General features: G+C 37.6%; 47 protein-coding genes and 2 pseudogenes (1 of these 49 only partly in view). 24 read left to right on the forward strand and 25 right to left on the reverse strand.

The window, feature by feature from the left end:
• The 3 genes in view from ACFIL3_RS00270 to ACFIL3_RS00280 are tightly spaced (each overlapping or abutting the next) and all read right to left on the reverse strand, a layout consistent with a single transcriptional unit that may run on beyond the window.
• On the reverse strand, nucleotides 1-445 hold the 5' portion of the coding sequence (locus ACFIL3_RS00270; RefSeq protein ID WP_375619328.1) for a toxin-activating lysine-acyltransferase. The gene continues 20 nt to the left of window position 1, outside the view; 445 of the gene's 465 nt are visible here — the first part of the coding sequence; it begins with the start codon at nucleotides 443-445; the stop codon falls past the left edge of the window.
• A complete protein-coding gene (locus tag ACFIL3_RS00275) occupies nucleotides 445-1,770 on the reverse strand; it encodes an HlyD family type I secretion periplasmic adaptor subunit (RefSeq protein ID WP_375619329.1) in 1,326 nt (441 codons plus the stop codon). The genes ACFIL3_RS00270 and ACFIL3_RS00275 overlap by 1 nt, the downstream gene beginning before the upstream one ends.
• Nucleotides 1,760-3,427, reverse strand: coding sequence for a peptidase domain-containing ABC transporter (locus tag ACFIL3_RS00280; protein WP_375675038.1), 1,668 nt, complete (start codon nucleotides 3,425-3,427; stop codon nucleotides 1,760-1,762). The genes ACFIL3_RS00275 and ACFIL3_RS00280 overlap by 11 nt, the downstream gene beginning before the upstream one ends.
• A gap of 223 nt (nucleotides 3,428-3,650) precedes the next feature.
• On the opposite strand from ACFIL3_RS00280, the gene ACFIL3_RS00285 reads away from it, so the two are divergent.
• On the forward strand, nucleotides 3,651-3,830 hold the full coding sequence (locus tag ACFIL3_RS00285; RefSeq protein ID WP_375673134.1) for a hypothetical protein: 180 nt from the start codon (nucleotides 3,651-3,653) through the stop codon (nucleotides 3,828-3,830).
• A gap of 1,184 nt (nucleotides 3,831-5,014) precedes the next feature.
• Here ACFIL3_RS00285 and ACFIL3_RS00290 read toward each other — a convergent pair.
• From ACFIL3_RS00290 to ACFIL3_RS00305, 4 genes are all read right to left on the reverse strand, one after another.
• Nucleotides 5,015-5,800 carry a DUF1499 domain-containing protein gene (locus tag ACFIL3_RS00290; RefSeq protein WP_375620675.1) on the reverse strand — a complete coding sequence of 262 codons (786 nt, stop codon included), beginning with the start codon at nucleotides 5,798-5,800 and terminating at the stop codon, nucleotides 5,015-5,017.
• A 533-nt stretch (nucleotides 5,801-6,333) separates the two neighbouring features.
• Complete coding sequence (locus ACFIL3_RS00295) at nucleotides 6,334-6,873, reverse strand: hypothetical protein (protein ID WP_375680892.1); 540 nt, start codon at nucleotides 6,871-6,873, stop codon at nucleotides 6,334-6,336.
• Entirely contained in the window at nucleotides 6,866-7,462 is a 597-nt protein-coding gene (locus ACFIL3_RS00300) for a DUF1214 domain-containing protein (protein WP_375681741.1), read from the reverse strand. Before ACFIL3_RS00300 ends, ACFIL3_RS00295 begins: the two co-directional genes overlap by 8 nt.
• Nucleotides 7,463-7,479: 17 nt before the next feature.
• On the reverse strand, nucleotides 7,480-9,630 hold the full coding sequence (locus tag ACFIL3_RS00305; RefSeq protein WP_375681742.1) for a transglycosylase domain-containing protein: 2,151 nt from the start codon (nucleotides 9,628-9,630) through the stop codon (nucleotides 7,480-7,482).
• A gap of 346 nt (nucleotides 9,631-9,976) precedes the next feature.
• On the opposite strand from ACFIL3_RS00305, the gene ACFIL3_RS00310 reads away from it, so the two are divergent.
• The 12 genes from ACFIL3_RS00310 (at nucleotide 9,977) to ACFIL3_RS00365 (ending at nucleotide 24,442) form a co-directional block, all read left to right on the forward strand.
• Nucleotides 9,977-10,213 carry a hypothetical protein gene (locus ACFIL3_RS00310; RefSeq protein ID WP_273723886.1) on the forward strand — a complete coding sequence of 79 codons (237 nt, stop codon included), beginning with the start codon at nucleotides 9,977-9,979 and terminating at the stop codon, nucleotides 10,211-10,213.
• A gap of 21 nt (nucleotides 10,214-10,234) precedes the next feature.
• The gene (locus ACFIL3_RS00315; RefSeq protein WP_375649356.1) at nucleotides 10,235-10,900 is read left to right on the forward strand and encodes a response regulator transcription factor; all 666 of its coding nucleotides are present in this window, start codon (nucleotides 10,235-10,237) and stop codon (nucleotides 10,898-10,900) included.
• Nucleotides 10,900-12,318, forward strand: a complete 1,419-nt coding sequence (locus tag ACFIL3_RS00320; protein ID WP_375668225.1) for an ATP-binding protein — start codon at nucleotides 10,900-10,902, stop codon at nucleotides 12,316-12,318. Before ACFIL3_RS00315 ends, ACFIL3_RS00320 begins: the two co-directional genes overlap by 1 nt.
• A gap of 238 nt (nucleotides 12,319-12,556) precedes the next feature.
• Nucleotides 12,557-13,327 carry a tetratricopeptide repeat protein gene (locus ACFIL3_RS00325; RefSeq protein WP_375652309.1) on the forward strand — a complete coding sequence of 257 codons (771 nt, stop codon included), beginning with the start codon at nucleotides 12,557-12,559 and terminating at the stop codon, nucleotides 13,325-13,327.
• A gap of 77 nt (nucleotides 13,328-13,404) precedes the next feature.
• On the forward strand, nucleotides 13,405-13,884 hold the full coding sequence (ccmE, locus tag ACFIL3_RS00330; protein ID WP_375681743.1) for a cytochrome c maturation protein CcmE: 480 nt from the start codon (nucleotides 13,405-13,407) through the stop codon (nucleotides 13,882-13,884).
• Nucleotides 13,885-13,891: 7 nt separating this feature from the next.
• Complete coding sequence (locus ACFIL3_RS00335; RefSeq protein WP_375681744.1) at nucleotides 13,892-15,871, forward strand: heme lyase CcmF/NrfE family subunit; 1,980 nt, start codon at nucleotides 13,892-13,894, stop codon at nucleotides 15,869-15,871.
• A gap of 1 nt (nucleotide 15,872) precedes the next feature.
• Nucleotides 15,873-16,283, forward strand: a complete 411-nt coding sequence (locus ACFIL3_RS00340; RefSeq protein WP_375628209.1) for a cytochrome c-type biogenesis protein CcmH — start codon at nucleotides 15,873-15,875, stop codon at nucleotides 16,281-16,283.
• Between the two features lie 218 nt (nucleotides 16,284-16,501).
• The gene (locus ACFIL3_RS00345) at nucleotides 16,502-18,013 is read left to right on the forward strand and encodes a Do family serine endopeptidase (protein ID WP_375611163.1); all 1,512 of its coding nucleotides are present in this window, start codon (nucleotides 16,502-16,504) and stop codon (nucleotides 18,011-18,013) included.
• A 72-nt stretch (nucleotides 18,014-18,085) separates the two neighbouring features.
• Nucleotides 18,086-18,772 (forward strand): response regulator transcription factor, encoded by a 687-nt coding sequence (locus ACFIL3_RS00350; RefSeq protein ID WP_273791552.1) that lies wholly within the window; start codon nucleotides 18,086-18,088, stop codon nucleotides 18,770-18,772.
• A complete protein-coding gene (locus ACFIL3_RS00355) occupies nucleotides 18,769-20,151 on the forward strand; it encodes an ATP-binding protein (protein ID WP_375620682.1) in 1,383 nt (460 codons plus the stop codon). The genes ACFIL3_RS00350 and ACFIL3_RS00355 overlap by 4 nt, the downstream gene beginning before the upstream one ends.
• Before the next feature lie 90 nt (nucleotides 20,152-20,241).
• Nucleotides 20,242-23,166, forward strand: a complete 2,925-nt coding sequence (locus tag ACFIL3_RS00360; RefSeq protein WP_375681745.1) for a bifunctional [glutamine synthetase] adenylyltransferase/[glutamine synthetase]-adenylyl-L-tyrosine phosphorylase — start codon at nucleotides 20,242-20,244, stop codon at nucleotides 23,164-23,166.
• A 451-nt stretch (nucleotides 23,167-23,617) separates the two neighbouring features.
• Complete coding sequence (locus ACFIL3_RS00365) at nucleotides 23,618-24,442, forward strand: outer membrane protein (RefSeq protein WP_375612993.1); 825 nt, start codon at nucleotides 23,618-23,620, stop codon at nucleotides 24,440-24,442.
• Between the two features lie 1,364 nt (nucleotides 24,443-25,806).
• Here ACFIL3_RS00365 and ACFIL3_RS00370 read toward each other — a convergent pair.
• From ACFIL3_RS00370 to ACFIL3_RS00390, 5 genes are all read right to left on the reverse strand, one after another.
• Nucleotides 25,807-26,691 (reverse strand): metallophosphoesterase family protein, encoded by an 885-nt coding sequence (locus ACFIL3_RS00370; protein WP_375611167.1) that lies wholly within the window; start codon nucleotides 26,689-26,691, stop codon nucleotides 25,807-25,809.
• 596 nt (nucleotides 26,692-27,287) lie between these two features.
• Entirely contained in the window at nucleotides 27,288-29,384 is a 2,097-nt protein-coding gene (locus ACFIL3_RS00375) for a glutamine amidotransferase (protein WP_375681746.1), read from the reverse strand.
• Nucleotides 29,381-32,179, reverse strand: coding sequence for a DUF4159 domain-containing protein (locus ACFIL3_RS00380; protein ID WP_375681747.1), 2,799 nt, complete (start codon nucleotides 32,177-32,179; stop codon nucleotides 29,381-29,383). Before ACFIL3_RS00380 ends, ACFIL3_RS00375 begins: the two co-directional genes overlap by 4 nt.
• On the reverse strand, nucleotides 32,176-33,087 hold the full coding sequence (locus ACFIL3_RS00385; protein WP_375681748.1) for a DUF58 domain-containing protein: 912 nt from the start codon (nucleotides 33,085-33,087) through the stop codon (nucleotides 32,176-32,178). Before ACFIL3_RS00385 ends, ACFIL3_RS00380 begins: the two co-directional genes overlap by 4 nt.
• The gene (locus ACFIL3_RS00390; RefSeq protein ID WP_375606357.1) at nucleotides 33,088-34,119 is read right to left on the reverse strand and encodes an AAA family ATPase; all 1,032 of its coding nucleotides are present in this window, start codon (nucleotides 34,117-34,119) and stop codon (nucleotides 33,088-33,090) included.
• A 245-nt stretch (nucleotides 34,120-34,364) separates the two neighbouring features.
• Between ACFIL3_RS00390 and ACFIL3_RS00395 the strand changes: the two genes are divergently transcribed.
• Nucleotides 34,365-35,618 carry a CCA tRNA nucleotidyltransferase gene (locus tag ACFIL3_RS00395; RefSeq protein WP_375681749.1) on the forward strand — a complete coding sequence of 418 codons (1,254 nt, stop codon included), beginning with the start codon at nucleotides 34,365-34,367 and terminating at the stop codon, nucleotides 35,616-35,618.
• A gap of 485 nt (nucleotides 35,619-36,103) precedes the next feature.
• Here ACFIL3_RS00395 and ACFIL3_RS00400 read toward each other — a convergent pair whose 3' ends face one another.
• Nucleotides 36,104-36,580, reverse strand: a complete 477-nt coding sequence (locus tag ACFIL3_RS00400; protein WP_375612986.1) for a tRNA (cytidine(34)-2'-O)-methyltransferase — start codon at nucleotides 36,578-36,580, stop codon at nucleotides 36,104-36,106.
• A 725-nt stretch (nucleotides 36,581-37,305) separates the two neighbouring features.
• Between ACFIL3_RS00400 and petA the strand changes: the two genes are divergently transcribed.
• The 4 genes from petA (at nucleotide 37,306) to ACFIL3_RS00420 (ending at nucleotide 40,556) form a co-directional block, all read left to right on the forward strand.
• A complete protein-coding gene (gene petA / locus ACFIL3_RS00405) occupies nucleotides 37,306-37,854 on the forward strand; it encodes a ubiquinol-cytochrome c reductase iron-sulfur subunit (protein ID WP_375611173.1) in 549 nt (182 codons plus the stop codon).
• Between the two features lie 4 nt (nucleotides 37,855-37,858).
• Nucleotides 37,859-39,115 (forward strand): cytochrome bc complex cytochrome b subunit, encoded by a 1,257-nt coding sequence (locus ACFIL3_RS00410; RefSeq protein ID WP_375611174.1) that lies wholly within the window; start codon nucleotides 37,859-37,861, stop codon nucleotides 39,113-39,115.
• Nucleotides 39,109-40,005, forward strand: coding sequence for a cytochrome c1 (locus ACFIL3_RS00415; protein WP_375636227.1), 897 nt, complete (start codon nucleotides 39,109-39,111; stop codon nucleotides 40,003-40,005). Before ACFIL3_RS00410 ends, ACFIL3_RS00415 begins: the two co-directional genes overlap by 7 nt.
• Before the next feature lie 110 nt (nucleotides 40,006-40,115).
• The gene (locus tag ACFIL3_RS00420; RefSeq protein WP_375611176.1) at nucleotides 40,116-40,556 is read left to right on the forward strand and encodes a PRC-barrel domain-containing protein; all 441 of its coding nucleotides are present in this window, start codon (nucleotides 40,116-40,118) and stop codon (nucleotides 40,554-40,556) included.
• Between the two features lie 159 nt (nucleotides 40,557-40,715).
• On the opposite strand, the gene ychF is transcribed toward ACFIL3_RS00420, so the two are convergent.
• Nucleotides 40,716-41,819, reverse strand: coding sequence for a redox-regulated ATPase YchF (gene ychF / locus ACFIL3_RS00425; protein ID WP_375611177.1), 1,104 nt, complete (start codon nucleotides 41,817-41,819; stop codon nucleotides 40,716-40,718).
• A gap of 264 nt (nucleotides 41,820-42,083) precedes the next feature.
• Between ychF and ACFIL3_RS00430 the strand changes: the two genes are divergently transcribed.
• The gene (locus tag ACFIL3_RS00430) at nucleotides 42,084-42,827 is read left to right on the forward strand and encodes a L,D-transpeptidase (RefSeq protein WP_375611178.1); all 744 of its coding nucleotides are present in this window, start codon (nucleotides 42,084-42,086) and stop codon (nucleotides 42,825-42,827) included.
• Nucleotides 42,828-43,048: 221 nt separating this feature from the next.
• Here ACFIL3_RS00430 and pth read toward each other — a convergent pair whose 3' ends face one another.
• Both pth and ACFIL3_RS00440 read right to left on the reverse strand, forming a co-directional pair.
• Nucleotides 43,049-43,630, reverse strand: a complete 582-nt coding sequence (pth, locus tag ACFIL3_RS00435) for an aminoacyl-tRNA hydrolase (RefSeq protein ID WP_375681750.1) — start codon at nucleotides 43,628-43,630, stop codon at nucleotides 43,049-43,051.
• 75 nt (nucleotides 43,631-43,705) lie between these two features.
• Nucleotides 43,706-44,335, reverse strand: coding sequence for a 50S ribosomal protein L25/general stress protein Ctc (locus tag ACFIL3_RS00440; RefSeq protein WP_375611180.1), 630 nt, complete (start codon nucleotides 44,333-44,335; stop codon nucleotides 43,706-43,708).
• Between the two features lie 292 nt (nucleotides 44,336-44,627).
• Between ACFIL3_RS00440 and ACFIL3_RS00445 the strand changes: the two genes are divergently transcribed.
• Nucleotides 44,628-46,127 carry a helicase HerA domain-containing protein gene (locus ACFIL3_RS00445; RefSeq protein ID WP_375612981.1) on the forward strand — a complete coding sequence of 500 codons (1,500 nt, stop codon included), beginning with the start codon at nucleotides 44,628-44,630 and terminating at the stop codon, nucleotides 46,125-46,127.
• On the opposite strand, the gene ACFIL3_RS00450 is transcribed toward ACFIL3_RS00445, so the two are convergent.
• From ACFIL3_RS00450 to lgt, 4 genes are all read right to left on the reverse strand, one after another.
• Nucleotides 46,124-47,056: a ribose-phosphate pyrophosphokinase gene (locus ACFIL3_RS00450; protein ID WP_375606345.1), complete on the reverse strand. Its 933-nt coding sequence runs from the start codon at nucleotides 47,054-47,056 to the stop codon at nucleotides 46,124-46,126. The two genes, ACFIL3_RS00445 and ACFIL3_RS00450, sit on opposite strands and share 4 nt — an antisense overlap.
• 474 nt (nucleotides 47,057-47,530) lie before the next feature.
• Nucleotides 47,531-48,322 carry a peptidoglycan editing factor PgeF gene (gene pgeF / locus ACFIL3_RS00455; protein WP_375612980.1) on the reverse strand — a complete coding sequence of 264 codons (792 nt, stop codon included), beginning with the start codon at nucleotides 48,320-48,322 and terminating at the stop codon, nucleotides 47,531-47,533.
• A gap of 102 nt (nucleotides 48,323-48,424) precedes the next feature.
• Nucleotides 48,425-49,504, reverse strand: a complete 1,080-nt coding sequence (locus ACFIL3_RS00460; RefSeq protein WP_375620698.1) for a class I SAM-dependent methyltransferase — start codon at nucleotides 49,502-49,504, stop codon at nucleotides 48,425-48,427.
• Nucleotides 49,479-50,357, reverse strand: a complete 879-nt coding sequence (gene lgt / locus ACFIL3_RS00465; RefSeq protein WP_375628181.1) for a prolipoprotein diacylglyceryl transferase — start codon at nucleotides 50,355-50,357, stop codon at nucleotides 49,479-49,481. Before lgt ends, ACFIL3_RS00460 begins: the two co-directional genes overlap by 26 nt.
• A gap of 305 nt (nucleotides 50,358-50,662) precedes the next feature.
• Here lgt and ACFIL3_RS00470 point away from each other — a divergent pair, with 305 nt between their 5' ends.
• Together ACFIL3_RS00470 and ACFIL3_RS00475 are read left to right on the forward strand one after the other, a co-directional pair.
• A complete protein-coding gene (locus ACFIL3_RS00470; protein ID WP_273791228.1) occupies nucleotides 50,663-50,908 on the forward strand; it encodes an accessory factor UbiK family protein in 246 nt (81 codons plus the stop codon).
• 405 nt (nucleotides 50,909-51,313) lie between these two features.
• A complete protein-coding gene (locus tag ACFIL3_RS00475) occupies nucleotides 51,314-51,814 on the forward strand; it encodes a YbjN domain-containing protein (RefSeq protein ID WP_273724125.1) in 501 nt (166 codons plus the stop codon).
• A gap of 45 nt (nucleotides 51,815-51,859) precedes the next feature.
• Here the strand turns inward: ACFIL3_RS00475 and ACFIL3_RS00480 are convergent, their stop codons facing one another.
• Both ACFIL3_RS00480 and ACFIL3_RS00485 read right to left on the reverse strand, forming a co-directional pair.
• The gene (locus ACFIL3_RS00480) at nucleotides 51,860-53,200 is read right to left on the reverse strand and encodes an ATP-binding protein (protein WP_375611185.1); all 1,341 of its coding nucleotides are present in this window, start codon (nucleotides 53,198-53,200) and stop codon (nucleotides 51,860-51,862) included.
• 8 nt (nucleotides 53,201-53,208) lie between these two features.
• Complete coding sequence (locus tag ACFIL3_RS00485; protein ID WP_375638076.1) at nucleotides 53,209-53,913, reverse strand: response regulator; 705 nt, start codon at nucleotides 53,911-53,913, stop codon at nucleotides 53,209-53,211.
• A 144-nt stretch (nucleotides 53,914-54,057) separates the two neighbouring features.
• Between ACFIL3_RS00485 and ACFIL3_RS00490 the strand changes: the two genes are divergently transcribed.
• Entirely contained in the window at nucleotides 54,058-54,708 is a 651-nt protein-coding gene (locus ACFIL3_RS00490) for an MBL fold metallo-hydrolase (protein WP_375681751.1), read from the forward strand.
• Nucleotides 54,709-54,775: 67 nt separating this feature from the next.
• On the opposite strand, the gene ACFIL3_RS00495 is transcribed toward ACFIL3_RS00490, so the two are convergent.
• Both ACFIL3_RS00495 and ACFIL3_RS00500 read right to left on the reverse strand, forming a co-directional pair.
• Nucleotides 54,776-55,399, reverse strand: coding sequence for a BA14K family protein (locus tag ACFIL3_RS00495; protein ID WP_375649438.1), 624 nt, complete (start codon nucleotides 55,397-55,399; stop codon nucleotides 54,776-54,778).
• Between the two features lie 472 nt (nucleotides 55,400-55,871).
• Nucleotides 55,872-56,270 (reverse strand): annotated as a pseudogene (locus tag ACFIL3_RS00500) (two-component sensor histidine kinase); the annotation flags it as partial.
• A gap of 4 nt (nucleotides 56,271-56,274) precedes the next feature.
• Here ACFIL3_RS00500 and ACFIL3_RS00505 point away from each other — a divergent pair.
• Nucleotides 56,275-56,586 (forward strand): annotated as a pseudogene (locus ACFIL3_RS00505) (MBL fold metallo-hydrolase); the annotation flags it as partial.
• Between the two features lie 67 nt (nucleotides 56,587-56,653).
• On the opposite strand, the gene ACFIL3_RS00510 reads toward ACFIL3_RS00505, so the two are convergent.
• Nucleotides 56,654-57,439, reverse strand: coding sequence for a BA14K family protein (locus ACFIL3_RS00510; RefSeq protein WP_375668216.1), 786 nt, complete (start codon nucleotides 57,437-57,439; stop codon nucleotides 56,654-56,656).
• Nucleotides 57,440-57,671: the final 232 nt, after the last annotated feature.

Below are 57,671 nucleotides of genomic sequence, written 5' to 3' on the forward strand. Positions count from 1 at the left end.
CTCTATAGCAACACCAGCGGGTGATTTTCCGTATTCCACCATCTTCATTACGCCGAACAGCGTAGCAATAATGCTGATTAGGAAACACATGCCGCTGCATGTCACGTACCATACCAGCAGCATGTCCATAGGGTGCCACACAATCAATAAACCACATATATTCTCCGCCTTGCCAATTCGCATCGGACAAAAGCTCTCCCTTTTCAAGCATAGATTGATGATTTTTTTCATCTAAAAAAGCCCAAGTGATAAAGGCACAAAATTCTCCACGTTCATTTTTATAGAGTTTATATTGCCCAGTCTGTAAAGCTGGTCCTAAATTTCGTTCGATATCCCAGATTCGCCAGCGGCGGTATAAGGGAGATGTAAGCATTAAAACAACCATAGCTCCTAACGCTGTAAGAGGATCTATGAGTGATGGTGATGGATTTTCATTTACAGACATTATCTTTCCTTTAGAGATTGTTCTAAAATTTTGGTGATAGGTTCAAAGAAATAAGAAATGAGACGCCGTTTTGAGGTAATGACATCCGTTGTCACAGTCATGCCAGGGATAAATTTAAGTTGTTTGTTATTCAAAGTGATGTGATCTTGGTCAATTTTGATTAAAACAGCGTAGACACCATTAATTTCTTTATCATAGCGTGCTGTAGCGCCTACATTAACGACTGTACCGTGGATAACACCGAAACGTTCAGGCGGAAAGGCAGAAAACTTGATGTAAGCGCGTTGGCCCTTTTCTAAAAAGCCGATATCGCTGTTATCAAAAAACGCTTCGACAATGAGTCCGCCGGCACCAGGGACAATGCGCATGAGAGTTTTACCAGCCTCTACAAAGCCGCCCAAAGTATGGATACTTAAATCATCGATACGTCCATCAACAGGTGCATAAAGTGATAAGTGGTCAAGATGGTATTGAGTGCTATCAAGCTTTGCTTTTAATCCTTGAAGATTCAGTTCTGTTTCACGCGAAAGTTGCCGATAGCGGGCGATTTCATCGGAAATGAGACTTTTCCGTTGTTGGCGGAGGGTGTTTATTTCGGCGGCATTTTCTTCCAAACGTCTTTGATTGGTTAAAATTTCATGCTCGACATTTTTAAAGTCATGTAAACGCTCTAAATAAACTGCTTGGCTAATGACTTTTGTTTCCATTAGGCTTTTTGCAGCCTTTAATTTCCCTTGGCTTAATTGACGATCATCTTCCAACCTATCTAATTGCGCATGTTGTGTTGCACCGCTGCGCTCGACGCGGTCCGCCTGTGCTTTTAGCGCTCTTAATTTATCTTGGAGAGATTGAAGGGTAGCGCTAATGAGTTTTTCCCCTTCTATTCTTGCAGTCGTGTTGCCAGAAGGAGGAACTGGCAGATAGGCAAGCCCTTTGGTCACAAAATCTTTATCCAAAGGATCACTTTCATGTAAAGCTGTTAAAATAGCTGTTGCGATTTGTGCTTGAAGAGTTTGTTGCGCGATATCTGCTTGAACACGTGCGCACTCATTGAGGGCTTCACGAGGATCTAATTGAATAAGGAGATCGCCTTGATGAACAAATTGCCCTTCTTTTACAAGAATTTTCTCAATGCGTCCTGTATTTTGCGCTTGGACCAGCTGAACGTAAGCGGTGGGAATAACACTTCCTTGCCCCCGTGCAACAATCTCTGTTTTTGCGATAAAGCTGCCGATCACAATAAAGAGAAATAAGGTGACCAAAACAGCAACAACCATATGAAGCGTTGGTGACAAAGGGCGCAAATAGGGAGCTTTATCTGCCATTTTTTGCCTCCAAATCAGTAAAGTTTAAGACGGTTGCATGCCGAGGAAAGAGGTCACTTTTGTGGGTAATAACAAGAACAATACGATCTTGTGAAAGTTTATATAAATGCTCAACAATTTGTGCACTGACAGCGTCATCCAATGCGGAAGTAGGTTCATCCAAAATAAGCAGGCTTGGGTTTATCAGAAAGAAACAAGCCAAAGCCAAGCGTTGGCGCTGACCACCTGATAAAAAACCACCTTGCTCTCCTACTTGAGTATTGAGTCCTAAAGGCAACTGAGCAATCAAATCATGGCAAGCACTAACATATAGTGCAGCGTCGATTTCATCTTTAGTGGCATCTGGTTTAGCAAGAAGCATATTCTCAAGAATAGTTCCGGAAAAAAGGCAAGGATTTTGAGGAAAATACGCGATTGTTTTACGCACGCTACGGACATCAAAATTCTGTAAAGGTTGGGCGTTAATCAATATCTTTCCGCTTGTTGGGGGGGAGAGTCCACAAAGGAGCTTCGCCAAGGTTGTTTTTCCGCACCCTGAAGGACCAAGTAACATAATTGGTTGCCCAGGTTGTAAACAGACATTAAGATGATTGATAATGGACTTATCTCCATAAGAAAAACAGAGATCGTTGGCTTCAAGATGAGGAGGAGCGCTGAGTTGAAGAGGCGGCTTTTCTTCTTCCCATTCTGAAGGGGAGTTAAGAATATCGCCCAAACGAAGACGAGAGATTTTCAAATGCTGCCATTCTTCCCATAGGGATGCAAGGCTTAAGATAGGACCAGAAACATTTCCAGCGAGGAGATGAAAGGCAATAAGTTGTCCTAGTGTAATCTGGTTTTGAAGAACTGCCTGAGCACCAAAAAAGATAATAAAAATAGTGAAAAGATCACCAAAAATATGGCTCATGGCTCCATTGAGAAGATGCAATTTACTGGTTGTAAGGCTTTGATCTAAACTACGGGCTAAAGTTTCTTGCATGCGTATTGTATGAGCTGGCTCCTTTACATGCGCTTTTATGGCTTCAAGATTGGTAAAACTTTCAATGAGGCGCGATTGATGGGCGGCTTGCAGAGTGAAAGCACGGCGTAATTGGCGGCGCAAGAAGGGACCGACTAGCGCTAAAGAACCCATTTGTAAAGGTAAAATGATAAGGACAATAAAGGTCAGTTTCGGACTAATGGAAAAGAGTGCCGCAAGATAAATTATTGCGAACAGAACATTTAGAACAGTTGTGGCGATGGTTCCTGTTAGAAACCCGCGAATTGTATCAACCTCTCCGATTCGCGTGAATAGTTCTCCCACTTGCCAAGTGCGTAAGACAGGCAAGGAAAGACTTAACAGATGGCTGTAAATGCGCCGCCCAAATTCTAATGTAAGCCGATTGGCTAAATAAGCGCCTAGGTAACCTGATAGAGTGCTAAGAGCCGTGCTAAACAGCATAATAGCAACCATCAAGACAACGATAGCATAGAGACTTTCAATACGTTGAAAAGGGAGAATACGGTCGATAATCGCTTGAAAAATAAAAGGATTCACCAAGCCGAGCAAACGTAAAACAACAGCAACGCAACTAAGTTCGATGACATAATAGATATATTTCTTTGTTGTTCTTGTAAACCAAGAGAACGATACTAGTTTTTCTTGTGAATGACTCATTTGAATTTATGATTTTGTTTAAGAGAAAGAGCGATGGATGTCGCATATTTAAACAGTATTGTAAATAGTATTATATACAAACAAAATGTATATTTTATTTATACAGTATTTTTATTGTTATTTATACAAATTATATTTGACATTTGCTAAAATGAACAATAATGAATTTTCCACTGTATCTTTGTGATACAGTTATTTTTAACAATAATTAAAGAGGTTTTATATGTTTCGTTCATTTGGTTCTAGTTTTTCTAATGGTTGGTCTCATGTTTCATCAATGAATTTTTCAAGCAGTGGATCACGACCTGGGTGTACTGTTGGAGATTATCTCTCTGCAGGATTTTCAATGGGACATAGGGGACATGATATGGGAGTGGTAATTGGTGGAGTTATGGGGGGGTAACTGGAGGACCAATAGGCGCTGCGGAAGGTTTATGGTTAGGAGGAAGAGTTGGCTCTGGAGTAGGATTTGCCACAGGTATAGGAAATACAGCCTATGGATGTTATCGCTAATATAAAAATCAGCAGATATTTCTAAAATGAACAAGCTTGTAGGCATAATTATGTGTCTACAAACTTGACAGGAAGATTTAGGTGCATAATTTTACAAAATTATATATTTAATTTGGATTTTTTTTATGAATGATCTTATTCGTATTATTGTAGAATTATTATTTTCTATAGGTGCTTTATTTATATTTTTCTATACATTGTTTTCATATTATAAATCTAAAGGTTATAGTAAAAAAGAAATTTGGAAAAAAATGTTGTTAAGCACATTTTTGTTCATTATATTTGTTATATTACTTTCTATAACAGTTTTTATTTGTATACGTTATTTATATGAAAAATGATTATTTATTATCTTTATATAATAATGTTTTTGATATTTTATTATTTTGGAATTTTATTAGTTAAATATATGGGAATTTTATAAAGATTGTTTATATATAAAATTATATTTAATTAAGTTAAGTTTATTATTTGAATTATACTCTATTGCTCTCTCTCTTAAATCATTCATAAAGTAGATGAAATTTCAGTCTGGATTTTTTGTTATGCATACTTTTACTAGCTCCTTAATGACAGCAATTGGATTTGGACTTTGCATGTTTTTTTACAATAGATTTAAAGGTAAGAACTGGAGTATAAAAAGGACAATATTAACAACAATTAGGTTTTTTATATTATATTATGCTGCAAATTTATTAATTGAATATATGGGAATTTTAAAATAATATAAAATCAAGTTGTTATATTATTTTAAAAATATAATTATAAGGTGTTATTTGTAGAGTTATTTATAAAAAATAAGTTATTATTTTTATATAATATTAAACTTTAAAAAATATTTACTGATTACAGTTAGACAGAGACTTTAATATTATTATCAATATTTCTGTTTTTTATTTCCTATTTTTTTAATCTTTTTCATTATTTCAAGCATGGGTTGTTTTGAGATTATTATCTTTTGTATAAGGATTATCAATTTATAGTTTTTGAAAAGTGATTGTTTGCTTATGTATCATGATTTATTGAAAAATAGGCAACTTTTATGAAATAAAATGCCTTATTTCTCTTAGATTGTTATTCATCGTCTTGTGAGAGAGGAAGTGAGGCGATTTCTGTATCAAGGGCATCCATAAAATCGATAATAAAAGCAGCATTCGTTCCCAAATCTCTTAGCAAATAACGAGAAGCAGAACGCATATCAACAAAAGTTGTATCCCCTTCATTGGTTAAGCGTATCACAATGTCTGAAATAAAACCAAGGTAAAAAGTTTTTGCCATTGTTTCAATATAAAGCGCATTTTCTTCACCTTTAAACTCTCGTTGAGCCACAACAGGCCAATCATAGGCTGCTAAAACATTAAGAACAGATTCGCGAATACGGTCAGGTGAGCCATCATAACGGCGCCCCGATATTTCTGGCCATTGTGACATCTGTATTGCTGCTTGTTCAGTCAAAACACTTTTGAGTGGTAAAGCATCGCTGGGACGTATTGTGCGAAAAAAAGCCGGTGGTCTTTGTGTATCGGTAGAAACGTCGTAAAGAGCCGGTAAGGTAAACCAAAGTCCAAAAAAGAGCATCAATGGTGTGGCTGTTATCAACGAATAAATGATCCCTTTTAAAGCTTTCATTCCCCCTAGAGCACCATAGACCCACAAACTATGAAGTGCTTTAATAGCCAGAAAAAGAGAAATAATTACACAGCCAGTAGAGATTCCGATCAAAATTATGAAGTCAGTTACGTTAATGACGGAAAAACGTTGTAAAATGACTGAAAATAATAAAATAAAGAACGACAATCCACCAAATCGAGGGGACCATACTGCTGCTCTTGAAACGAACCGAACATATCTCTTCTTCATGAAGTTTTTCCCCTCGATTGTAAACTATAAGCCAAGTTTTTTCAGAGTGCTATCTTACAAAAAGCTTCTGCTCATAAACCAAAAATAAAGCACTTATTTTTGAGGTCAAGGATGCGTAATGTCTTATAAGTTTCCAGCGGTTATTTTAGCACTTCATTGAAAGTGATCAGTATTTCTTCTATAATTTATCATGTCATTGATGCGAATTTTATGGGAATGTTTGTAAATAAAAAGAAATAAACTCAAATAACAAGTTCTACGGTTGTTAGCAGCATATATTTTTAGAACTTTACTCTTGATTTTTCTCTTCTAATGGCGGGGAGTTTTTTCTGTCAGATAATGCGTCTCAAATAGGATATGATGATGTGCAATAGAGATTTCATTCTACCTCAATAAAAAATTTAGGGATCTACAATCAGATAAATCTGAATTCGAATATTTGATTAATAGAGAAAAAAGATAACCATTTTGATAGGCTTTATGTATTTTGTACAGAAAGTAAGGTATTGTACAAATGAGAGGTTAGTCCGTTTTTATTCATAAAATATGCGACAGGTCGCAGATGAAAGAAAAGCTTCACTTTCTTTTTTTGCAAGGGAAGAAGGGACAAAAATACGTAAAATAACAAACCCTTCATTCAAATTTTTAGCAACCAAAACTGAATTGGCATTTTTTTTAGGTTTTGATTTTTTGAGTTCTATGATTTGTATTGGTTTTCCAATAATAAGATCGAGTGTCGCATCAGGGGCTGTTCGGTCATTAAGGCTATAGAAAATAATTCCGTTGTGTGTGTAGGCTGCTAGTGACCAAAATTGTCGTGTTTTCAAAGCTTTTAAATGAACAGGTCCATTTTCAAGATTAAATCTGCAGGCTTTAAGAAGAAAGAGTGGATCAGCAGATTGTTGAATAGGATTATCGGGAGTAAAAGCAACAAATTGATAAGGGGCTCCGGATTTTTTAAGTGTTGTCCATATATTATCTTGTGCCCAATAGGGGATCAGAAAGAGAACGCAAATATGAACAATAATAGCGCCAATGATTGCAAGAAGTGCGATATAAATAAATCTAGTCACAATTTATTTGTCCTGATGGGATTTGTTCTATTGATGGCATTGTGAGCTTTTGTAATGCCGTTGCAGAGATGATTGAGGTATCATATAAAGTAAGAATAAGCCCGAATTCTTTTTGACTAACTGTTGCAAGCCAATTGCCTGTTTGCGGTGTGGGTGAAATATTAATGCGCAATGAGCCATCATGCTCATAAATAATAGCGTTTGTATGGAGTTCAAAAGGTATTTCTTTGGATGAAGTATAGGGTTTAAGGGATTTGTCAGCTGTATAAAGGGTAAAAAGACGGGTTTCAGGGATGGTGCCTTTGAGCAAATAATGACAGTGATGATGAAGTGGACGCCCTTGGTTATCTTGCCAAATCTGGAATTGAATACCTTCAGTTCGTCCGAGTGAAACAATGCCTCGTTTAGCGGTGTGGGCGCGGGTATAAGGATCCATATTAGCGGTTCCCACCTGTGGATAAGCACTCCATTTTCCAATTCTAAAGAGTCCAAAATGATGAAAGGAATTGAGTACATAATTGACACTCAGTGTTCCACATAAAATGGAAAAAGCGAAGATAAAAAAGAAAATGGTGATATTAAAAAACATCAGTGAATATCTTGAATTCAAAATGTTGAATCTCCAGTTGTTTTCATTTTCAAAGAAATTGCAGATGGTTTTTTCAGATCTTTGTTAATCAATCGCACGATATTTAATGTTTCAGGAGAAAGCGTAGAGGGTATTGGAGGAGGAACTTCAGAATCTGCATGAGCGGAAAGTACTGGGGGCTGATAAGGAAGAAGAGAATCTTTAACACCATAGAGCTGTTTGAGCATGATATTTTGATGTGCAGCAAGCATGATGCTATGCCATATCATGGCAGGAACGCCCCCCCCAAAAGCACGATTCATCGGTGAAAAGTTATCATTTCCCATCCATACCGCTCCTGTATAATTGCCTGTAAAGCCAACAAACCAAGCATCACGATAAGATTGTGATGTTCCAGTTTTCCCAGCGACGAGAGTCATGGGCAACGCAGCACGCTTACCAGATCCTCGTGTTGTGACACCCACCATCATTTGATTCATATAAGCTGCTGATTGTTCACTCAGAACTCGGTGTAGTTTTTTTCCGTTATGTTCGAAATCCCACACAACACGACCATCAATTGTTTTGATTTGCGTAAACCCATGACGATTACCCGCTATTCCTCCATTGGCAAAGACATTAAAGCCAGTTGCTTGATCCATGGGGGTCATGTTGGAAGTACCAAGAACCATTGTTTTGTGTGATAAAATATGCGCGTTAATCCCCATATTCTTTATGAGATCTATGATGGGTTGGGTATCACGGTTAAGATATTGATAGGTGAGATACACAGGGACTGTATTAATAGAAAAAGCTAAAGCTGTTGCTAAATCAATTTTTCCCAAATAACGACCAGAATTATTTTTTGGTGTCCAACCTCCCCAATTGATAGGAGCATCTAAAACGATTGTCGAGGGAGACAGTCCGTGTTCCAGTGCGGTTGCGTAAACATAAGGTTTGAATGAAGAACCAGTTTGCCGTCCGCCTTGTGTTGCTCTGTTAAATTGGCTCTTTTTATAATCTTGTCCTCCAACAATTGCGCATACGGCACCGTTATTATCGAGTATAACGGTGGCAGCTTGGGTTACGCGATATTGTTGACCATATTGATGTAAATGATATGCGATTGATTCTTCTGCTGCTTTTTGAATATTCGGATCAAGGGTCGTTTGAATAATGAAACTATGGCTTGGAAGTTGATTACGCATTTTTTTGACTTCCTCGAATGCCCAATCAAGAAAATAATCTGGCTGATTATTTTCTCTTTGGGGAAGTGCCTTAGCAGGGTGGCGATGCGCATTGATAATTTGGCTCTTCGTCATAAAGCCACTATTAACAAGATTAGAAAGGACGATATTGGCACGTGTTTGAGCTGCAAAGAGATGACTATGAGGAGCATATTTTGTTGGAGCTTTAAAGAGTCCTGCTAACATAGCAGATTCACTTAAAGAGACATGACGTATGTTTTTTCCAAAATAAAATTTTGCCGCTGCGGCAATACCAAAATTGTTTCCTCCCATATAGGCTCGGTCAAGGTAAAGTTGTAAAATCTGCTTTTTGCTAAAATTTGCTTCTAGCCAAAGAGCAAGATAAGCTTCTTTGATTTTACGTGTTATGGTTCTTTCGTTTGTTAAAAATAAATTTTTAGCCAATTGTTGTGTGAGAGTTGAACCACCTTGCACCACACCTTTAGCTTGCATATTTTGTGAAATTGCCCGTGTAAGTCCTTGAAAATCAATGCCCCAATGATCAAAAAAACGACGGTCTTCTGTAGCGAGAACCGCTTTAATAACAGTGTCAGGCATTTCTTCAACGGGGACAGAGATTGCCGGCAGTGCACCACGGTGCCCAATGGAATTTCCATAGCGATCTAGAAAAAGAATGGAAAAGTTTTTAGGAGAAGACCAATCTGTTTTGGTCAGTTCAAAAACAGAAATGCCCAAAATAGTGAAAAGAGTAAATCCCAACAACCCTAATGTCAGTATTTCATCGAGAACTTCAACGATAAAACGTTTCCATCCTTGAAGATGAAAATTTTGTGAGACGATTTTTGCCTTTTTCCAGAAAAAACTGTTAGCAGAACGAATGTGATAAAGCGCTGTGTCTAATCGTGCGTCTAATTCAATGAGAGCAGGACTATGAAATGGCTTACGGTGTTGCCCTTTCTTTTTTTTTAAAAAATCAAACATTTAAAGAGAGCCTATGGCAAAGCAATACAACCAAACAAATCTACAATAATTATATGGAGTAGAAGTATTTTTTTTCTATAGTTCTAACAGAGAAAGAATTTGTTTTAGAATTATGCATTTTTTGTAAAATAGTATATTAATATTTTATTATTTTATTGAATAAATTTTATTCTCATTATTAAAAATATTTTTTTGATTTTTTAAAAATTTGGAGTAATGTTAATATGTTCTTCTGTAAGATAGAGGATAAATTGTTTTCATTTGTGATTTTTTAATCGACTAAAAAAAACCATTATTTCTTTTATCCTTTATCAAGGAAGAGAAGAGATGGGTTATTGAAATATTTATGATGAAAAAAAAATTCTTGTTCGTAATAATAGCAGCTTTTTTAGGAGCAGATTCTGTTCTAGCTTCTGGGTGTGCTGAAGTAGGTAAGAAGGCTGCCGCACAAGAGAGCGGGGTTCTCGTCCGTTCAAAACCGGTTGTTCAGGATGGAAAGGACATGTGTGCAATTGTAGTTGTTGTACCAGCCCGTAATGGTGAAAAGTTACGTCGTGTTGAGTTTTTTGTTCCTGCTGATTAGTCTTTAGCAGATGGTGTTGTGATGCGTATCTTAATCGTTGAAGATGATCGGAATCTTCACCATCAATTAGCAGAAGCTGTAAGACGTGCAGGATATGTTTCCGATAGTGCTTTCGATGGTGAAGAGGCTTATTTTTTAGGGAGCACAGAGTCTTACGACGCGGTGATACTTGATATAGGTTTACCGCAGATTGATGGTATTAGTGTTGTTGAAAAGTGGCGTCAAGAAGGGCTCTCCATGCCTGTTTTAATGCTAACGGCGCGAGACCGTTGGTCTGATAAGGTGCGCGGTATTGATGCTGGAGCTGACGATTATGTTGTGAAGCCATTTCATTTGGAGGAGGTGATGGCGCGCTTGCGAGCATTAATTCGTCGCACTACGGGACATGCGACAAGTGCATTATGTTGCGGAAATGTTTTGTTGGATACAAAGACGTCTCGTGTTTTTGTGGATGGTCAATTGATTAAACTAACATCTTATGAATTCAGACTGCTTTCGTATCTCATGCATCATTGTGACAGGGTCATTTCAAGAACAGAGCTTACTGAACATCTTTATGATCAGGATTTTGATAAGGATTCGAATACGGTGGAAGTCTTTGTAGGTCGGTTACGGAAAAAGCTTGGAGTGAATTTGATTGAAACTATTCGAGGAATGGGATATCGCGTGAGAACGCGAGGTGATTAATGAATGTTTTTGAAGAGAATAATTGGTATAGGAGGTTCTTTTTTGTAATTACTCGATCTCTCAGTTTACGTGTTATGATCTTATCAACATTATGGGTTGTTATTTCTCTTTTATCGATTTCTGCAGTAAGTATTTTATTTTATAAGCGTTCGACTGAACAAAGCCTAGAGCGTATCCTTTCTGCTCAACTCTACAGTCTTATTGCAACAGTGACGGTGTCATCGGAAGGTACTTTGATAGGAGGGGCTGGGATTGATGATATTCGTTATTCTGATCCAACAACAGGATGGTATTGGGAAGTTGTTGCGATATCCCATAATTTAAAAGGAAGATTGACATCTCCCTCATTGGGAACAGGCGAGATATTTACACCAAGTGATGTTGATATACCTTTTGACAATAAATTCTTTCGCTCTTATCGGATAACGGGGAACAATGGTCAAAAGCTACAAGTGATTGAGAGTGATGTTGTTCTTGATAATAAAAATCATATTGCACGTTTTCGGCTTGTTGGGAATATCGATGAAGCTCATGCCCAGGTAAAGGAATTTAAGCGAACTTTGCAAATTTTTCTTTGGAGTTTCGGTATCGGGAGTGTTCTTATTAATATTGCTATTATTTTCTTTAGTTTTCAACCGTTGAAGCTTATTCGATATGCATTGAATGATATTCGCGAAGGAAGAGTTCATTATGTGAATACGGATTTAGTAAGCGAAGTGATGCCGCTTGTACAAGAGATGAATGCTCTCATTAATAATAATCAGCGTATTATCGAGCGATTTCGCACACAGGTTGGTAATCTCGCGCATTCATTGAAGACGCCTCTATCCGTGATTATGAATGAGACAGATAAGATGCGCGGAGAAAAGGCTAGTTTGTTGAGAGAGCAAACGCAAATAATGCAAGCTCAAATCAATCATTATCTTCAGCGTGCGCGGATTGCAGCACAATGCGATAGTGTTGTCTATCATACGTCTGTTCGCAGTGTGCTTGAACGCTTGGTGCGGGTTATGAAAAAGCTTAATCCTGAAAAACAAATTCAATTTATTATGGATGTTGATGATATTGTTTTTTCTGGAGAGAAGGAAGATTTAGAAGAAATTATAGGGAATTTGATTGAAAATGCTACTCAGTGGTCTCGCGCAAAGGTTTTGATCTCTTGTTGTTTAGAAGAAAATGCTGAAGAAACAGAATATTTTAGTATCTTTGTAGAAGATGATGGTCCTGGTTTAACAGAAGACAAAATTGATGAAGCATTAAAAAGGGGGCGGCGGTTTAATGAAAGTAAACTAGGGTCAGGCTTAGGGTTAGCAATTGTTTCAGATATGGTCAGTGAATATGGTGGGAATCTCTTTTTATCCCGTTCTGATTTGGGTGGGTTATATGCAAAAGTTTTATTACCTAAGATGGGAGAATAACATATTTTCTCCTTAAGCAAGAAATGTCTATAAAGTTTGTAAAGCAGTATTTTCAGATAATACATCAAAGAGTAGGGAAACATTGTTTTTAGTTTCTTTGTTTAATTGATATATATATATAATAGATTTTATAATATTCTCCATGAAAAAATGAATTTTTATTAATTCACATCACTTTTCTCATGAAGAGGATAAAATGTAAGCGAGTTATTCTCTGTTCGTATTGGAAAAAAACGATATGCTCTTATTGATTTTTGCAGCATTTTTTCTGATTTTTCTGGCAAGTGTTCTTTTTCTTTCACTACGTTTTGATGATGAGATAAAAAAAGAATGGAAAGTTCAAACCGTGGATGGTTATAGAAGCCATAAGCGTATGATTGAGTTTAACAAGCTTTATATGCATTATAAAAAAAGAAATATTCTTAAGGCTTTAAGTATCTTGTTTGTTCTCCTTATGACATGGAATATTTATGGGCTGACAGGCAATCCAGAAGTGAAAAGTTATTTTTTTAGCGAATTAATGGATAAGGATCCTCAAACTCTTAGTAAGCAAGAAAAGCTTATTCGTTTACAAGTGCTTTTTTTCCGTGCACCTCATGATGGCAAGCTAGCAGATGCGTTAGCGGTAGGGTATCTCGAAGAAAGCCTTTTTCAAGAAGCAGTGAATACTTATTTAGATGCACTTCGTTTGAATGGAGAAACAGCTCCAAGGCTTGTAGGATACGGTTTAGCATTGGTTGGTTATGAAGGGGGAGTGATAACGCAAGAAGCGCAAAATGCTTTTCAAAAAGCAGCAGATTTAGCGCCAACAGATTTTTATCCACGTTTATTGTTAGCCGATGCATTGCATCAAGCAGGAAAAACTGCACAGGCAGTGCAATTTTTACAAAGCTTTCTTGATACAATGCCTGAAAATTTTTCAGGACAATCACGTGTTAAAAAAATGATGATTCAGTTACGTGATTTATCGAGTAAGCATACAAAGAAAAGAAATCTTGCACCTATGTAGAAGATGTGCAAAGCTCTTAAAAAATAAAATATTGATACTTAATTATAACGTATTTAAAATTTTTTCGCAGAGTGTCTATGAACAATCAATCTTTAAAAAGTTCTACTTCGTTGAAGGTTATTTTAGAGCAGCGAAAAAAAAAGCGCTTACTGATCATATTATTATGTTGTTTGGTTATGACAATTGCAGCAAGTCTCATAGTGTACGCAATGCGTCATGCGGTCAGTTTTTTTAGAATGCCCTCTGAAATTACAAGAGAAGATATTTTAACGGAGCGCCCTTTGCGTTTGGGTGGCTTTGTTGAAAAGGGAACTGTTCAATATGTTGGAGAGAGAGGCGTTGTTTTTTTTGTAACGGATAACAAAAAACATGAAAAAGTAGTTTTCAATGGTGCCTTACCGGATCTTTTTCGTGAAGGTCAGGGGGTGATCGTAGAAGGGCATTTCGATAAACAGGGCTTTTTTATAGGGATGCGTATTTTAGCAAAACATGATGAAACTTATATGCCTAAAGAAACAGCTGATCGTTTGAAAAAACATTACATTATGGAGAAATAATTCGATTGTGCTTGTCGAACTGGGTCATATTTTTTTAGCTGCAGCATTTTCAGTAAGCTTATTAGGGGCATTTTTACCTGCTTTAGGTTTTTGGTGGAGAGAGCGTTTGTTAATGCAAACAGTTGTTCCTCTAACATATATTACTTTTACATTACTGCTTTTATCTTTTTTAGTGATAATTTATGCTTATGTCGTATCTGATTTTTCTGTTTTGAACGTTGTTGAGAATTCTCATTCAGAAAAACCGATGCTCTATAAAATTACAGGTGTTTGGGGCAACCACGAAGGCTCTATGTTGTTATGGGTTTTAAGTCTTGCTTTTTTTAGCGCATTGATGGCTTTTTTTAGCCAACATTTGCCAGAAGATTTTAAGACGCTTGTTTTAATTTGCCAAAGTTGGATTACAACTGCTTTTCTTTTATTTATTCTTTTTGTATCCAATCCATTTTTACGCGTAAATCCACCAGCATTGCAGGGAAATGGTCTCAATCCTCTTTTACAAGATATCGCATTAGCAATTCATCCACCGCTACTTTATTTAGGTTATGTCGGTTTTTCACTTTGTTTTTCTTTTGCCGTTGCGGCATTGATTATGGGACATGTTGATAGAATTTGGGCGCGTGGGATTCGTCCGTGGCTTTTACTTGCTTGGTGTTTTTTGACATTGGGTATTATGGTTGGCTCTTATTGGGCTTATTATGAGCTAGGATGGGGGGGGTATTGGTTTTGGGATCCTGTTGAAAATGTTTCGTTTATGCCGTGGCTTTCAGGAACGGCTCTTTTACATTCTGCTCTTGTTCTCGAAAAACGAGAAATATTGAAAAGTTGGACTCTGTTTTTAGCGCTGCTTACTTTTTCCCTTTCTCTGATGGGAACTTTTCTTGTGCGTTCTGGGCTTTTAGTTTCTGTTCATAGTTTTGCTGTTGATCCAGCACGCGGGCAAGCAATTCTTGCTCTTTTATTTTTTTTTACGGGAGCTGCTTTTCTTCTTTTTGCTTTGCGTACCCCTATTTTAAAAACAGAAAGATTTTTTCAACCAATTTCACGTGAAGGGTTTATTGTTTTAAATAACTTGTTACTGACAACAATAACAGCAACAGTATTGATTGGTACGCTTTATCCTTATTTTATTGAGATATTAACAGGGCAAAAAATTTCTGTAGGGGCTGCTTTTTTTAATCTTACCTGTGGACCGCTAATGGTTTTGCTGTTGTTGTTTGTTCCATTTGGGACAATGATGGCATGGAAACGCGGTGATTTTCTTGCAGTTTTTGAACGCTTGTGGTTTGTTTTTGTATTGGTTGGTATCGTCTGTTTTATAATATTCTATGCGACATCTGTGCGTGATATTTTTGCAGTTTTAGGGATTGGGCTTTCAGCGTTTGTTTTTTTAGGCAGTTTAGCGGATCTATGGGGAAAGAGTGGATATGGCAAGAGAGCTTTTTCAGTACGCGTTAAGAGATTTCTTGGATTGCCATGGTCTACTTTTGGTGCAGCAATAGCACATATGGGATTAGGCGTTACATTATTTGGTATTGTTTGCGTGGCAAGTTTTGGGCAAGAACGTATTTTAATCATGAACGTAGGGGATAGGGTGACGATAGCGGATAAAACGCTTCATTTTGATGCAGTGCATGATGGTGTTGGTTCGAATTATTCGACAATGGAATTTTATTTTAAAATATATGAAAATAAAAACATTGTGGGTCATGTAACAGCCTCAAAGCGATTTTATTCAAGCCAAAATACATCAACAACAGAAGTTGGTCTTAAAAATCATGGCTTATCACAGCTATATATTGTACCGGGACATATTGATAATCGGGGTCTCGTTGTGCACGTATGGTGGAAGCCTTATGTAATATGTATTTGGTTAGGGGCATTCATGATGGCTATGGGGGGATGTCTTTCTCTTTTGGGGTATTGGTTTCGCATTGGCATGTACAATAGGGTAGTGCTTGCTTTAAATTTTTGGAAAAGACATTGAGATGAAAAAAATTCTTTGGATTGTATTTTTTTTAATTGCAACGTTTCCTTTTCGATTAGCAATAGCAGTAGAGCCGGATGAGATTTTAAAGAATAAGATTCTTGAAGCGCGAGCACGCCATATTTCATCGCATTTACGTTGTCCTGTTTGTCAAAATCAATCAATTGATGATTCAGATTCTGCTTTAGCACGTGATTTACGGCTTTTAATTCGGGAAAGGCTAAAAATGGGCTATAGTAATCAGCAAGTCACTGACTTTCTTGTTGAGCGATATGGTGAATTTATTCTCTTGAAACCACCATTGAATAAGATAACTTGGTTTTTATGGTTCTCGCCTTTGATCATTATTATCATTGGCGTAAGTATCATATTTTTCCACTTCAAACGAAATAATCATGAGTTATGTGAATGAAAAAGAACAGTCAAAAATGTCATTGCATTAAAAAAAATGTTACATAAAAGAAAAAAATCAGATCATCTGCAATGAGCAGACAATCTTATTGTAATTATATTAGGGAATACTGAAACCTTACAAAACTTTAATAATTTAGACAGAAAACGGTAAGGTCTGGTATTTTATAAGTGATCGGAATTGAAATAAAGGTATGATTGAATAGGAGCATAGAATAAATGGTTAAAAAGGCTTTCTTTAAAACATTTGTCGCAGTGAGTTTTTCTGCGATATTGGAAAGTGCACTGTTTTTTAGTGGATGTACATCAAGCTTGTGGATGACAAAGGCTCATGCAAGTTCTGTATTTACTTCGTTAATGCAACAACAGGGATTTGCCGATATTGTTGCTCAAGTGAAACCAGCCGTTGTAGCAGTACAAGTAAAGAGCAATAAAAAGAAAGAAGATAGGTTCTTTAGCAACTTTTTTAGTGGTCCAGGACTTGATCAATTACCAGATCAGCATCCTTTAAAAAGATTTTTTAAAGAGTTTTATGATTTTGATAAACCTAAAAATAAATTTCCGCACCAATCGCAGAGACTCCGTCCTGTTGCTTTTGGATCGGGTTTTTTTATTTCGTCTGATGGTTACATTGTGACCAATGATCATGTGATTTCTGACGGAACAAGTTATACTGTTGTTCTTGATGATGGTACAGAATTGAACGCAAAGCTCATTGGGAAAGACCCCAAAACCGACCTTGCCGTATTAAAAGTGAATGATAAAAGAAAATTTTCTTATGTTGATTTTGGTGATGATTCAAAGCTTCGTGTTGGGGATTGGGTTGTTGCCATTGGGAATCCATTTGGTCTTGGTGGAACTGTGACAGCAGGTATTGTTTCTGCACGTGGACGTGATATTGGCACTGGTGTGTACGATGATTTTATTCAGATTGATGCTGCTGTTAATAGAGGAAACTCTGGTGGTCCAACGTTTGATCTTAATGGAAAGGTTGTTGGGGTTAATACAGCAATTTTTTCTCCTTCTGGAGGAAATGTTGGGATTGCTTTTGCTATTCCAGCAGCGACTGTAAAACAGGTTGTACAACAACTTATTGAAAAAGGTTCAGTTCAACGTGGTTGGTTAGGTGTTCAGATTCAGCCGGTAACAAAGGAGATTTCCGATTCAATAGGATTGAAAGAAGCCAAAGGTGCTTTGGTTACTGATCCGTTAAAAGGACCGGCAGAAAAGGCTGGTATTAAAGCGGGTGATGTAATTATTTCAGTGAATAATGAAAAAGTTGCTGATGCGCGTGAGCTGGCGAAACGTATTGCAAATATTAAACCAGGAGAAATGGTAACCATAGGGATTTGGAGATCAGGTAAGGAGGAGAGTATAAAGGTTAAACTCGCTTCAATGTCTGAAGATGAAAGTAAGAAAGAGACTTCAAAATATTCAAATGGACAGAGTGATTTAGATGAAACATTGGAAGATTATGGTTTGATTGTTATGCCTTCTGATGATGGTGTAGGGGTTGTCGTAACGGATGTCGATACCGATTCAGATGCTGCAGATAAAGGGATACGCCCTGGTGATATCATTGTGACAGTAAATAATAAACCAGTTAAACGAGTCTCTGATATTATTAACACAATCAAAAATGCTCAGCAGTTAGGACGAAAGGCTATACTCTTACAAGTGCGAACAAATGATCAAAATCGTTTTGTTGCTCTTCCAATTTTCAAAAAATAAAGCTTTAGTTGTAGGACAAATATTTATTAAACATTTGTCCTACAACATAATAAAATAATGGAGATACGTTTTATGAAGATACTCGTTATTGAAGATGATCATGAGACGGGGCATTATCTCGAAAAAGCATTTTTGGAAGTAGGGCATTCTGTTGATGTTGCTTATGATGGAGATACGGGATACGCTTTAGCAACCACGGAAAATTATGACGTTATGGTTGTTGACCGAATGCTTTTGCATCGTGATGGTCTTTCTATTATTGCTGAATTGCGCGCTAAAGGCAATGAAACACCGGTTCTTATTCTGTCTGCTTTAGGGCAAGTTAATGATCGTGTAACGGGGCTGCGTGCAGGGGGAGATGATTATTTGACAAAGCCTTATGCTTTTTCTGAACTTCTTGCGCGTGTTGAAGTTTTACAACGGCGGAAAAATCCTAAAGAAGCAGAAACTGTTTACTGTGTAGGTAATCTTGAGCTTGATCGGTTAGCACATACGGTAAAACGAGGTGATAGAAACATTCTATTGCAACCACGAGAGTTTCGTTTACTTGAATATTTGATGCGTTATGCGGGGCAGGTTGTTACACGCACTATGCTTTTGGAAAACGTTTGGAATTACCATTTTGATCCACAAACGAATGTCATTGATGTCCATATCTCTCGTTTGAGAGCCAAAATTGAAAAAGATTTTGATGTTCCCCTTCTCCATACAGTGCGTGGAGCTGGATATATGCTGAAAGTACCAGATAACAAAGCATGAATCGTTTGATTAATATAATGCGCACGACGGCGCTAAGGCTTTCAGCACTTTACATTTTATTGTTTGGATTGGTGGCAACAGGACTTTCTATTTATATGACGGCATTTTCTGCTTCATTGTTAACAGAGCAAACTGAACAGGCTTTACATGAAGAATTAAAGTATATTGAAAATGCTTATAATTATGGGGGATTATCCTTATTAATGCGCACTATTGATTATCGTTCAAGACAACCAGGAGCATTTCTTTATCTTGTTACAGATTCTATGGGGCGTATTTTAGCAGGAAATGTAGCACGTATTGAATTAGGTCTTTTGAATCAGAGTGGTTTTATTTCTACCTCTTTTTTGTATTCCCGTTTTGGAGAACATGGCAAAACAAGTGAACATCGCGCTTTGGCGGTTATTGTTGATTTACCTAATGCTATGAAGATTCTTATAGGACGTGATTTGGATGAGCCAGAACGTTTTGCTGTTGTTATTCGCAAAGCTGTGATCATTGCACTTGCTGCAATGGTTGGAGGCGCTTTACTCATATGGTTTTTTGTTGGCAGGAGAGCTTTACAAAGGATTGATCATGTAACGGCTGCATCACAGCGCTTGATGGATGGTGATTTCAGTGGGCGTTTACCTGTTTCTGGAGTAGGGGATGAGTTTGATCGATTGTCAACCAATCTTAATGTTATGTTAGACCGCATTGAAGAATTAAATATTGGTTTACGTCAAGTATCAGATAATATTGCTCATGATCTGAAAACGCCGTTAACGCGTCTTAGAAATCGCGCTGAAGAAGCGCTTTCAGGAAATAAGACAAAGCTTGAATATCGTCAGGTCCTTGATAGGGTTATTGCAGAATCAGATCAACTTATTTGTACGTTCAATGCGATTTTAATGATTTCACGTATTGAGGCCAGCAGTGCAATTGAACATCTTGAAATGATTAATATGAAACTGATCCTTGAGGATGCTGTTGAGCTTTACGAACCTTTTGCTGAAGAGTCAGGTGTTTTACTTCAGTTGGGAGATATATTTGATAAAGAGCTAAAATTGAATCGTGAGCTTGTTGCGCAATCAATTTTTAATCTTATAGATAATGCAATTAAATATGCGCCTAAAGGTGGAAGGCAAGCGAAGGTTTGCTTATCAATGGAATATCGTGATGAACATTTATTAGTTGTTGTGAGCGATAATGGACCAGGAATAGCAGAGGATAAACGTGAAAAAGTGACAGAGCGATTTGTTCGTCTTGAAGAAAGCCGCACACAACCTGGGTTTGGGATTGGTTTAAGTATAGCAAAAGCGGTTATGAAGCTTCACGGGGGTGAATTGTTACTTGAAAATGCAAATCCAGGGCTTAGGGCTGTTTTGTTATTTCCTTAAAGATATTTTTCTTCACTTTCATACGTAACAACTATTTTAAAAGTATAAAGCAATAGAAAGGAAAGCAAAATGCTTTTCAAGGGAGCACAGATGAAACAAGCTTTTTTAAAAACACAGCTTCTCCCTTTATGTCCTCTCGATAAAAGTGGTTCCCAATGGTTAAAAGACATGGAAGAACAAGCAAGGAAAGAAGGTTTAGAATCGCTTGTTTCCATCATTTCAGAGAGTGGAACGCAGATTGATTTTATCAGTTCGGTTATGACCTTATCTCCTTTTTTGCGTGAGGTTTTAATTGCCAACCCATCATATCTTAGTGCTTTATTAAATGTTGATATAGAAACAAGGCTGAGCGAAATTATAGATGATATTACAGCTATTGATAAGGATGAAGCTATAAATGAAACTTCATTGATGGCTGCTTTAAGGCGCAAAAAACGAGAAGCGCATGTTCTTATTGCTTTAGCTGATTTGGGTGGTGTTTTTACTTACGAAGTTTCATGTGCTTGGTTGACACGTTTGGGCGAAGCAGCATTAAGTGTAGCACTACGTTTTCTATTAAGAGAAGCGCATGATCATGGTAAGATCAATTTATTAAGCCGTGAGAATCCAGAAAAAGACTGTGGTTTAATTATTTTAGGGATGGGAAAGTTAGGAGCAGGGGAACTTAATTATTCTTCTGATATTGATCTTATTGTTTTCATTGATGAAACATCACCTCATATTGGTAATCTTTCTGAAAGTGTTGACGTATTTTCTAAAATGGTACGCCGATTAATCCGTATCATTCAAGAACGCACTGCGGAAGGATATGTTTTTCGTCTTGATTTTCGTCTTCGTCCAGATCCAGGTTCAACCCCTTTGGCCTTACCAGTAAGGACTGCATTGCGTTATTACGAAGGGCGTGGGCAAAATTGGGAACGAGCAGCCATGATTAAAGCACGTCCAGTTGCTGGTGATAAGAGGGCAGGTTTTAACTTTCTCAAAGAGCTTTTTCCCTATGTGTGGCGGAAATATTTAGATTATGCTGCTATTGCTGATATTCATTCGATCAAACGTCAAATTCATGCGCATAAAAATTACGGTCAAATTGCAGCTTATGGGCATAATATAAAGTTAGGTCGTGGTGGTATTCGTGAGATTGAGTTTTTTGTTCAGACACAGCAGCTCATTGCTGGTGGACGTTTTCCTCAATTACGTGGACGTCAGACAGTTGCAATGTTAGCAGAACTTCACACGCTTGGTTGGATCAGTGAGAAAACGAGAAATAGCCTTATAAAAAGTTATGCTTTTCTTCGAAATGTGGAACATCGTATTCAAATGCTTTTCGATGAACAAACACATCTTCTTCCAAATGATACTGCTCAATTCACGAGTGTTGCCTATTTAATGGGTTATCAAGACAGGAGCAGTTTTATCCGTGATTTATTAAAAACACTTCAGATTGTTGAAAAACATTATGCTGCACTGTTTGAGAATGAGAAAGAACTTGGTTTAGAAATTGGTAATTTAGTTTTTACCGGTGAAGAAGATGATCCGGAGACATTAATAACGTTAAGCCGTTTAGGCTTCGAAAGAGCAAGTGATATTTGTCGTATTATGCGCACGCTCCATTTTGGTCGTTATAAAGCAACGCAATCAGCCGAAGCACGCGAGAGATTAACGGAATTAACACCAGCTCTTTTGAAAGCTTTTGGTGGGACAAAACGAGCTGATGAGGCGATGTTGCGTTTTGATGGTTTTTTACAGGGCTTACCTTCAGGAATTCAGCTTTTTAGTCTTTTGCAGTCTAATCCTTCTCTTTTGGATATGCTTGTCCTTATTATGGGGGCTGCTCCACGTCTTGCAGAAATTATTGCACGCAGGTCCCATGTTTTTGATGGAATGTTAGATCCGAATATTCTTTCAGAATTACCGACCAAAACGTACTTAGAAAAACGGCTTGAATATTTTCTTGAAAATGTTCTTTCTTATGAGGAAATTCTTGATCATTTAAGGATTTTTGCAGATGAACAACGTTTTTTGATTGGTATTCGAATTTTAAACGGTACAATTACAGGAGAAAGAGCGGGTTTTGCTTTTACTGCGCTTGCTGATCTTATGATTACAAAAACATTTGCTACCGTTCAAGAGGAATTTTCTCGTCTTCATGGTCGTATTAAAGGAGGGCGTGTTGGCATATTGGGTATGGGGAAGCTTGGAAGTCGCGAATTAACAGCAGATTCCGATGTTGACCTCGTTTTGCTTTATGAACACGATGATGATGCAGAAATATCTGATGGAGAAAAGCCTCTTTATATCTCTCAATATTATACGCGTTTAGCACAGCGCCTCGTTTCTGCTTTATCCACTCTTACAAGCCAAGGTATTCTTTATGTCGTTGATTTAAGGTTACGGCCATTAGGCAATAAAGGACCTATTGCTGTTTCTTTTCCATTTTTTAAAAAGTATTATCGCCAAGAAGCATGGATATGGGAATATCTTGCTTTAACAAGGGCTCGAGGCATTGCAGGAGACCCTGATTTTTTACAAAAGCTAGAAAATGAAGTGTGTGCAATTATTGCTATTTCTCGTGATAAGAAGGAAGTTGCAAAAGAAGTATGTGAAATGCGTGCCTTGATTGCAAAAGAAAAGCCGCCAAAAAATCAATGGGATTTAAAAACGATGTCTGGTGGCATTATGGATTTGGAGTTTATTGCTCAATTTTCTCTTATTACGCATGTCATTGAGTTTCAAATTGGAGCGACGACAGCGGATATTTTAGATCACTTACCAAACAGTTTTCTTAATCAGTCATGTATTGCTGATTTACATTATGCCTATCGTCTTTATACAAATTTGAGTCAAATTATACGGCTTTGTTTAAATGATTCTCTTGATCCCAATGACATGCCACCTGGATTAAGTGACCTTTTGTTGAATAGTGTTGGGGAACCTGATTTGCTTCGTGTTGAAAAATTAATTGCAGAAACTGGGCAATTGGTCTGTTCAGTTTTTACAAAAATCATGAAATATTAAAATAATTCTATAAGAATAAATAAAAATTATTAATTCCATTTTTATATATTAATTTTTGTCTTTCATTTCATAGACGCTTGAGAGGGTTAGAGTGAAGTTCTCTACTGTTTTTTCAAGTGTGATGAAAAAATTCTCCATTCTAGGTATCATTCTTTATACAAAAAGCGGTGAGTGATTAATTTAGTGAATCATATTTTTTATGAGCGTTATCTCATTTTTTCAAAAAATTGACATTATAATTATTTATATAATTCCAAGTAATAATGATCAATATGAAGCTATAAAAGCTACTATAGATTAATAGCTTCTGGAAATTATAAATAATATTTAAGCTTTATTTAAAACTAATTTTAATTTTTTAACTGTGTCATTTTTGCTATAGATTTTTTCAAAAAATTGTGAAACGATTTATCATTATTTATGTATCACATTAGCTTTTAGGGGAGCAATTATGATTACAAAGTATTTAGCCTCAACATCTATATTTTCTTTAATTTCAATTTCTGTAGTACAGGCGTCGGATATCGTTATTCCTGAACAACCTGTTCCTGTTATTCCAGCACCTGCTTTGTCTTGGACAGGATTTTATCTTGGAGGACAGATTGGTAACTTTTCAGGTAAAACAACTGCAAGTTATTTAAAACATGAGACAGGGATATGGAATCCAATTGGAAAGGAGAATTTACCTAAACTTTCTGGTTTTATCGGGGGAGTTTATGCAGGTTCCAATATTGATATCGATAATAGTTTTATTATAGGTATTGATACAGATATTATGTGGTTTGGTAAAAAGGATTCTAAAGATGTCAATCTACCGAAAAAAAGTCCAACTGAAGAAACACCAAAACTTGTAGAAAAAACAAGTCTAACAAGAGATTTGCATGAGGAGGATTCGACAACACCTATTAAAGCTGTACGTCATACTTTAAAACAAAAATGGGCTGGTGCTACACGGGTGAGAGTTGGTTTTGCGATTGAGCGTATGATGCCTTATATTTCTGGAGGGATTGCTTATACGCAGCTTCAGAATATTTTTGCGGCAGTAGCTGATAGCAAAAATGGAGAAGTTGATTTTTCTGATTGGTTGCATGATGAAAAAAAGACCATGATTGGTTATACCCTTGGAGGTGGTATTGATTTTGCAATGACTGATAATATTATTGTACGTGCAGAATATCGTTATTCAGATTTTGGCAAAAAGAAGTTCATACAGGATAAATTTGAAATGGGCTACAAGACAAATGATTTTCGTGTGGGTGTAGCTTATAAATTTTAATTTTTTGCAGAATTAAACACTTCAAAAGTCTCATTTTCGAATGAGGCTTTTATTTTTCAGATATGTTCTAGTAAATATCCTTTACTCAAAAGAGCTACTATTTTATTCGAACAATACTTTGATTTGTAAACATAAATTACTTTTTGTCATGTTGAGTGAGAGACCCAAGTGTCATAAGATTTTCTCATTTTAATTGAACCGATCAAAACCATGTCTTTTGCACGTCAAAAAGAGGGGGCGTCGTGAGATAAAAACATTAAAGAAAGAATAAAAATGCTTCTTATGAACCATTTTAAGTGCTAAAGGCTGTCGCTACATTAGGGGGTGGCAAAGTGTGAGATTTTGATACTAGCTTGCTTTTCCATAAACGTGAAGATGGTGTTGCTAAATGGACTTAACATTACATCATTCATAGGTACCGTCGGGAAATGGGTTTGGGTGCTTTAAAAGATGCTTTTTTAAACCAACATGTGAATTGGCAAGCTAATGGCATTTTATTTTATTTGAAAGATTTTTCATACAATCAACTTTTCTGTTTTGCGGTATCGTAAAATATTTTATTTAATAACAAAAAGCTCGCAAAAAAATTCTAAAGAACGTAAAATTACATCCGCAATATAATTCAATAATAAAATAATTATAAAGAGTATTATAAAGTGATTTATAGGAAAAAATAGAGAGAAAATTAGGAATTTATTGAGACATAAAAAACATTATTACCTATGTCTGTTATCGAAATATAATCTATTATTTTCCTAATTTTTTAATGTACGATAATAAATTTCGAGTGAAATAGTAATGGATCATTTCAAATCTATTTACGATAAATCAATCAACATCATTTTTTTATGAATCACAAGTAGGTTGGGTTATTTAAATTATATACTTTAGTTATTATTTGGCTTTTTTAGCCATTGATTTTCAGGTATAGAAGCTGAATGAGCGTCTCTATTATTCTATAAAATATCATCATTGTAATAATATAAGGATTTTAGGCATTAGATGCTTTTGGAGGAGTGGATGATGAAATTCAAAGCAGGGTTTATGTGTAGAGCTTTGTGAAGTAAATCACATGCGCAATTAGCAGCTGGAACCCGTGAGACAAGAATCCGAATTATTTATAAATCAGATGTGGTAGAATTTTCGTCCTTTAGAGCGGGAAGGAAGAAAACCGATAAGTTTGTAAAAAGCTAGTCACATAAGTGGGGCAGCAGATGGAACTGTCTGAGAAAAATTGATCTATTGACAGAGAAGGTGAAACTTTATCTTTTAAGGAGAAAAAGGGAAATAAGAATTATGATTTCCAAAGGGATGTGAAATAAAAATGTTTTTATTTTTTGTTGTTTGGGCAACTATGAAGGTGTTTAAAGATTAATTGTTTCAGTACATGCAATCTCGTTTTTGGGGTTGATAATGCTATAACGTTGTAATTGGCAATGCCATTGATTTTGTAAGCGTTCAATGGAAAATAAATTAAAGCCTGCGGGCGGTTTTTTATCACCAAAAGCTTGTGATGCGGAAGGAACACCAACAATAGGAATTTTTTTAATTGGTCCTTCAATGTAATTCAATGTGGGTAAATGAGTATGTCCGTGAAGAATAAGCTCACAACCGTGGTATTTGATAATGTCTAGAAAACGTTTTATATCCCGTAGTTTTTTATGCCAAGACGTTGCCTTTGGAAAGGGGGGGTGGTGAATCATGACGACACGAAAAAGGTTGCGCTGTGCTGCTTCCTTTAAAAAGAGCGGTAAAGTTTGCGCTTGCATTTTACCAAAATAGCCAGAAGCTTGAAAAGGCAATGTCGCAATGGCTGAAGAAGCTGCTATGATGGCAACATCTTTGCGAATGCGCATATAAGGAAAGGCACTTTTTTGAGGGATGTCACCTGTAATCCAAGGTTTAAAGAGAGTGCATGCTTTTTGTAAAGCGCCCCGGACATAGGCATCGTGATTTCCAAATGTCAAAGAAATATCTTGAGGTTTTCCTAGGTTAAGTAGCCAACGATGAGCTTGTACAAATTCTTTATCAAGAGCAAGATTTACAAGATCACCAGAGATCACAAGGTGATCAGGTTTTGTTTTGTTCAAGGCATCTATTAAAGTTTCTAGGACATCTGTTGCCATCTGACTCTTACGTTTTTTTTGCCAGTTCAGATAACCGGTAAGACGTTTCCCAGAAAGTTCAAAAAGGGAAGGTTGCGGGAGAGGGGAAAGATGTACATCCGATATATGGGCAAGATAAAACATAAAAGCTCGTAAAGTATTAAAAACGATTTAAAGAATAAACATAAGATAAGTTAGTGCTTAAAGGCAAGAAAGATTGTAAAATGAAAATTAGCTTGCAAAAAAGAATGTCTCAAGCGGAATGTTCCAAATAGAATATCCCTAATAAAATATCATTGTGTTGTAGATTCACATATTTGTAAAAAAAACATTTCTCAATGCGTTTGAGCTAATTTCACGATGGTACTCGATATTATAATGGAAAGCTTCTGTGAACTATATAGGGCTTACTGTACACTACCATCTCTACACTTATACAAGGTGCAAATAAAAAACATCATACTATTTTCCCCCAATTTTATGAAAATCCTTGCTTTGCTTTAAGAGGATTCATAAGAGGTATTTCACTCTTTTCTTCAATGGTTTCTATCCATACAGCATCCCTTCTAATAATACGCAAGAGAATGTTTTTTATTGTTTTAATATGAGGATATTGGAAATAAGGAGAATTCCACTGTATTTTGAGTTATAAATCAATACGTTATCTAATTACAAAAGACAAGTAAATACGTAAAAAGATAAGCTGAATTTTAAAACTATTATACGAAATCTCAGACTTTTTAACGGCCTTCATAATACCACATGCTGCTCAACAGTAAAAGGCAAGCAAGCAGTGCAAAAAAACCAGAAAATATCGAAAAATAAAAGGTATTGATTAAACGGGTTTCTGTTGCTTCTTTCAGAACAATTGAATGTGTTGGGGAAGAGGACGGACTTATTTTTGATTGAATCAGCTTAAATGGAGGAAGATGAATGTTGTCTTTTCCTTCAGGGTGTAAACGTCCGATGTAGCCACCAGTGTGCTTAATAATGGGGGCTAGTTTTTCTTGTGTTGAAATCAAGTCAAACAACTCAAGATTATCGAGCATCCCTACAGAAGAAAGTATTGTTAAACCGCCATTTTTAATGTTAAAAATTCCTGTCTCATCAGTGGTCACAGTTGCAGTAAAAAGGCCTTCTTTCTCTTTGGTCAGAGTAATATTTTCTTTTTTTCCAGAGGGAAAGATTATTTCAGCGGGTTCTGGATGGTCTTTTAGAGTTTGGCGGCGAATTGTTAAATGATGATGGCTGCTAGTCGCACTTAATTTTTCTTCCTCAAGTTCTGGTTCTTTCATGAGCCAATGGGCAATACGACGATAAAGAGCAGCATAAGGACCACCGCCTTCGAAACCTCGTGCCCAAAGCCAACTTTCATCAGAAAGCAACATGCCCACACGTCCTTTATCAACATGGGAGAGAAGTAAAAGTGGTTGTTCATCCGCTCCTTTCATGAGGGCGATTCCGTTATTTATGTTTTGAATAGCAATTTGTCGCAACCATTGCCCCCATTGAGAAGCGGGAAGGTTAAGTGTTGCAAGACCCCTTGTGACAGGATGGCGCTCACCTTCTTTGGTTAATGTGGGGCGAAAAGGTTTTTCAATAATAGTTCCATTGGGCAATGCCGGTAGAATGCTTATTAAAGGTGTTTTCGCAAGTGAGTTTTTTTGGGTAAATTCAGGTCCTGTTACCATCAACAATGCACCCCCCTTTTGTACATATTGGGCGATATAATCATAATAGATTAAGGGGAGAACAGTAGAGTGCTGGTAGCCATCAAGGATGATGAGATCAAAGTTATTAATTTCTTCAACAAAGAGTTTTCTTGTGGGAAAGACCACTAAGGATAATTGGCTTGAGGGCGTATTATCTGCTTTGGTGGGGGGACGCAAAATAGTAAAGTGAACAAGATCAATATTGGAGTCACCTTTCAAAAGGTCTCGCCATGTCCGTTCTCCATTATAAGGAGCACCTGAAATAAGAAGAACGCGTAAATTTTCTCTGATTCCTTCAATAATTGTTATGGCGCGGTTGTTTTCCAAGCTTAGTTCACCTTTGTGTGGATCAGTTATAACTTGGATAATATTTTTTTCAGCATGAGGAAGGGTAATTTCAGTTTGAAAAATCACGCCAGGAGTTACAGAATAATGGCCAATGTCTTGTCCATTGACGCTTAGTGTAATATTTGCTTTCTCTGATATTGTTTTTTTGGCGGGGCCTTTATCTTCTACCAAAATGGAGAGCGTTTGTGGTTTGTTGACAAGGGCAAAGCGTGGAGGAGAAATAAACTTGATTTGGCGATCAAATTCATCTGAGTATCCTGTAATCAGGGCATTGAGAGGTGCTTCATGATGAAGATCTGATAGGTCAGGGATGTCATGCACTTGTCCATCGGTGATAAAAATGGTTCCTGCATAACGAGAGAACGGTACATCAGATAATGCTTGTGTTAAAGCTTCAAACAAATTCGTTGAGGGTGCATATTGATTATCAGCAAGTTTCCCAGCTTCAATAAAGCGTGGTTCAAATTGTGGATAATGCGCCAGTGTTTCGACTAATTGCCTGCGCGCTTCATCACTATCATTTGTACGTGTTCCAAATGATTGGCTTTTGCTGCGGTCAATGACAATGCCTACTGTGCTTTTCAGTGGTTCGCGCTGTTCTTTTATGATCATTGGATTGAGCAAAGCAAGGATAAGGGCGCTTAATGCCATCAGACGAAATAAAGAACCTTGCCGTAGCGTAACAAGACCAACAACGACAAAAAGAATCGATATTCCGCTTAAGAGCAGAATCCAAAAGAGTGGTAAAAAAGGCTGAAAAGTGAAAAATGATATCATTGCCTTCTTTCTCTTTTAAAGCGTTCCAAGAGTGCTGGAACATGCACTTGATCCGCTTTATAGTTTCCTGTAAGCACATAAAGGACAATATTTAAACCTGCACGAAATGCCCATAGACGTTGCATTGGATCATTGGGAACAAGGGGATATTTCCATGCCCCTTTTTCATCGAGTGCCCAAGCCCCAGCAAAGTTATTTGCGGTGATGAGAAGGGAGCTTACGTTATCGCCGTTGGCAAGAGAGTTTTTATTTTTTTTGTTTGTTGATGAGGATTCAACCCATAAAGGTGAACCACGGTAGAGACCAGGAAAATCTGGCATAATATAAAAAGAACGTGCAACAACATGATCTGTTGATGCTGGCTCAATGGATGGAATATTTAACTCTTTTAAGATATCTCGTAATCTTTGCGTTTCTGGAGTAGCGTCTCCTTCAAGATTAAGATTGCTCTTTATCTGATCGCGCGTGTCAAATAAAATTGTTCCCCCATGTTTCATAAAGTTATTTATTTTTTCAAGGCTTTTGGGGGTTGGTATAGGACTCTTAACATCAATTGGCCAGTAAATAAGAGGATAAAAAGAGAGTTCATCTTTATCGAGATCAAGTGCTGTAACAGAGCCAAGGGTAAGCATTGTGCGCTCTGCGATAAATTGACTTAACGCTTCTAGACCACTTTTACTCGTTGTATCAATTTCATGATTATTGGTTATAACATAGGCAAGATGTGTTGCGCCAGCAGCTTGTACACTATCATGATGATTTTCTTTCGTTTGTGCATGAAGAGTTGGATCATATGAAAACAAGGCAATAAGACTTATAAAGGGGACGAGAAACATATTACGCCGTTTCATGAAAGAAAAAATATCTCCCATCCATAAAATGAGAAAATTGTCAAAGGCGAATAATAAGATGGCTAATCCTAAAAGTGGACCGATAAGATTTTTTTCTTTTGTATCGTAAGATAAAGGGCTTTTATTAAGAGAAGTTGGCAATGATGATTGTTTCATCAAGTGCGACGAATGAGTTAAGAGATTGAGTGCATAAAAATTGTTTTTGGCACCATAAAGTCCTGGGGGAGTATGGTAGGAAGGATGGGGTGGATTTTGAGAGTCAAAGATCAAAGGAACAACATCAGAGGGTGGTACTTGTAATTGTCCGTCAACGGCTATAGTTCGCCAAGGGTTTTGTATCACTGTTCTTTTTTCTCTGTGTGTTAGGTTTGTGTTTTCGTTAGAACCTAATGTGATTAATTTTTGCAGCATTTGTGCAAAAAAGCCAGAAAGAGGAAGGTTAGACCATGTTGGGTCAGGAGCAACATGAATGAGAATGAGGGTTCCTTTACCACGTTTTGCTGCGGTAATAAGAGGAGTTCCATCCGAAAGGCTAAGCCACGTTTTTTCAAAAAGATCTGGGGTTGGTTCTGCGAGGATTTGGCGCGAGACAGTAACATCTCCTGGAAAGGGAAGACCAAAGAAAAAGCTATTTTTTGCAAAAGGGGCAAGCTTTTGTGGTTTTGTCCAAGACATAATACTTCCAAGGGAACGTTGACCTGGGCGCAGTGGTATCGGAAGAAGGTTATCGTAATGTTCTGCGCTACTGAGTTTTTCTCCTGCAAAGCGGATGAGTGTTCCCCCTTTATTCACAAAATCAGAAAGTTTTTTTTCTGCTTTTGGGGGTATGTTAACAATGTCACCCATAATCAAAACAGATGGATTTTGTTTAAGCAAATGATCAATATCCGTTGAAAGTTCTCTTCCACCGGCTGTTATAAGCTGTGTATGACCTTGTAAGGCTTTGATAATGTAATAAAATGGAGCAAGTAAAGGCTGTGCCATTTCATTAGTATCGGGTGAGAGAAGAGCAACACGGCTTATCCTGTTATGGCTGTCTACCAAGAAGGTTGCAGCAGCATGGTTTTGATTGTTTATTTTTATCCAAGCGATATCATTGCGTAGTTCAAGTGGTACATTAAAAGGAACAAGTGCTGTTGTTTCTCCTTCAGAGAAATTGTTCGTAAATTGACCGAGAAGTTGATTATTTGAATCGTAAAGGCTGAGTATAGCGGGAGTATTACTGTGTGTTGTTGAGCGGATAATACGCGCGCCCATGTTTCCATTGTTATTTTCTATGGATGTTATGCCGGTTAAATCGGAAATATCAGTCAAATACCACAAGAAGTTTCTAGGTTTTAATTCTTCAAGAAGAGCAAAAGCTTGCTCATCTTCATTTGTTTGTAATCCATCACTTAAATAAGCAATATCAAGAGGTTTTCCTTTGGTTATTTCGCTGAGTTTTTTGAAGGCATGCACACGGTTGACAGGCCAAGGACGCGGTTGCAAATGCATTAAATGCTGTTTTATAATCTTGGCTGGTTGGGGCTCTATATTGGAGATATTATTTTCAGCCGTTGCAACAAGATAAATATTTTTTTGCTGTTTTTCTGCCTGTGCAAGGAGCATTTCAGCGATAGAGATGCGCTGTTTCCATTCTTTTACAGAAACCCAACCATTATCAATAATGAGTGCAAGGGGTTGAGACCCAGAAAAGCTTATTGGTTTTTGATTCCAAGTGGGGCGTGCTAGAGCTATGATAACAAGTGCCGCTATGGTTAAACGCAACAAGAGCAACCACCAAGGTGTATGTTTTGCTGTTTCTTGTTGATGAGTTGGTTTGGGTAAGAAGCGTAAAGGGGGAAAAAGCTCTTTACGCGGAGATGGAGGAGTTATCCGCAACAGCCACCAAATGACCGGTAGGAACAAAAGCCCTAGTAACAGAAAGGGAGCAGCAAAACTCAAAGTGCCCTCCTTTTTTGCAATGGAGAGTCGCTCATTGTATTTGCAAGATGAAAAATGGTCTCTGTTAAAGGTTGATCTGTTGTACTAACGTGATAAGACCATCCTTGGCGTGCGCAAAAATTTACCAATTCTTGTCGCCTTGCGTGATATAGTTTACAATAGCTCCTACGAAGATCTTCTGCTTTAGTGGAAACATGTTTCTCTTTCGTTTCAGGATCCAAAAATTCTGTGTGACCTGTGTAGGGAAAGCTTTCTTCTGCGGGATCAGAAATTTCAATTAAATGCGCTGTTACCTGTTTTGTAGTTAAAACGGTTAAATGTTGGATGACTTTTTCAGGATAGTCGAGAAAATCACTCATTATAACGACATGTGAAAAGCGTGTAATCGTTGAAAAATCCGGAAATGAATTTTCATCTGAATGATTTTCTAAAGCAAAGGCTATTCGTTCTACGACATTGGATGTCATTGTGGGGGACATTAAGTTGGGAATAGCAATATGTTCGCCACTGCGTTCAAGAAGGGATGCCAAGGTAAGGGTAAGAAGAGTGGCATGATTACCTTTAGAGATTTTAGAAAAGCGCGAACAGTAATGCATTGATGCGCTCTGATCAGGACAAAGCCAAACGGTTTGTGTCATTTGCCATTCATGTTCACGGAGATATGTATTTTCATCACGCGCTGAGCGACGCCAGTCAATGCGGCTAATGGATTCTCCTTCCATATAGGGACGAAATTGCCAAAAGTTTTCCCCATTACCGCTTTTACGTTGTCTATGCCATCCGGTTATCAATGTATTAGCGATATGACGCGCTTGTAAAAGGAAATATGGCATTTTGCCAGTATCCTTATGCAGTTCATTTGCCAGCGACAATGGAGGCTTTTGTAAAACTTTTTTGCCAAGAGCCATTCAAAGAGCATCTTTCACAAGGTTATTAATAATATCTTTTACGGTTATATCTTCAGCACGGGCAGAAAAATTAAGAGCCATGCGGTGTTGTAATACGGGATAGGCCAATGCTTCAACATCATCAAGTGAAGGGGCTAAGCGTCCATAATAAAGAGCACGAGCGCGAACACAAAGTGAAAGGGCTTGTGATGCCCGTGGACCAGGTCCCCAAGAAACATAAGTATTAGCAAGGCTATTGTCTTTATGAGGGCGAGATGAGCGGACAATTTTTAAAATAGCTTCAATCACATTTTCTGAAAGAGGCATTTTGCGAACGATATTTTGAATTTTTTGCAATTTTTTGCCGGATAAAATTGGTTTTGCATTTGATTTTTTTTCTTTTGTTGTTTCTAAAATAATCCGTCGCTCTGTTGTGAGGTCAGGATAGTCAATATCGATTTGCATCAAAAAGCGATCCAGTTGTGCTTCAGGAAGTGGATAGGTCCCTTCTTGTTCGAGAGGATTTTGCGTTGCAAGAACATGAAAAGGTTGTGGCAAATCATAACGGGTACCTGCAACAGTAACATGATATTCTTGCATAGCTTGTAAAAGGGCTGACTGTGTCCGTGGGGAAGCACGATTGATTTCATCGGCCATGAGAAGTTGCGTGAAAATAGGACCTTGAATGTATCGAAAAGAACGTTTACCGTCTTTATCGGAATCCATAATTTCAGAACCAATAATATCCGATGGCATTAAGTCAGGAGTGAATTGGATGCGTTTTTCATCAAGCCCTAAGACTGTTCCCAATGTTTCAACAAGACGTGTTTTTGCAAGTCCTGGAGCCCCGACAAGAAGGGCGTGACCACCAGCAAAAATAGCGATTAAAGCATATTCGATTACCTGATTTTGCCCAAAAATAACTTTGTCAATTTCTTTTTGTAAAATATCCAACTCTTTGTGTGCCGTATCAATATCATCAATAATGACTTGAGCTTCATGATTGATATTGACCTTTTTTATAGAATTGGATGATGGATCATGTTGACTCATATTTCTTCCTTAAGGCGTTTGTCGCAAAAATGGTAATTTTCTCTGCATGATAATGGATATCTTATTGTTTGTAACAGAAAATGAGAAGAAATGAAGTATCATATGCCGTTTTTTTTCATATTCGTATAGAAGAGAAAAGTTTCTTTGGAAGAATAGACGTGCTTTATAAGGGATGTCTTAAAAAATTTGTTTTATGAAGAGAGTTTTTTAAAGCAATGAAGACAACTTTTTTGAAAGGTTAAAGGGTGAATATAAGACAGAACTTCAAACAGGTTGCGTGGTTACAACAAAGTGATATCCAAACACTTCTTCGTGTTTTGTCTGTGGAGGGGGAAGAGGCGCGTATTGTAGGGGGAGCAGTGCGCAATCAACTGCTAGGGCAGCCTATTAGTGATATTGATATTGCCACAACCTGTTTGCCGCAACAGGTTATTGCACGTGTAGAAGAAGCAGGATTTAAAGCTATTCCTACAGGGATTGCTTTTGGTACAATAACAGTAGTTGCTCATTCATGTTCTTATGAGGTTACAACGCTTCGCTGCGATATTGAAACAGATGGTCGTCATGCAAAAGTGGCATTTGGTCGTGATTGGAAAAAAGATGCTGAACGGCGAGATTTTACGATAAATGCGCTTTATTGTGATGCTGCTGGCAACCTTTATGATGATGTGGGAGGTTTGAGTGATATTGCTAGCCGAACAGTTCGTTTCATTGGGGTTGCAGAAGATCGTATTGGCGAAGATTATTTGCGTATTTTACGGTTTTTTCGCTTTTTTGCGTGGTATGGAGCAGGGCGACCTGATGTGCAAGGATTGAAGGCATGTGTTCGTTTAAAACACGGTTTAAAAAAACTTTCTTCTGAACGTATTTGGGCAGAAATGAAAAAGCTTCTTGCGGCGTTTGATCCAACGCGTGCTCTTTTATGGATGCGACAAAGCAGAATTTTGGCACTCATTTTTCCTGAAACAGAACGATGGGGTATTGATGCAATTCACGCATTGGTGAAGACAGAACAGGCTTTTGGTTGGAAAGTTGATCCATTGTTACGGCTAGAAAGCCTTCTTCCTCCTGATCCCATGCGTCTTCATGAAATGGCACAGCGCTTGCGTTTTTCTCTTAAGGAAACAACGCGATTAAAAGAATGGGCAGAGTTAGAAATAATAAACCAAAACTGTTCTGATCATTTTGTGCAAAAACTGATTTATTTTCATGGACGACAGCCAGTTTTAGATCAATTATCGTTGTCTGTCGCTGCATCACATCTTGATCATCTGGAAAAAAGTGATGCTTTGCAAAAAGCAGAGGGTTATGTCAAGCTTTATCAATTTGCCCAAAAATGGCAAATTCCAACTTTTCCTATTAATGGTAACGATTTAATAAAGAAAGGTTTTACAAAAGGTGTACTTTTAGGAAAAAAGCTTAAAGAGCTAGAAATGATATGGATTGAAAGCGGATTTTTAATGGATCGTCATGCACTATTAGAAAAAATTGATTTATAATATTTCTGTTTATAAACTCACTGTTGTTTATATTTTTTAAGTCAACATATTAATTTATAATAATCATTATTTATGTGAAATAAGAGTTCACAATATTGTAAGGTTATTTCAAACCTGTTCATATTACATCAATCAAAGTTATTGCCTTACACGTCACAAGTGAGGAAAAATGATTACAGAGAGGAAAAATGTCTCTTATGAATCATCTCAAAGATAAGGATTCTCGAAAATGAGAACGAATAAAGAGAATAGTGGTAGCGGTTTGCACCTTGTATGACCATAAAGAGGGGGATGTTCACTGGATTTTTACTATGAGGAGTATTTAATCATTCATAGGTGGTGATATGAGGTGATATGAAATGGATGTGATGGGCACTAAGAAATGTTTATTTTACCAGCACTTAATTGTTGGAAAATGATAGGCATTATACGCTCTAACTGTTCTTTATATGTTGTATTATTGTTTTTCGTGATAATTTATGTTTTTATAGATTACAGTTTCTTTCATGATAACCAATTTGGCGTAATGCTTCTCCTGTTGTTATGGCTACGCTCATGGCGAGATTTAGAGAGCGTGCCTGTGGTTGCATGGGAATTTTTAATGTGTAATCGGCCGCTTCATGAACATAATCGGGAACGCCAGCTGTTTCACGACCAAAAAGTAAAACATCATTTCTTTGATAGCATATCTGCGTATAGCATGTTTTTGCTTTTGTACTTAAAAGCAACAGGCGGCGGTTAAAGTGTTTCATGGAGCTTATAAAATGTTGCCAATCAATGTGTCGTTCTAAGGAAGCATATTCGAGATAATCCAATCCTGCGCGTTTGAGATTACGATCCGACAGATTAAAGCCTGCAGGTTCAATAATGTGCACATGTAAACCAAAGCAAGCGCTAAGACGTAAAATCGTTCCAGTATTACCAGCAATATCAGGTTGGAAAAGAGCTATATGAAGTGTCATGTTCTCTGTAATATGATTTTTCTTTCGACTTTGTAAAGAAGCACCACAATTTATTCGAAAAATATGCTTTGAGAAATACATGTTTTTTACGGTTCATTTTTATTCCCTTTAAATTTCAGGGAAAAGTTATGTATACAGGTCTGTTTGGGATCAGAGAGAAGCTCCCTATTAGGGACTTCCTTTTATTGAGCAATCCATGAAATGACTTGGCTCATTATGTTGAAAAGTGGGATATTTAATGAGATTAGATCATCAATTTTAATTAAAATCAACAAAATATGCTTTTTATGCAAAAACAGAAGCGAAAAAAATACTCATGCAACCAGTTGGAATTGAGGGAGGGAGAGATGCTGTAAATGTGTTAAAGAAATAACCGATAAGCTCAACTTGTTTACTGAGATATGGTCATAACAAGACTATGTTTCTTTCTTTAGAAGTGTTTATTTACATGCTATCTCTGATTTTCACGGGCGGGGGAGTAATTTTGATTGATTAATATGAATAGGTTTGAAATGAAAAAACCTTACGGTGTTTAGGGATTTCATTCACTCTGTAAAACGATGAATTATCATTATAAAACAGTTTTTTGTATAAACCATACAAATGGCAGGAGTGTTTTACGGGGATGTTTTTATGGTTGAGGTAACGGAGTGATCAAGCATTGTACAATGGGAGAGGGTATGGTAAAAGAATGTTTTAGCAAAGTGTCTCTTTAAGTTAAGGCCATGGGTGAGCAAACGAGGCGGGATTTTCTGTTTTTGGTAACAGCTGTTGCAGGAGCAGTTGGAATGGGAGCGGTTGTGTGGCCTTTTATCCGTCAGTTGCGTCCAGATGAAGCTGTTTTGGCATCTTCCTCTGTTGAGGTTGATCTTTCTGGTATTGAAGAGGGGATGTCAGTAACGGTAAAGTGGCGAGGACAGCCTGTTGTTATTCGAAATCGTACGGCAAAAGAAATTGCTGATGCGCGCGCTACTGAATTGAGACTTCTAAAAGATCGTCAAGCGCGCAATCCTAATCTTGAAGGTGAAAAAGAAGCGACGGATTTTGCACGTTCAGCAGGTAAAGGACGTGAAAATTGGCTTATCGTCATTAATCTTTGTACGCATTTAGGCTGTATAACACTTGGGCAATCTGGGAAATTTGGAGGGTGGTTGTGTCCATGTCATGGGTCTGTTTATGATACAGCTGGAAGAGTGCGGTCGGGTCCAGCTAACTATAATTTGGCTATTCCTCCTTACCAATTTCTTTCTGATACTTTGCTCAAAATAGGATAAGGTTATGACAAGGTTTTCTCCTTATTGTCCTAAAAATGCACTTGCCCGTTGGTTTGATAAGCGTTTTCCTCTTCCTCGTTTTTTTTATAATGCATTTGTGATTTTTCCTGTTCCGCGTAATCTTAATTACTTTTATACATTTGGCGGTATTTTGACCATTATGCTTTTATCACAGCTTTTGACTGGTATTGTCTTGGCTATGCATTATGTTCCGGATATTCATTTGGCTTTTGAAACCAGTGAACGATTTCGGCGTGAAGGGCAGTTTGGTTGGCTTTTTCGTCCATGGCATTGTGTAGGCTCTTCGTTTTTTTTTATTGCTGTTTATATCCATTTAGCACGTGGACTTTATTATGGTTCTTATAAAAATATGCGAGAAATGGTATGGGTTACAGGTATTTTTATTTATATCATCATGATGGCAATAGCATTTTTTGGTTATGTGCTTGTTTGGGGGATGATGTCTATTTCAGCGGCTTCAGTGATTGCAGGGCTTTTAAAAACGATACCTTTGGTGGGGACATGGTTGCATGAGACACTTCTGGGTGGTTATGTCGTAGGACAACCAACGTTGAATCGTTTTTATGTTTTCCATTATGTTTTATCATTTATTTTGCTTCTTTTTGTGGGGCTGCATATTTGGGCAATTCATTGTGTTGGGCAAGGCAATCCAACGGGTCTTGCTATACAATCAGATAAGGAAACAGTTCCATTTTCGCCTTATGCGCTTATCAAAGATATTTTTGCTATTACTGTTTTTCTCATCTTCTTTGCCTGGTTTTTGTTTTATATGCCCGATTATATGGGGCAGGCTGAAAATTATAGTGTGGCAGATCCTTTAAAGGCACCTCTTCGTGTGGTTCCAGAATGGTATTTTTTGCCTTTTTATGCGATGCTTCGTGCTATAACTTTTGATATCGGTATTTTCTCTTCAAACTTTGTTGGCTTTGTTTTATTCGTCAGTTCGATTTGCATTTTAATTTTTGTGCCATGGTTAGACCGCTCTAAAATATGTTCAGCAAGATATCGACCTGTTTATAAAATTTTCTTTTGGGCGTTGGTTATTGATGTCGTTTTTCTTGGTTGGTTGGGGTCAAGAGAAATAAGTGACAAAATTCTTTTATGGACACAATTGGCTACGGTTTATTATTTTATATTTTTTTTGGTTATTTTGCCGATTTTGCCAGCGTTTGAAAAAAATTGTTCTCTTCCTTCTTCAATTATGCAAGATTTAAAACAGAAAAAAAAGAGACTATGGTAAATGTTTTTGTCGGGCTGGTTGTTATTGTTGCTATGAGTTTTTCTGCTCAGAGTTTAGCGAGTGATGCCTCTGATCAGGAAGAAGGATTTATTTCTTTTCCTTTACAGGTTCCTAAAAAACAAGAATGGAGTTTTTCAGGTCCATTTGGGCTTTATGATAAGGCGCAATTGAGGCGCGGATTAAAGGTTTATAGACAAGTTTGTTCCAGCTGCCATGGGCTAAAATATGTGGCTTTTCGCAATTTAAAAGATCTTGGGTATGATCAAGAACAGATCAAAGCTTTGGCGGGGCAATATGAAGTGCGCGATGGTCCTAATCGAGAAGGAAAATTTTTTAAACGTGCTGGGGTTGCAACGGATTGTTTTCCTTCTCCCTTTTCACATGAAGAAGAAGCAAGATTTATTTTGAATAGTGCTTATCCTCCAGATTTGACATTGATAGCACGTGCACGTGGGGTATCTTTGCCGTTTCCTGCTTTAATTACTGATGCATTGACTCATTATGATACAGCTGGTCCAGATTATATTACAGCTCTTTTAACAGGATATCAGAAGGCACCGAAGGAGATAAAAATTGCGAATGGTTATTGGTATAATCCTTATTTTATTGCCGGTAATTCTTTAACTATGGCTCCTCCTTTGAGTGATGGTATGGTTGCTTATGAAGATGGAACCCCAGAAATCATTGAACATTATGCGCGCGATGTTTCTGCTTTTTTGATGTGGGCTGCCGATCCTCATATGGAAATTCGTAAAAAAACCGGTTTTCGTGTTATTTTATTTTTAATCATTTTTGCAGGGTTTGTTTATATTTTAAAAAATCGTATTTGGTGTGGTTTAGAAGAAGAATTAGAGAAAGAAATAAAAGACGAAATAAAGAGAAAAGGGTAAAGCGATAAGGCTCAAAAGAGTATAGAGTATAAAGAGCATAAGGAACAAATCTTTTTATGATGCATTGAGGTTTTATAAAGTAAAAGCAAAGTAAAAATGGAGATGTTAAAATGAAAAAAATTGCATGTACTACTCTTATGTCAATTTTGATGGTTTCTAGTACTTATGCTCAGTCTTTTGAAGTGCCTTCAAAACCTGAAATGATCTCTTCGACGGGTATTGTACAGGTGGGGATAGATAAGTCTGTGCGTTATGTGACACCTTTAGCAACGGATTTTGTTGCTTCCAGTCTTATAGGCGCCAATGTATATAATATAGAAGATGAAAATATTGGTGAAGTAAAAGATATTATTTTACGTGAAAATAATATTGCAGGATTTGTTATTGCTGTTGGTGGTTTTCTTGGCATAGGCGAGAGTTATGTGGTCGTTTCTCCAGAAACAATCCAGATGACAAATGATTATGGTAAATGGAAACTTATTACAAATGCGACAAAAGATTCTTTAAAGAACGCTCCAACATTTAAATACGAAGGGCGTTGGACACGCTAATTTTATATTTCTATTCTTTAATGGACCAAGCTGTTGCTATCACAATCATATGCTAGCAACAGTTTTTTTGTTCTAAAAGCTCTTGAGAATTTTTGCGACAAGATTCCAAGGAGCTATTATCAAAGTTTTCAAGATAAACTATTAAGACAGAGTGAAGATTTAAGTATTATGTTTAAATAACATGATATCGCCATCTTGCACAATGTATTCCTTTCCTTCATCGCGGGCTTTTCCTGCTTCCTTTGCACCGCTTTCTCCACCCAGAGCAATATAGTCATTATAGCTGATGGTTTGGGCACGAATGAAACCGCGCTCAAAATCTGAATGAATAACACCAGCTGCTTGGGGAGCTTTTGTACCACGCGTAATTGTCCATGCTCGTGTTTCCTTAGGCCCACAGGTGAAGTAAGTAATGAGATCAAGTAAATGGTAACCAGCGCGAATGAGGCGATTGAGACTCGGTTCAAAGAGTTCTAGCGCATTGAGATATTCTGATGCTTCAGCATCACTCAGTTGTGTAATTTCCGCTTCGATAGAAGCAGAAATGATAATGCTTTGCGCATTTTGCTCTGTTGCCATTTTTTCAACTGTTTGGGTAAAGCTATTTCCACGAGCGGCGTCATTTTCGCTTACATTACAAACATAAAGTACAGGCTTGGAGGTTAAAAGATTCAAACTCTTAAGAATGTGGTGTTCATCGGAAGAAATATCTTTGAGTAATAACCGGACAGGGTTTCCCTGTTGCAGTATGTTTAATGCTTTTTCCATAATAGGTAAAATTGTGAGAGCTTCTTTGTCTTTTCCGGTTGCTCGTTTACGGATTTGTATGATTCGTCTCTCAAGACTTTCAAGATCCGCAAGCATGAGTTCGGTTTCAACCGTTGTCGCATCACAAACAGGATCAATACGTCCCTCTACATGGGTAATATCTTCATTTTGAAAACAGCGTAAAACGTGGACAATGGCATCGACTTCGCGAATATTGGCTAAAAACTTGTTTCCTAAACCTTCGCCTTTTGAAGCTCCTCGCACAAGCCCCGCAATATCGACGAAGTTAATGCGTGTAGGAATCATTTCTTTTGAACCAGCGATTGATGCAATTTTTTCCATTCGTAAATCTGGAACAGCAACTTCTCCGGTATTGGGTTCAATGGTACAAAAAGGATAATTGGCAGCCTGTGCAGTGGCTGTTTTTGTTAATGCATTAAAAAGAGTTGATTTCCCGACATTAGGTAATCCGACAATACCGCATTTAAAGCCCATGAGAGTCTTTCTTTTCTATTAATTTTATGGTCAAGATAAAGCTTCCTTTTTATAGCATATTTTCAGAAGAGTTATAGTCCTGGTCTTGCGATAAGTGAGAAAAAAGTCTAAAGTAATAGGTATCTACTTTTTACCTTAGTTCTTCTTACCTTATTGTTCTCCTTAGTTACAAGGATAAGAAAACTTCGAATTAATGTTAATATTGTGCTAAGTTTTTCATGGTATGCAAATCTGCATAAATAATTAATCGGAGAAAATAGAAGAGTGTTATCTCGTTGTGCCTTTTTAATTGCAGCACTTTTGGCTTTGGCTGGATGTGCTACACGTCAGTCAGATATGTCATCGGTACCTTTTCAACAAGTTCGATACATTCCACCAGAAATACAGGCTTTGTATGGTCCTGTAACGAATGAGACCTATTCGTTACCTGCTGTTGATCTTGCGACAATTGATCCAAAATATTGGCGACAAGAGGTGATTTATTATACATCTTATGCGCCTGGAACATTGGTTATAGATACGCAAGAGTGTTTTCTTTACCTTATTGGTGAAAATGGAAAAGCTTTGCGTTATGGGATTGGTGTCGGTAAAGAAGGCCTAGCATTTGAAGGTGAGGGGGTTATACAGCGCAAGCGTCGGTGGCCAAATTGGGCTCCTACTGCAGCTATGATGGCTCGAGAACCAGAACGTTATGGTCATCTTGGGAAAGGAATGCCACCAGGGCCCGATAATCCATTAGGTGCGCGGGCACTTTATTTGTTCAAAAATGGGAAAGATACACTTTTCCGTATTCATGGCTCACACGAATCGTGGTCAATTGGGCGTGCTATTTCAAGTGGGTGTATCCGTTTGCTTAATCAAGATATTATCGATCTTTATGATCGTGTTCCCATTGGTTCGCGTGTTGTGGTATTGCAAAACAATAGGAGTATTCCTACAGTTTATAGTCAACAATCAAATGGTTACGATCCGCTACAGTCGACCATTCAGCCAAATGATTTTTTTTAATTTAGGGGAGAAGATTGGAGAGAGCTGTGTTTGCTGTTCAATCTTCTCTTTCTCTCAAAAGAGAATATAAGCCTTTCTTCTTCAAAGGTGTATACAAGCTTGTATTCTGTTCTATTTTCTAGCTTCTCACGTTGCCAACAGATTTTGCCTTTGAGAAAGTTTATAAGAGGATTTTTTTAAGAGTTCTTATTCATATTCTTCACGCGACAGGGGCACGCAAGCTAATGGTTCTGATTGTGTTTTATCGTTTGTGAAACTTCATTCATAAAGAGGGATTTATCATCTTTTATAAGGAGAGCGATATTTTTTGCAATTGTCTCTAAGAGAGGGGATAACCATTCTTGATCAGATTTGGTAAAATTCCCCAAGACATGTTGATGAACAAGTTCTTTGCTTCCAGGATGACCAATTCCTATGCGTATACGACAATAGTCAGTACCACAATGGGCATCAATAGACTTAATGCCATTATGCCCATTATTTCCTCCACCAATTTTTATACGAACTTTCCCCGGTGACAGGTCTAGCTCATCATAAATGATGATCAAATTCTTTAAATCTAATTTATAAAATCGCAAAGCTTCACCGATAGCTTGACCAGAAAGATTCATGAAAGTTTGTGGTTTTATAAGAAAAATTTTCTCATTATTTATGAAACCATTGGAGATTTCTGCTTGAAACTTCTTTGACCATGGAGAAAAAGAGAAGGACTGATAAATGGCATCAACAGCCATAAAACCGATATTATGGCGGTTATTTTGATATTGTAAACCAGGATTGCCAAGACCAGCAATAAGCCACATGTGTATCTTCAGTCAAAGTATGAGTAAGGGTAATGTCTCATAAATTAAGGCGGAAAAATTCCCGCCTTTTGAGTTTTATGAAGTTTGTGTGTCTTCTTCATCATTTTCTTGTTCAGAAGTTTCATCGCTGACATCCATGCCAGCAGGAGCTGCAATGGTTGCAATGGTAAAGTCTCGATCTTGGATGATGGGAGTCACATCTTTTGGCAGTTGCACTGCTGAAATGTGAATAGAATCACCAATAGAGTAGCTGGAGAGATCAATTTCAATAGCTTCAGGAATAGCACTTGCTGGAGCTGTACATTCAATTTCGTGCCGAACAATATTGAGGACACCACCCTTTTTAAGTCCAGGTGCCGTATCTTCATTGAGGAAGTGGACAGGAATATTCACTTCTACAACGGATTTTGCTGAAATGCGCAAAAAGTCTACATGGAGGGGAAAGTCACGCACGGGATCTAATTGATAATCTTTTGGCAAAACCATAATTTTTTGCTTGTCAAGAATAATCGTTGCAATGGTGGTGCGAAAGCCACCAGCATGAATTTTGTAGAAAATTTCTTTATAGGGAACTGTTATTGCCAAAGGTGGTTGTTTTTCACCATAAATGACAGCAGGAATAAGACCGTTGCGGCGAAGTTCACGGGAGGACCCCTTACCAACCCGCTCGCGTTTTTCGGCCTTAAGAGTGTAGCTTTTGCTCATAATTTAAGTCCTTTTTACATGATTGGAGATCCTTCAAAAACAGTAATAGTTTTTGCATGGATATGAAGATATGCGCTAACCAACAGCGATCACTCCATTCTACGTTGCCTCCAAGGGTGTCTACGCAGAAGTTTGTTCTATAGTTCAAACTATTCATAGATGCAAGAGTTGTGGGAAAAATCGATGATTTCTACCGTTAAAAAGGAGGAAATGTTACAAATTACGGTGTGGATGGAGAATCAACCAATATGTGCTGGCACTGATATGTTCAAAATCAAACACTGGAGATGTTATGAAGGTTGAGATTGCCTTGGGTGAGATGTCAGAAAGTCGTGCTTTGCATAAATCGATGCCAGCACTTCTTGATTTGGAAGAATTATTGGCGACACGTCTTCTTGTACAAGGTAATTCTGGTTCAGGGAAATCACATCTTTTACGCCGTCTTCTGGAGCAAAGTGCTCAGTGGGTGCAGCATTGTGTAATTGATCCAGAAGGCGATTTTGTAACTTTGGCAGATAAATTTGGTCATGTTATTGTAGAGGCTCAACGGAGCGAACTAGAATTGACACGTATTGCGCATCGCATTCGACAACATCGGGTTTCGGTGGTATTTAATCTTGAAGGTTTGGACACTGAACAACAGATGCGTGCTGTAGGGGCTTTCCTTGGGGCACTGTTTGATGTGGAACGTGATTATTGGTATCCTATGCTTGTCGTTGTCGATGAAGCACAATTGTTTGCTCCAACTGCAGCAGGAGAAGTTTCTGATGAAGCGCGTAAAATTTCTTTGAGCGCTATGACCAATCTGATGTGTCGAGGACGTAAACGTGGTCTTGCTGGTGTTATTGCGACACAACGTTTGGCTAAGCTTGCCAAAAATGTTGCGGCTGAAGCTTCAAACTTTTTAATAGGGCGGACTTTTTTAGATATTGATATGGTGCGCGCCGCTGATCTTTTGGGGATGGAGCGTCGCCAAGCGGAAATGTTTAGAGATCTTGAACGGGGAAATTTTATAGCTTTAGGCCCTGCTTTATCACGACGTCCCTTACCAATTATTATCGGTTCTGTTGAAACTTTGGCACGCTCTTCTAGCCCTAAATTAATGCCACTTCCAACAGAGCGGGATGATGTGCAAGAGCTCGTTTTTACTGCTTCACCAGAGGAAATTTTAACGCCATTTAAACAAACACGAGAGCCGATGAGGGAAAAGTCAATGCACGAGATGTTAGAGGAGGTCGTGCATAAAAAACAAGAGTTGTTAGAAGAAAACCCAAGTTTATTTCCTGAACTTTCTGATGTTGAGCGTGACGGGCAAGCAGAACATATTATTCGGGAAATTCTTGAGGATTCTGAAGCTTTTTATCGTTCAACAGCGGTGCTTTATCAAGATTTTTCAGTTCGTTGCCGTATCCATGGGATGTCAAAGGTTCCTTTTAATCTTTCACAATTTCGGCGTAAATTGGCTATTGCTCAGGCTTTTGTTGATGAACAAACGGCTGTCAGTGAACATTGGAAACATATTTTGCAGATATCAGAAAGTTTGGAAGAAGATGTTCAAGGAGTCTTCTTGAACGTGGCACAGGCCGCATTAGGGGGAAAGCCATGTCCATCTGATGCATTTTTAGCACGTCTTTATGGGACTCATTCTTTAAGCCGTGCACGCCGACTTTTAACCTACTTTGAAGAGCGTGGACTTATTGTTATTCACACGCATTTTAGTGGTCAACGTATTGTTGCCTTTCCTGATCTTGGTGTTGAAACAGCACCGGGAGACCCCAAGGAACCACTTTAACCAAATAAGCTGGAAACCGATTGTTCTGCTGCTGTCCTTGCTATTGCTTCTCCCATAAGGTCGGCAATGGGCAAAACACGAATATTATGGGTTTTCTCAATAGCTTGTGTTGGCATAATTGAATCTGTAATAACCAATTCTTTCATCTCTGAATTAGCAATTCGCTCGATTGCATTACCAGAAAGAACACCGTGCGTGATATAAGCTGTGACACTATTGGCACCATGTTTAAGCAGAGCACTTGCTGCATTGCATAAAGTTCCACCTGAATCAACAATATCATCAAGCAAAAGGCAATCTTTTCCCGATACATCTCCAATGATATTCATAACTTCTGATTCACCGGGGCTTTCGCGACGTTTATCCACAATAGCGAGCAAACTGTTCAAGCGCTTGGCAAGCGCGCGCGCGCGAACCACACCACCCACATCAGGTGAAACAACGATAACATTTTCAAGAGAATAATGCACTTTGACATCGCGAGAAATGACAGGAACAGCATAGAGATTATCCGTAGGGATATCAAAAAAACCTTGAATTTGTCCTGCATGAAGGTCTAGTGTTAAAACACGATGGGCCCCTGCTTCAGTAATGAGGTTGGCAACAAGTTTTGCAGAAATAGGAGTTCGTGGTCCTGGTTTTCTATCTTGGCGGGCATAGCCAAAATAGGGGATAACAGCTGTAATACGACGCGCAGAAGAACGACGAAGGGCATCAATCATGATGAGTAATTCCATCAAATGATCATTTGCGGGATAGGATGTAGATTGCAAAACAAAAACATCTTGTCCACGTACATTTTCATGCAGTTCTACGAAAATTTCTTGATCAGCAAAGCGCTTTACAGTTGCTTTGCCTAAGGGGATGTTCAAATAATTTGCAACATCTTCAGCTAGGCGTGGATTAGAATTTCCGCAGAAAAGTTTCATAGTAGAACCTCTGAATCATCATGGTGGGAATGCGACACGGTTTTTAATTTCTTTTTATTAAATTGCAAGAGAGCAATTACAAAAGCCTTACAATTTTATCGATTATTATAAAAGAGCTATGCAGTATGTTTTCTCTTTTTCCAAAAGTTTATTACTTTTAGAGCAAAGTTTTTTCTCCATGCGGCAAAGAAATACATATTGATTAAGCTTTTTGGTTATTACTTTATAAAAATACTTTCAATATGGGGAATGTTTCATATTTAAGATGAATGAAGGGGAGTAATAAAAAGAAGTATCATCTTGCCTTCAATCATTATAACCAAACATTGAAAATGATCATAGCGAAGGCTATCATATTTTATGGGCTGGTAGATAATTTCGTGAAAAAAGCAAAGTACAATGGGGTTTATTTTTCCATTTGGGTAAAAAGTTTAGTTTTGCAGTTTTGGTATTGTTCTCAAGCATAAAAGGGGCTCATCTTTTGTTTTTCAGCATAATAGCAGAAATTTGCCGTCCGTAATCGGGTTCGTTGCGGTGTATTGCACGGCGATAGGAGAAAAAACGCTGTTCATCTTGATAGGTACAAAGCTCTACACAAGAAGCATTAACACCTGCTTCTTTGAGTTGGTTTATAATAAATGCCCATAGATTAAAATAAAAGCGATTTATTTTGTCTGTTTTTAAAAAATATTTTTGGTATTTGCTGTGGTAATCAATAAATTGGTCGTAAAATTCATTTGTTACTTCATAGTGATAAGGGCCAATACAAGGTCCAAGGACTGCTGTTATTGATTGTCTTTTGGCTCCTTGTTTTTCCATAACAGCAATTGTTTTCTCGATAATTCCATTTAAGCTTCCACGCCAGCCAGCATGAGTTGCAGCGATGACTCTAGCTTGTGGATCAGCAAACAGAATGGGTCCGCAATCTGCTGTAAGAACCCCAATAACGAGTTCTGGGGTGGTTGTAACCAGAGCATCAGCTTGAGGAGGTGCACCGATAGTTGCTTGATGAGCTACGACAACGTTACAGGAGTGTATTTGATTAACTGTGACTAAATTTTGCGCTTCAATAGAAAAATAATTGGCAATCAAAAGACGATTCTGTACAATATATTCAAGTTGATCATTTGAACCTTTCCCAACATTAAGACTATGATAAAGATTTTTTGAAACACCACCTTGACGTGTAAAAAATCCATGTTTTATTCCATGGGGGTGTAAAGTAGAAAGATTTTTTGCAAGAATGGGATGAGGGATAGATTTCATAAAAGTTCCTTATGGAGATTATTTAAAGTGAGGATGGAGATGTTCATATTTGTCAATGAATATTTCAGATAATGATGTGCTTATTGACAAAAGCGCCGATCATTAAAATTGGGGAGGTATGGAGATATTTTTATCACTGAAATGTAAAACTTTAAATAATTTTCCCATCTGATCTGGACTAGCGAGCCGTTCGATGTCTTGGCGGATTTTGTCTTGCAAAGGAGCACTTTTGCCAACTCCAAGCTGGTTTGCGCGCTCCAGTAGCCCCATTTTAAAAAGAAATTCTCCTTGCTCTAAGATTTCAGCAAAACAGCCCTGTTCAAGAGCTATGTTTTTTAAAAAAGAAAAATCAACATGGGATGTTAAATCATGTTCACCAGGGGCATCAAAAACATCACGAAATCTATGTTTTGAGAGTGCTTGCAAGGTATCGCCAAAGGCAAGCTCACAAGCACCATAGTCGATAAGTAAAGCAGAACCTGTCACTTGCACTAAATGGTGGCTGATTTGTTGCATGAATTGATGCCGTAAGGGGGCATGTTCAAAAATTGTTCCGTCAGGCACTTTAGAACAATAGGTTTGTAGACAAGAAGAGGGAAGTTTATGCGGGGCAGCAATAAAGATGAAATCTCCATTTTGATTGACTGTAATGCGGCGCTCTTTCCATTCTCCATTGACTTTAATATATTGGTTGATAGGGAGTGTATCGAGAAATTCATTAGCAATGAGGAAGAGAGGATTTGAAGGAATTTGATTAAAATTTTCAATGCTATGGATTTGTTTTTGATAAGAGAAAAGGCGCTTTTTTTGTTCTTTTGCAAGTTTTTTGCTTATTTCGATCAGAAAAATTTCAGCAGCATTAAATGCCGTTTGAGAGAGCTTTTGGATAGTTCGCAAAATGTCATCCATCAAAGTTCCTCGTCCTGGACCTATTTCAGCGAGAATAAAAGGGTGAGGGCACCCTTGAGCTTTCCAGCTTGCAAGAGTCCAAATGCCAATCATCTCTCCAAATAATTGGCTTATTTCAGGTGCTGTAATGAAATCACCAGCATGTCCAAAAGGGGTTTGTGTGTGATAATAACCAAATTGGGGATCGGTGAGTGCCAACGTCATATATTGGCTAACAGTGATTGGTCCATTAAGGACAATAATTTCTTTAATTTTTTCTTTGAGATTGGCCATTTTCTGTCGGTTTATATTTAAAGGCGTGGAGAAGAAGATAAAACCCTACAAGAAGCATGGGAAGAGATAAAGCCATGCCATAGGTAAAACCAGTAGAATGGAAAAGAGTCGAAAACCATTCTGGATCTTCTTGAGGCGCACGGTAAATTTCAGAAATGCTGCGTGTTACTGCGTAGCCTATAATAAATGTTCCTGATACAGTACCGGGACGTTTTAATGCTTTGAACCCAAAAATAAGAAGACACAGGATGATGAAGAGAAGAAATCCTTCCATAAATGCTTCGTAAAGCTGGCTTGGATGGCGCGGTAAATAGTAAGGATCGAGAGGAAAACAAACAGCCCAAGGACGTGTAGTAATATTACCCCATAATTCTTGGTTAATGAAGTTGCAGATTCGTACAATGCCGATACCAATAGGAGCACCTGCAGCAATGATATCAAACATGGCTCGTATGTTAATACGATTTTTACGGGCAAACCAGATCATAGCAATGATAATACCAATAAGTCCGCCATGAAAGGACATTCCCCCATCCCATACGGCAATAATAGCACTTGGATGGTTAAAATAGTAAATGGGATCCCATACAAGAACTTGTCCTAAACGCCCTCCGACAACAACACTTATGGCAGACCAGACAACAAAATCTCCGATTTTTTCTTTATCCATAGGAGGATAGTTTCTATACCATAGAGATGTTTTTTTTAATAATTTTTGCGCATACCACCAAGCAAAAAGAATACCCAGCACGTAACCAAGTCCATACCAATGAAGTGTTATGGGACCTAGCTGGATAATAACAGGATCAAGAAAAGACGGAAAAGCAATGGTTGGACAAGACAAATTGTTCATGAGTTAAGCATCTTACATTATACGAGATGAATATGAAGTGACTCTGATGGTCAGAAATGACAGATGAATACACAATGGTCAAGTCAGTAGGGAGGCTAGTCAGAAAGGGAGATAGATTTCCACTGATTTATCGCGGTAAAAAATATGGTGATAAAAGGAATATTAAAAAATCTTAAACAAAATCATTATGAAAAATCTGCACAGTATGTAAAATATAGAGTAAAAGGAACAAATTACAGTATCTAAATGTTATGAGAATACGCTATAATGCGTGCGTCAATAATTAAAATTTAAGGAAAAAGGTTATGCGTAATGGATCAAATCGTATTCTTGATGAATTAGCAAAATTAGCAACGGATGCTGCTGACGTTGCGCAAGGCATACGACGTGAAGCTGGAACAGCTTTTCGTGTGCAGGCTGAAAAGATAGCAAACAAACTTGATCTTGTTTCTCGCGAAGAGTTTGAGACTTTTAAGGAGATGGTGCTGAAAATCCATGCTGATAACGCTGATTTGAAAAGACGCCTTGATGATTTAAAAAAAGATGATTAAAAAAAAAACGCAGACACAAAAAAGTAAAATAGTTTAAAAAAAAGAATCTTCAAAAAAATATCCCCAATTTTTCAATATGATGCGTGAAACTAAAAAATGCTTAATCTTGAGTCTGTTAGAGCGGAGCATTTGTTTATTTTTGATTTTTTTTTGGGTAAAGTACATTTTTTTGAATCAGGGGGGCTGGCGCTATGAAATTGTATCAATACACTGAAAAGACTTGATGATTCGTTTTATGACTATCAGGTTGCCCTAAACAGCGCGATTGTGTTCTGGGTGTTTGTGTACTGTCGATGTTTTTATGTGTATTTGTTTGGTGTAAAGGTTCTGATTGTAGCAAAATATTGTTACAGTTGAGACGGTTTATATTCTGTTGACAATGTTTTAAGATGATTGAGGATTGTGATGAGGCTTGCATTTTGCGCCACAGAAAGAAAAGAGCACCCTGTTGACTTTATCGAACAGATTGCCTGTGAATATGATTGGTCGTTTGAGCGGGATGCACAAGATGAAATTAGCGTTTGTGTGGAAGGAAAACGCGCAAACTATCGTCTTGCTTTTTCATGGATGGAAGAGCATGAAGCACTTCATTTAGCTTGTTCGTTTGATCTCTCTATTAAAAATGCTCGAACAGCTGAAATACAGCGCTTATTGCTAGCAATTAATGAAAAGTTGTTGTTGGGACATTTTGATTACTGGCAAAGGAATAATTCAGTTATTTATCGACAAGGTCTTCTTTTGGCTGGTGGGATGCATCCATCTCATATACAGGTTGAAACATTGTTGATACATGCACTTAAAGCCTGTGAAAGCCATTATGTTGCATTTCAGATGGTTGCTTTGTCGGGAGAAAGTGCTTACAAGGCACTACAGTACACTTTGTTTGAAACTGTAGGGAATGCCTAAAATATACAGTCTGTTATTTTTACAGACGGTTTGCGGAAATATTGCTCATAGGGGGACATCAAGAATAGCGCGCACTCCCCCGAGTGGGCTCTCATCTAATTGTATATTGCCACCATGGCTGCGTGCTATGTCTTGAGCAATAGAAAGACCAAGTCCTGTTCCACTTGCATCTTGATTTCGCGCTTTATCAAGTCGAAAGAATGGCTTAAAAACTTCTGTGCGCATATTTTTATGAATTCCAGGTCCATTATCATCGATTATTAATATAAAAGATTCTTGTTGAGAGTTAGCGGTTAGTTTAACGGTCGTGCCGTAACAAAATGCATTTGATACAAGATTGCTGACCAAGCGTGTAAAAGCACGGGGACGTACTTGTATTTCTGTAGGACCTTCAATAGTGTAAGAAAATTGACGTTTGTGAAGACGAGCATCGGTGGAGAATTTTTGCATAAGAGCATTTAAATCAAAAGTCTTGACACTTTCACTTCCTTCACCACGAGCAAAAGCAAGATAATCTTCTAACATATTTTGCATGTCACTTACATCTTGCTCAAGCGGTTTAATATCAAAGTCAGTATTTACTAATGCCAGCTGAAGTTTAAAGCGTGTAAGAATGGTTCTTAAATCATGACTTACTCCTGAGAGCATCATGGTACGTTGTTCAATTTGGCGTTCAATACGTTCACGCATGCGTAAAAAAGCGATGCCTGCACGTCGGACTTCATCAGCTCCTTGTGGTTGAAATCCTTTTGGTAAAGGACGACCGCGTCCAAAGCTTTCTGCTGCTTCAGCCAATTGTTGAATCGGTTTGATTTGATTGCGTAAAAAGTAAATTGCTATCAGCAATAAAACAAGAGCTGTTCCTACCATCCAGCTTAAAAAAATAGCAGTATTGGAAGCATAGGCTTGGCTGCGTGGAGCAAAGACGCGTAAAATGTTGTGACCAAGGTGGATACGGATTTCAACAAGATCAGAATCTCCTACGGTATCGATCCAGAAGGGACGGTTAATTTGGCGGGTGATTTCTTCACTTAAAAAATAGTCAAGAATTGCAAAAAATGGCTTAGGTCCTGGAGGGGGTAAGGAGGTAGGAGATAGAATAGAAATATTTAATCCCATACGTTGTTGTGCAATACGCTTGATATCTTCATAGTTATCTTGTTGGGGATATGTTTCAAGAATATCAATAATGGCTGAAATATCATGCACGACAGCCGTTGAAAGACGCTCCGTTACCATTTGCCAATGGCGTTCCATAAAGACATAAGCAATCACCGTTTGCAGAAGCACCATGGGAGCAATGATAATGATCAAAGAGCGAGCATAAAGCCGTTTAGGCATTTTTTTCGTTAACCATCGAAGAAAAAATCTTAAAGGTTTGATCATTCTTGTGCCTATTCAATAGAGAGTTTATACCCTATTCCTCGCACGGTTTGGAGCCATATAGGCAGTGCTGGGTTTTTTTCGATCTTACGACGAAGGCGGTTGATCTGCACATCAATGGCACGTTCACTTATATTGCTGTCATCGGTCGCGAATTTATGGCGCGGAATTGTATCGCCTGCATTTTCGGCAAACATGACCATCATTTCTTGTTCTTTATCTGTTAATTTAATAATTTCTCCTCCTTTTTTGAGTTCGCGTCGTGAAATTGAAAATATATAAGGACCAAAAACTATTTGCTCAATTTTAGGTTGGTGAGGGGGAAAACCACGTCGTAAAATGGCGTTGATGCGAAGGAGAAGTTCACGAGGGTCAAACGGCTTAGCCAGATAATCATCTGCCCCTGCTTCTAATCCACGGATACGATTGTCTATTTCTGATAAAGCTGTTAACATAAAGATAGGGACATCTTTTGTTTGGCGGAGTGAATGAGTGAGATCAATACCGTTTTCGCCAGGCATCATGACATCAACAATAAGAAGATCAAAATCTAAACTTACTAACAGTCGTCTTGCTTCATTCGCATTAGCTGAAACTGAAACACGAAATCCATTTTTAATGAGAAACTGAAATAAAAGATTGCGAATACGTGTATCGTCATCAATCACAAGAAGGTGAGGGGCATCGTCACACAAAACTTGAACGTGATTGCTCATTCTTAAAAAAACCTTGATAAAAATTTAGTTTACACAAAATGCAAGTTTACATAAGTTGTATAAAGCTGTCGAGCAGCACCTTTACCTTAAAGGAAAGAAAGTTTTATTTATAAATTTAAAAAAGTTATTTTTGAAAAGGATATTATGGGTAGTCTTAATATACATATTATTCCAGTTACGACATTCCAACAAAATTGCACTTTGCTTTTTGATAGTGAATGTAAAACGGGGGTTCTCGTTGATCCTGGTGGTGATTGGCCACGAATTCAAGACGTAATCGAAAAGAATGGTGTTATCGTTGAGGCTATTTGGATAACACATGGTCATTTTGATCATGTAGGAGCAGCAATGCAAGTGAAAGAAGCGCTTAATGTAAAAATTATCGGTTCACATCGCGATGATAAGCCTGTGATGGATGCCGTGAGCGAAAGCGCAAAAAATTATGGCATCACTGATGCTTGCATCTGTATTCCTGACCAATGGTTAGAAGATGGTGAGTGCGTTCATTTTGCTGGACATGTGTTTAAGGTTTTTCACACCCCAGGACATTCCCCTGGTCATGTTATTTATTTCAATGAAAAAGAGCGCTTAGCCCTCTTGGGTGATGTTCTCTTTCGTGGTTCTATTGGACGTACGGACTTCCCCTTCTGTTCTTATGAAAAATTGATACAATCTCTTCGAGAAAAAGTTTTACCCTTAGGCGATGATGTTTGTTTTATCTGTGGGCATGGTCCCAAAAGTAGCATAGGCTATGAGCGCCAAAATAATCCTTTTCTTCAAGATTTTAATATATGAGCAAATAAAAAACGCTTTGAAGCGTTTTTTTTGCCATTTAAGACTTTTTAGTAGGGCAGAACAGAAGTTAATTTATTGGGGCATAACAAACGTGTTCCAAACCATTACGGTCTCGGAAAGTTCCTGTTTTAGGGTTGAAAGAACGGTATTTTTTCTTGCAATAGTTAAGCCAATCAGATTCTAATGATTGTTGTACTGGCTCATATTCCACCGTTTGCGGAGCTTCATAAATTATCTGTTCTTGTGGAACCTGTTGATATACAATTTGATGCTGTGGTGCGGTTTGATAAACAACTTGTGGCTGTTCTGATTTTTTAAAAATTTTGCCGAGAAGTGCACCTGCTGCAAGAGCAAGAATGCCCATTGCTAAAGCTTCTCCTGAGTTATTTATATTAATACTACTGTGTTTTGTCTTTTTGCGCTCGACATAATGATATGTCTTGTGTTCAACATGATGGTGTTGTTGTGCTCCCCATTTATGGCTAACATAATGACGCGTGTGGGGGTTATCAAAAGAGTGATGTTCACTATGAGAAAAATGGGAGCTAAAATTGTGAGACGGTAAACCAGCCTCCCTTCTCATGTCATAGTTATGATACCATGCCATATCTGCAAGCGTTGGATTTAATGGCATCAAAACGGTTGCAGTAGACATTGCTGATAATACCGCTAATCTGAAGAGTTTTTTCATAATGATGCTCCTTGTGTCAATTCGTATTTTTCACATCCTACACGTTTCAAACTGAATAGAGACTGAACAATTTTGGACTTTATTGTGACAAAAAAACAAAAATTCATTTAGTTAAAACTATTATCAATACAGTAAAATAAAATCATGACAGAATTTTGATTTCAATTAATGTACTCTTCTTAAGATTAATTAAGCAGCTTGTATTTAGAGCACCAGATTTTTTACTATTGGTTATAAATTATTTATTGATGAGTAATTTTTTATTGCTTGATACAATATGAATTGAACAATAGGTGTATGAACAAAAGTTATCGTTTTTTATTATAGGCTTATGGTGCTAAGATAGAACCTTATTTGTGTGATTGAATACAGTCCTGTTTGACCACTCTCTTGTGAGGCTAAATATTGAGTTCGATATCATATTATAACTGTATAAATATAATATATTGCGGGAACTTTTTTTGATATATGGGAAACATTCTTGTTGGGATATGGCTGTTAGTTTGACAGTATTGGCATAACAAAATGCATTTGACACAAGATTGCTGATGAGACGCCTGAAGGCACGTGGGCGTGCTTGTATTGGTGTAGGGCTTTCAATGGTGTAGGAAAATTGACGTTTGTGAAGATGCACATCGGTAGAGAATTTTTGCATAAGAGCATTTAAATCAAAAGTTTTAACACACTCACTTTCTTCACTACGGGCAAAAGCAAGGTAATCTTCTAACATGTTTTGCGTGTCGCTCACATCTTGTTCAAGCAGCTTGATATCAAAGTCAGTATTTGCTAACGCTTGCTGAAGTTTAAAACGGGTGAGAATGGTTCTTAAATCATGGCTTACACCCGAAAGCATCGTGGTGCGTTGTTCGATATAGTTAGAAGATGGTGAGTGTGTGTATTTTGCTGGACATGAGTTTAGGGTTTTACATACACTGGGGCATTCCCCTGGTCATGTTATTTATTTCAATGAAAAAGAGCGCTTAGCCCTCTTGGGTGATGTTCTCTTTCGTGGTTCTATTGGACGTACGGACTTCCCCTTCTGTTCTTATGAAAAATTGATACAATCTCTTCGAGAAAAAGTTTTACCCTTAGGCGATGATGTTTGTTTTATCTGTGGGCATGGTCCCAAAAGTAGCATAGGCTATGAGCGCCAAAATAATCCTTTTCTTCAAGATTTTAATATATGAGCAAATAAAAAACGCTTTGAAGCGTTTTTTTTGCCATTTAAGACTTTTTAGTAGGGCAGAACAGAAGTTAATTTATTGGGGCATAACAAACGTGTTCCAAACCATTACGGTCTCGGAAAGTTCCTGTTTTAGGGTTGAAAGAACGGTATTTTTTCTTGCAATAGTTAAGCCAATCAGATTCTAATGATTGCTGGAGTGGCTCATATGCCACCGTTTGCTGCACTTGATAAACTCTTTGATTTTGCGGAACTTTTTGATAAATTACCTGATTTTGTGGTACTATTTGATAAACCACTTGTGGCTGTTCTGGTTTTTTTAAAATTGTACCAAGAATCGTACCTGTTGCAAGACCAAGAATACCCACCGCTAAAGCATCTCCTGAGTTATCTATATGAATATTACTGTGTTTTGTCTTTTTGCGCTCGACGTAATGATATGTTTTGTTTTCAACATGATGATAATGGTGGTGGTGGTGATGATGGTGTTGTTGTTGTTCCGTCTTACTATGTTTGGCTACAGACCTTTCATGTTTGGCTTTAAATCTTCTCTTGTCGTCATCAGAACTCTTGTGGAAATCATCAACAAACTTTTGGAAATCATCAGATAAAAAGCTACGTTTTTTATCAGAACAATGGGAGCGAGAAAAACCGCAAGGCAGAATATCAGCTTTCTTCCTCATTTCCCTTATCGCATCATCTGTTTCTTTACGCATCTTCCTCATCATATCATCTATTTCTCTCGAGATAGAGTCACTACGATTCCATGCCATATCCGCAAGCGTTGCATTTAGCGGCATCAAAACGGTCACAGTTGACATTGCTGATAATACCGCTAACCTGATCACTTTTTTCATAATGATGCTCCTTGTGTAAATTCGTATTTTTCACATCCTACACGTTTCAAACTGAATAGAGCCTGAACAATTTTGGACTTTATTGTGACAAAAAAATAAAAATTTATTTAGTTAAATCTATCGCGGAGACAGTAAAATGAAATCATAACAGAATTTTGATTTCAATTAATGTACTCTGCTTGAGGTTAATTAATAAGTTTGTATTGAGAGTCCACGATTTTTTACTATGGAA

Source organism: Bartonella sp. CE47NXGY (assembly GCF_042195415.1).
GTDB lineage: Bacteria > Pseudomonadota > Alphaproteobacteria > Rhizobiales > Rhizobiaceae > Bartonella.

Bases quoted from the DNA above. Each gene is read 5' to 3' on its own strand.
- ACFIL3_RS00275 (WP_375619329.1), bottom strand. From the start codon at position 1,770: ATGGCAGATAAAGCTCCCTATTTGCGCCCTTTGTCACCAACGCTTCAT.
- ACFIL3_RS00280 (WP_375675038.1), bottom strand. From the start codon at position 3,427: ATGAGTCATTCACAAGAAAAACTAGTATCGTTCTCTTGGTTTACAAGA.
- ACFIL3_RS00285 (WP_375673134.1), top strand. From the start codon at position 3,651: ATGTTTCGTTCATTTGGTTCTAGTTTTTCTAATGGTTGGTCTCATGTT.
- ACFIL3_RS00290 (WP_375620675.1), bottom strand. From the start codon at position 5,800: ATGAAGAAGAGATATGTTCGGTTCGTTTCAAGAGCAGCAGTATGGTCC.
- ACFIL3_RS00300 (WP_375681741.1), bottom strand. From the start codon at position 7,462: ATGTTTTTTAATATCACCATTTTCTTTTTTATCTTCGCTTTTTCCATT.
- ACFIL3_RS00305 (WP_375681742.1), bottom strand. From the start codon at position 9,630: ATGTTTGATTTTTTAAAAAAAAAGAAAGGGCAACACCGTAAGCCATTT.
- ACFIL3_RS00310 (WP_273723886.1), top strand. From the start codon at position 9,977: ATGATGAAAAAAAAATTCTTGTTCGTAATAATAGCAGCTTTTTTAGGA.
- ACFIL3_RS00315 (WP_375649356.1), top strand. From the start codon at position 10,235: ATGCGTATCTTAATCGTTGAAGATGATCGGAATCTTCACCATCAATTA.
- ACFIL3_RS00320 (WP_375668225.1), top strand. From the start codon at position 10,900: ATGAATGTTTTTGAAGAGAATAATTGGTATAGGAGGTTCTTTTTTGTA.
- ACFIL3_RS00325 (WP_375652309.1), top strand. From the start codon at position 12,557: ATGCTCTTATTGATTTTTGCAGCATTTTTTCTGATTTTTCTGGCAAGT.
- ccmE (WP_375681743.1), top strand. From the start codon at position 13,405: ATGAACAATCAATCTTTAAAAAGTTCTACTTCGTTGAAGGTTATTTTA.
- ACFIL3_RS00340 (WP_375628209.1), top strand. From the start codon at position 15,873: ATGAAAAAAATTCTTTGGATTGTATTTTTTTTAATTGCAACGTTTCCT.
- ACFIL3_RS00345 (WP_375611163.1), top strand. From the start codon at position 16,502: ATGGTTAAAAAGGCTTTCTTTAAAACATTTGTCGCAGTGAGTTTTTCT.
- ACFIL3_RS00350 (WP_273791552.1), top strand. From the start codon at position 18,086: ATGAAGATACTCGTTATTGAAGATGATCATGAGACGGGGCATTATCTC.
- ACFIL3_RS00355 (WP_375620682.1), top strand. From the start codon at position 18,769: ATGAATCGTTTGATTAATATAATGCGCACGACGGCGCTAAGGCTTTCA.
- ACFIL3_RS00360 (WP_375681745.1), top strand. From the start codon at position 20,242: ATGAAACAAGCTTTTTTAAAAACACAGCTTCTCCCTTTATGTCCTCTC.
- ACFIL3_RS00365 (WP_375612993.1), top strand. From the start codon at position 23,618: ATGATTACAAAGTATTTAGCCTCAACATCTATATTTTCTTTAATTTCA.
- ACFIL3_RS00370 (WP_375611167.1), bottom strand. From the start codon at position 26,691: ATGTTTTATCTTGCCCATATATCGGATGTACATCTTTCCCCTCTCCCG.
- ACFIL3_RS00375 (WP_375681746.1), bottom strand. From the start codon at position 29,384: ATGATATCATTTTTCACTTTTCAGCCTTTTTTACCACTCTTTTGGATT.
- ACFIL3_RS00385 (WP_375681748.1), bottom strand. From the start codon at position 33,087: ATGGCTCTTGGCAAAAAAGTTTTACAAAAGCCTCCATTGTCGCTGGCA.
- ACFIL3_RS00390 (WP_375606357.1), bottom strand. From the start codon at position 34,119: ATGAGTCAACATGATCCATCATCCAATTCTATAAAAAAGGTCAATATC.
- ACFIL3_RS00400 (WP_375612986.1), bottom strand. From the start codon at position 36,580: ATGACACTTCATATAGCTCTTTTCCAACCTGATATTGCTGGTAATACT.
- petA (WP_375611173.1), top strand. From the start codon at position 37,306: ATGGGTGAGCAAACGAGGCGGGATTTTCTGTTTTTGGTAACAGCTGTT.
- ACFIL3_RS00410 (WP_375611174.1), top strand. From the start codon at position 37,859: ATGACAAGGTTTTCTCCTTATTGTCCTAAAAATGCACTTGCCCGTTGG.
- ACFIL3_RS00415 (WP_375636227.1), top strand. From the start codon at position 39,109: ATGGTAAATGTTTTTGTCGGGCTGGTTGTTATTGTTGCTATGAGTTTT.
- ACFIL3_RS00420 (WP_375611176.1), top strand. From the start codon at position 40,116: ATGAAAAAAATTGCATGTACTACTCTTATGTCAATTTTGATGGTTTCT.
- ychF (WP_375611177.1), bottom strand. From the start codon at position 41,819: ATGGGCTTTAAATGCGGTATTGTCGGATTACCTAATGTCGGGAAATCA.
- pth (WP_375681750.1), bottom strand. From the start codon at position 43,630: ATGTGGCTTATTGCTGGTCTTGGCAATCCTGGTTTACAATATCAAAAT.
- ACFIL3_RS00440 (WP_375611180.1), bottom strand. From the start codon at position 44,335: ATGAGCAAAAGCTACACTCTTAAGGCCGAAAAACGCGAGCGGGTTGGT.
- ACFIL3_RS00445 (WP_375612981.1), top strand. From the start codon at position 44,628: ATGAAGGTTGAGATTGCCTTGGGTGAGATGTCAGAAAGTCGTGCTTTG.
- ACFIL3_RS00450 (WP_375606345.1), bottom strand. From the start codon at position 47,056: ATGAAACTTTTCTGCGGAAATTCTAATCCACGCCTAGCTGAAGATGTT.
- pgeF (WP_375612980.1), bottom strand. From the start codon at position 48,322: ATGAAATCTATCCCTCATCCCATTCTTGCAAAAAATCTTTCTACTTTA.
- ACFIL3_RS00460 (WP_375620698.1), bottom strand. From the start codon at position 49,504: ATGGCCAATCTCAAAGAAAAAATTAAAGAAATTATTGTCCTTAATGGA.
- lgt (WP_375628181.1), bottom strand. From the start codon at position 50,357: ATGAACAATTTGTCTTGTCCAACCATTGCTTTTCCGTCTTTTCTTGAT.
- ACFIL3_RS00470 (WP_273791228.1), top strand. From the start codon at position 50,663: ATGCGTAATGGATCAAATCGTATTCTTGATGAATTAGCAAAATTAGCA.
- ACFIL3_RS00475 (WP_273724125.1), top strand. From the start codon at position 51,314: ATGAGGCTTGCATTTTGCGCCACAGAAAGAAAAGAGCACCCTGTTGAC.
- ACFIL3_RS00480 (WP_375611185.1), bottom strand. From the start codon at position 53,200: ATGATCAAACCTTTAAGATTTTTTCTTCGATGGTTAACGAAAAAAATG.
- ACFIL3_RS00485 (WP_375638076.1), bottom strand. From the start codon at position 53,913: ATGAGCAATCACGTTCAAGTTTTGTGTGACGATGCCCCTCACCTTCTT.
- ACFIL3_RS00490 (WP_375681751.1), top strand. From the start codon at position 54,058: ATGGGTAGTCTTAATATACATATTATTCCAGTTACGACATTCCAACAA.
- ACFIL3_RS00495 (WP_375649438.1), bottom strand. From the start codon at position 55,399: ATGAAAAAACTCTTCAGATTAGCGGTATTATCAGCAATGTCTACTGCA.
- ACFIL3_RS00510 (WP_375668216.1), bottom strand. From the start codon at position 57,439: ATGAAAAAAGTGATCAGGTTAGCGGTATTATCAGCAATGTCAACTGTG.